Origin of the sequence: Gilliamella sp. CG13 (assembly GCF_046635805.1) — a bacterium.
GTDB classification, from domain to species: domain Bacteria; phylum Pseudomonadota; class Gammaproteobacteria; order Enterobacterales; family Orbaceae; genus Gilliamella; species Gilliamella apicola_I.
In genome coordinates this window covers 1-57,671 of the sequence record NZ_JBIDFM010000007.1, presented here as the reverse complement: position 1 = coordinate 57,671, position 57,671 = coordinate 1, and the positions used below count along the sequence as shown (strand labels likewise).

At 36.4% G+C, this 57,671-nt stretch carries 49 protein-coding genes, 1 tRNA gene and 1 pseudogene (1 of these 51 running past the window's edge); 27 read left to right on the top strand and 24 right to left on the bottom strand.

Annotated features, from left to right (window positions below; genetic code table 11):
* The 5 genes from ACGH6R_RS09660 to ACGH6R_RS09640 all read left to right on the top strand — a co-directional run.
* Positions 1–546, top strand: the 3' end of a protein-coding gene (locus ACGH6R_RS09660; protein WP_411599620.1) for an MATE family efflux transporter. It extends 837 nt beyond the left edge of the window; only the last 546 of its 1,383 coding nucleotides appear in the window; the start codon falls outside the window, past its left edge; its stop codon occupies positions 544–546.
* 232 nt (positions 547–778) lie between these two features.
* Entirely contained in the window at positions 779–1,081 is a 303-nt protein-coding gene (locus tag ACGH6R_RS09655) for a hypothetical protein (protein ID WP_267374250.1), read from the top strand.
* Positions 1,082–1,397: 316 nt separating this feature from the next.
* Positions 1,398–2,072, top strand: a complete 675-nt coding sequence (locus tag ACGH6R_RS09650) for a hypothetical protein (protein ID WP_411599619.1) — start codon at positions 1,398–1,400, stop codon at positions 2,070–2,072.
* 75 nt (positions 2,073–2,147) lie between these two features.
* On the top strand, positions 2,148–2,738 hold the full coding sequence (locus ACGH6R_RS09645) for a hypothetical protein (protein ID WP_267351973.1): 591 nt from the start codon (positions 2,148–2,150) through the stop codon (positions 2,736–2,738).
* A 324-nt stretch (positions 2,739–3,062) separates the two neighbouring features.
* The gene (locus ACGH6R_RS09640; RefSeq protein ID WP_411599618.1) at positions 3,063–4,115 is read left to right on the top strand and encodes a hypothetical protein; all 1,053 of its coding nucleotides are present in this window, start codon (positions 3,063–3,065) and stop codon (positions 4,113–4,115) included.
* A 352-nt stretch (positions 4,116–4,467) separates the two neighbouring features.
* Here ACGH6R_RS09640 and ACGH6R_RS09635 read toward each other — a convergent pair.
* A tRNA-Asn gene (locus tag ACGH6R_RS09635) sits at positions 4,468–4,543 on the bottom strand.
* 148 nt (positions 4,544–4,691) lie between these two features.
* On the opposite strand from ACGH6R_RS09635, the gene ACGH6R_RS09630 reads away from it, so the two are divergent.
* Positions 4,692–5,267, top strand: coding sequence for a TIGR00730 family Rossman fold protein (locus tag ACGH6R_RS09630; protein WP_411599616.1), 576 nt, complete (start codon positions 4,692–4,694; stop codon positions 5,265–5,267).
* A gap of 50 nt (positions 5,268–5,317) precedes the next feature.
* Here the strand turns inward: ACGH6R_RS09630 and fruA are convergent, their stop codons facing one another.
* The 11 genes from fruA to glnA all read right to left on the bottom strand — a co-directional run bounded on the left by fruA (position 5,318) and on the right by glnA (position 18,597).
* Positions 5,318–7,063, bottom strand: a complete 1,746-nt coding sequence (gene fruA / locus ACGH6R_RS09625; RefSeq protein WP_411599614.1) for a PTS fructose transporter subunit IIBC — start codon at positions 7,061–7,063, stop codon at positions 5,318–5,320.
* An 8-nt stretch (positions 7,064–7,071) separates the two neighbouring features.
* A complete protein-coding gene (fruK, locus tag ACGH6R_RS09620) occupies positions 7,072–8,007 on the bottom strand; it encodes a 1-phosphofructokinase (RefSeq protein ID WP_411599612.1) in 936 nt (311 codons plus the stop codon).
* Positions 8,007–9,209: a fused PTS fructose transporter subunit IIA/HPr protein gene (fruB, locus tag ACGH6R_RS09615; RefSeq protein ID WP_411599611.1), complete on the bottom strand. Its 1,203-nt coding sequence runs from the start codon at positions 9,207–9,209 to the stop codon at positions 8,007–8,009. Before fruB ends, fruK begins: the two co-directional genes overlap by 1 nt.
* Positions 9,210–9,598: 389 nt before the next feature.
* Positions 9,599–10,627, bottom strand: coding sequence for a catabolite repressor/activator (gene cra, locus ACGH6R_RS09610; protein ID WP_411599609.1), 1,029 nt, complete (start codon positions 10,625–10,627; stop codon positions 9,599–9,601).
* A gap of 128 nt (positions 10,628–10,755) precedes the next feature.
* Entirely contained in the window at positions 10,756–11,511 is a 756-nt protein-coding gene (locus ACGH6R_RS09605) for an ABC transporter ATP-binding protein (protein WP_411599607.1), read from the bottom strand.
* Positions 11,508–12,479 carry an iron chelate uptake ABC transporter family permease subunit gene (locus tag ACGH6R_RS09600; RefSeq protein WP_411599605.1) on the bottom strand — a complete coding sequence of 324 codons (972 nt, stop codon included), beginning with the start codon at positions 12,477–12,479 and terminating at the stop codon, positions 11,508–11,510. The genes ACGH6R_RS09605 and ACGH6R_RS09600 overlap by 4 nt, the downstream gene beginning before the upstream one ends.
* Entirely contained in the window at positions 12,469–13,428 is a 960-nt protein-coding gene (locus tag ACGH6R_RS09595) for an ABC transporter permease (protein WP_411599603.1), read from the bottom strand. Before ACGH6R_RS09595 ends, ACGH6R_RS09600 begins: the two co-directional genes overlap by 11 nt.
* 6 nt (positions 13,429–13,434) lie before the next feature.
* Complete coding sequence (locus ACGH6R_RS09590; RefSeq protein WP_411599601.1) at positions 13,435–14,409, bottom strand: siderophore ABC transporter substrate-binding protein; 975 nt, start codon at positions 14,407–14,409, stop codon at positions 13,435–13,437.
* Between the two features lie 179 nt (positions 14,410–14,588).
* On the bottom strand, positions 14,589–16,055 hold the full coding sequence (gene glnG, locus ACGH6R_RS09585) for a nitrogen regulation protein NR(I) (protein WP_220215857.1): 1,467 nt from the start codon (positions 16,053–16,055) through the stop codon (positions 14,589–14,591).
* 11 nt (positions 16,056–16,066) lie between these two features.
* Entirely contained in the window at positions 16,067–17,116 is a 1,050-nt protein-coding gene (glnL, locus tag ACGH6R_RS09580) for a nitrogen regulation protein NR(II) (protein ID WP_065559691.1), read from the bottom strand.
* A 71-nt stretch (positions 17,117–17,187) separates the two neighbouring features.
* Positions 17,188–18,597 carry a glutamate--ammonia ligase gene (gene glnA / locus ACGH6R_RS09575; RefSeq protein ID WP_267360734.1) on the bottom strand — a complete coding sequence of 470 codons (1,410 nt, stop codon included), beginning with the start codon at positions 18,595–18,597 and terminating at the stop codon, positions 17,188–17,190.
* Between the two features lie 393 nt (positions 18,598–18,990).
* On the opposite strand from glnA, the gene ACGH6R_RS09570 reads away from it, so the two are divergent.
* Genes ACGH6R_RS09570 through gpsA form a run of 3 tightly spaced genes read left to right on the top strand, consistent with a single transcriptional unit; the run spans position 18,991 to position 20,995 of the window.
* Positions 18,991–19,431, top strand: a complete 441-nt coding sequence (locus tag ACGH6R_RS09570) for a rhodanese-like domain-containing protein (RefSeq protein WP_065559726.1) — start codon at positions 18,991–18,993, stop codon at positions 19,429–19,431.
* 25 nt (positions 19,432–19,456) lie between these two features.
* A complete protein-coding gene (gene secB, locus ACGH6R_RS09565; protein ID WP_220215860.1) occupies positions 19,457–19,939 on the top strand; it encodes a protein-export chaperone SecB in 483 nt (160 codons plus the stop codon).
* Between the two features lie 39 nt (positions 19,940–19,978).
* Positions 19,979–20,995 carry an NAD(P)H-dependent glycerol-3-phosphate dehydrogenase gene (gpsA, locus tag ACGH6R_RS09560; RefSeq protein WP_370632180.1) on the top strand — a complete coding sequence of 339 codons (1,017 nt, stop codon included), beginning with the start codon at positions 19,979–19,981 and terminating at the stop codon, positions 20,993–20,995.
* A gap of 86 nt (positions 20,996–21,081) precedes the next feature.
* Here the strand turns inward: gpsA and ACGH6R_RS09555 are convergent, their stop codons facing one another.
* Entirely contained in the window at positions 21,082–22,056 is a 975-nt protein-coding gene (locus tag ACGH6R_RS09555) for an ornithine cyclodeaminase family protein (RefSeq protein ID WP_411599599.1), read from the bottom strand.
* A 200-nt stretch (positions 22,057–22,256) separates the two neighbouring features.
* On the opposite strand from ACGH6R_RS09555, the gene aas reads away from it, so the two are divergent.
* From aas to ACGH6R_RS09490, 13 genes are all read left to right on the top strand, one after another.
* Positions 22,257–24,398, top strand: a complete 2,142-nt coding sequence (aas, locus tag ACGH6R_RS09550; RefSeq protein WP_267351999.1) for a bifunctional acyl-ACP--phospholipid O-acyltransferase/long-chain-fatty-acid--ACP ligase — start codon at positions 22,257–22,259, stop codon at positions 24,396–24,398.
* A gap of 14 nt (positions 24,399–24,412) precedes the next feature.
* Positions 24,413–25,621 (top strand): lysophospholipid transporter LplT, encoded by a 1,209-nt coding sequence (lplT, locus tag ACGH6R_RS09545; protein WP_411599597.1) that lies wholly within the window; start codon positions 24,413–24,415, stop codon positions 25,619–25,621.
* Positions 25,587–26,492, top strand: coding sequence for an N-acetylmuramic acid 6-phosphate etherase (gene murQ, locus ACGH6R_RS09540; protein WP_411590365.1), 906 nt, complete (start codon positions 25,587–25,589; stop codon positions 26,490–26,492). The genes lplT and murQ overlap by 35 nt, the downstream gene beginning before the upstream one ends.
* A gap of 285 nt (positions 26,493–26,777) precedes the next feature.
* Entirely contained in the window at positions 26,778–28,517 is a 1,740-nt protein-coding gene (locus tag ACGH6R_RS09535; protein ID WP_411599595.1) for a carboxylesterase family protein, read from the top strand.
* 371 nt (positions 28,518–28,888) lie between these two features.
* Entirely contained in the window at positions 28,889–29,863 is a 975-nt protein-coding gene (locus tag ACGH6R_RS09530; RefSeq protein WP_220215867.1) for a mannose/fructose/sorbose PTS transporter subunit IIA, read from the top strand.
* A 22-nt stretch (positions 29,864–29,885) separates the two neighbouring features.
* The gene (locus ACGH6R_RS09525) at positions 29,886–30,686 is read left to right on the top strand and encodes a PTS mannose/fructose/sorbose transporter subunit IIC (protein WP_411599593.1); all 801 of its coding nucleotides are present in this window, start codon (positions 29,886–29,888) and stop codon (positions 30,684–30,686) included.
* A gap of 17 nt (positions 30,687–30,703) precedes the next feature.
* Positions 30,704–31,615, top strand: coding sequence for a PTS system mannose/fructose/sorbose family transporter subunit IID (locus ACGH6R_RS09520; RefSeq protein ID WP_411599592.1), 912 nt, complete (start codon positions 30,704–30,706; stop codon positions 31,613–31,615).
* Positions 31,616–31,778: 163 nt separating this feature from the next.
* On the top strand, positions 31,779–32,153 hold the full coding sequence (locus ACGH6R_RS09515) for a DUF956 family protein (protein WP_411599590.1): 375 nt from the start codon (positions 31,779–31,781) through the stop codon (positions 32,151–32,153).
* Positions 32,154–32,391: 238 nt separating this feature from the next.
* Positions 32,392–32,640: a 30S ribosomal protein S16 gene (gene rpsP / locus ACGH6R_RS09510; protein ID WP_065559705.1), complete on the top strand. Its 249-nt coding sequence runs from the start codon at positions 32,392–32,394 to the stop codon at positions 32,638–32,640.
* A gap of 25 nt (positions 32,641–32,665) precedes the next feature.
* The gene (gene rimM, locus ACGH6R_RS09505) at positions 32,666–33,193 is read left to right on the top strand and encodes a ribosome maturation factor RimM (protein WP_220215871.1); all 528 of its coding nucleotides are present in this window, start codon (positions 32,666–32,668) and stop codon (positions 33,191–33,193) included.
* 16 nt (positions 33,194–33,209) lie between these two features.
* A complete protein-coding gene (trmD, locus tag ACGH6R_RS09500; RefSeq protein ID WP_411599588.1) occupies positions 33,210–33,962 on the top strand; it encodes a tRNA (guanosine(37)-N1)-methyltransferase TrmD in 753 nt (250 codons plus the stop codon).
* 31 nt (positions 33,963–33,993) lie between these two features.
* The gene (rplS, locus tag ACGH6R_RS09495) at positions 33,994–34,344 is read left to right on the top strand and encodes a 50S ribosomal protein L19 (RefSeq protein WP_034900792.1); all 351 of its coding nucleotides are present in this window, start codon (positions 33,994–33,996) and stop codon (positions 34,342–34,344) included.
* 154 nt (positions 34,345–34,498) lie between these two features.
* Complete coding sequence (locus tag ACGH6R_RS09490) at positions 34,499–35,107, top strand: MarC family protein (protein ID WP_411590354.1); 609 nt, start codon at positions 34,499–34,501, stop codon at positions 35,105–35,107.
* Positions 35,108–35,219: 112 nt separating this feature from the next.
* On the opposite strand, the gene ACGH6R_RS09485 is transcribed toward ACGH6R_RS09490, so the two are convergent.
* The 4 genes from ACGH6R_RS09485 to lysA are packed head-to-tail and all read right to left on the bottom strand — an operon-like array spanning position 35,220 to position 40,671.
* Positions 35,220–36,629, bottom strand: a complete 1,410-nt coding sequence (locus tag ACGH6R_RS09485) for an amino acid permease (protein WP_411599587.1) — start codon at positions 36,627–36,629, stop codon at positions 35,220–35,222.
* Positions 36,630–36,682: 53 nt separating this feature from the next.
* Positions 36,683–37,789 (bottom strand): alanine/ornithine racemase family PLP-dependent enzyme, encoded by a 1,107-nt coding sequence (locus ACGH6R_RS09480; RefSeq protein WP_267380142.1) that lies wholly within the window; start codon positions 37,787–37,789, stop codon positions 36,683–36,685.
* An 18-nt stretch (positions 37,790–37,807) separates the two neighbouring features.
* On the bottom strand, positions 37,808–39,220 hold the full coding sequence (locus ACGH6R_RS09475) for an APC family permease (RefSeq protein WP_065559712.1): 1,413 nt from the start codon (positions 39,218–39,220) through the stop codon (positions 37,808–37,810).
* A 53-nt stretch (positions 39,221–39,273) separates the two neighbouring features.
* Positions 39,274–40,671 carry a diaminopimelate decarboxylase gene (gene lysA, locus ACGH6R_RS09470; RefSeq protein WP_411599584.1) on the bottom strand — a complete coding sequence of 466 codons (1,398 nt, stop codon included), beginning with the start codon at positions 40,669–40,671 and terminating at the stop codon, positions 39,274–39,276.
* A gap of 258 nt (positions 40,672–40,929) precedes the next feature.
* Here lysA and ACGH6R_RS09465 point away from each other — a divergent pair, with 258 nt between their 5' ends.
* Positions 40,930–42,366, top strand: coding sequence for a sigma-54 interaction domain-containing protein (locus tag ACGH6R_RS09465; protein WP_411599643.1), 1,437 nt, complete (start codon positions 40,930–40,932; stop codon positions 42,364–42,366).
* Here ACGH6R_RS09465 and ACGH6R_RS09460 read toward each other — a convergent pair.
* On the bottom strand, positions 42,363–43,568 hold the full coding sequence (locus ACGH6R_RS09460) for an NAD(P)/FAD-dependent oxidoreductase (protein ID WP_411599583.1): 1,206 nt from the start codon (positions 43,566–43,568) through the stop codon (positions 42,363–42,365). The genes ACGH6R_RS09465 and ACGH6R_RS09460 overlap by 4 nt on opposite strands.
* A gap of 155 nt (positions 43,569–43,723) precedes the next feature.
* Positions 43,724–44,173, bottom strand: coding sequence for a DUF2846 domain-containing protein (locus tag ACGH6R_RS09455; protein ID WP_267352025.1), 450 nt, complete (start codon positions 44,171–44,173; stop codon positions 43,724–43,726).
* Between the two features lie 323 nt (positions 44,174–44,496).
* On the opposite strand from ACGH6R_RS09455, the gene gltB reads away from it, so the two are divergent.
* Together gltB and ACGH6R_RS09445 are read left to right on the top strand one after the other, a co-directional pair.
* A complete protein-coding gene (gene gltB, locus ACGH6R_RS09450; RefSeq protein ID WP_411599581.1) occupies positions 44,497–48,954 on the top strand; it encodes a glutamate synthase large subunit in 4,458 nt (1,485 codons plus the stop codon).
* A gap of 13 nt (positions 48,955–48,967) precedes the next feature.
* Positions 48,968–50,380, top strand: a complete 1,413-nt coding sequence (locus tag ACGH6R_RS09445; RefSeq protein WP_411599579.1) for an FAD-dependent oxidoreductase — start codon at positions 48,968–48,970, stop codon at positions 50,378–50,380.
* A gap of 235 nt (positions 50,381–50,615) precedes the next feature.
* Here the strand turns inward: ACGH6R_RS09445 and ACGH6R_RS09440 are convergent, their stop codons facing one another.
* Together ACGH6R_RS09440 and mazG are read right to left on the bottom strand one after the other, a co-directional pair.
* Entirely contained in the window at positions 50,616–51,053 is a 438-nt protein-coding gene (locus ACGH6R_RS09440; protein ID WP_065559718.1) for a hypothetical protein, read from the bottom strand.
* Positions 51,046–51,843 carry a nucleoside triphosphate pyrophosphohydrolase gene (gene mazG / locus ACGH6R_RS09435; RefSeq protein WP_267360762.1) on the bottom strand — a complete coding sequence of 266 codons (798 nt, stop codon included), beginning with the start codon at positions 51,841–51,843 and terminating at the stop codon, positions 51,046–51,048. Before mazG ends, ACGH6R_RS09440 begins: the two co-directional genes overlap by 8 nt.
* A 228-nt stretch (positions 51,844–52,071) precedes the next feature.
* Between mazG and ACGH6R_RS09430 the strand changes: the two genes are divergently transcribed.
* Both ACGH6R_RS09430 and ACGH6R_RS09425 read left to right on the top strand, forming a co-directional pair.
* The gene (locus tag ACGH6R_RS09430) at positions 52,072–54,084 is read left to right on the top strand and encodes an OPT family oligopeptide transporter (protein WP_411599577.1); all 2,013 of its coding nucleotides are present in this window, start codon (positions 52,072–52,074) and stop codon (positions 54,082–54,084) included.
* Positions 54,085–54,378: 294 nt separating this feature from the next.
* The gene (locus tag ACGH6R_RS09425; protein ID WP_411599576.1) at positions 54,379–56,301 is read left to right on the top strand and encodes an ABC transporter ATP-binding protein; all 1,923 of its coding nucleotides are present in this window, start codon (positions 54,379–54,381) and stop codon (positions 56,299–56,301) included.
* 178 nt (positions 56,302–56,479) lie between these two features.
* Here the strand turns inward: ACGH6R_RS09425 and nusG are convergent, their stop codons facing one another.
* The 3 genes and pseudogenes from nusG to ACGH6R_RS09410 all read right to left on the bottom strand — a co-directional run.
* On the bottom strand, positions 56,480–57,025 hold the full coding sequence (gene nusG / locus ACGH6R_RS09420) for a transcription termination/antitermination protein NusG (RefSeq protein WP_065559722.1): 546 nt from the start codon (positions 57,023–57,025) through the stop codon (positions 56,480–56,482).
* A 1-nt stretch (position 57,026) separates the two neighbouring features.
* Complete coding sequence (secE, locus tag ACGH6R_RS09415) at positions 57,027–57,428, bottom strand: preprotein translocase subunit SecE (RefSeq protein ID WP_065559723.1); 402 nt, start codon at positions 57,426–57,428, stop codon at positions 57,027–57,029.
* A 138-nt stretch (positions 57,429–57,566) separates the two neighbouring features.
* Positions 57,567–57,671 (bottom strand): annotated as a pseudogene (locus ACGH6R_RS09410) (elongation factor Tu); the annotation flags it as partial.

The following is a 57,671-nucleotide window of genomic DNA, read 5'->3' as shown; positions in this document are numbered from 1 at the left end:
AATGCAATGAATGCATGGATATTGGTTGGGAGAATTGATCAGATTTTAGTTATTCCGATGATTGCTATTGCTGGTGCAATGACGGTCTTTATTTCGCAAAATTATGGACGTAATCAACTTGATCGGATTAAAGAAGCTTTAAATCTAAGCTTAAGGACAATAATGATATTATGTAGCATCATTGCAGCATTTTATGTATTACTTTCTCCTTGGTTATTTTCAATATTTACTTCAATACCAGAAGTGATTGATCTTGCCAGAAAACAAGTGCTAATCGTATCATTTACCTTTTGTTTTATGGCAATAACGTGGATAATCGCATCATTCTTTCAAGCGACAGGAAAACCCCTACCTGCGGTAATTATCCTTTATATTAGAATGATCATTATTTTTTCTATAGGACTATATTTAGTCTATGTTCAAAAAATGGGAATGAATGGCATTTTTATCTCTATGGCAATCGGAAACCTACTTTCATGTTTATGGTCATTTTTGTGGGTGAAGAAAAGGCTGAAATCATTAAAATTCAAATCAATTTTGGAATAAGTTATTTTCGTCTATTGCTACGCTATTATCACAAACAATATTAAGCAAATAAGCTAAGTACAAAAGTTAATCAAGGAGAAGAAAGATATATTGTAAAAAATAATTGGGTAGATATTGAATATCATTATATTATTGGAAGAAAAGAATAGGGAAAAAGTAATATCTATGAAGCACATCCCCGAATTAAAGTCGAAATTCAATCAGTTCAATAAGATTATAAATGGATGACAATATGAAATTATTAAAGATCTTAATAATACTATTACTATTAATTAAAGGTTTTACCCAAATTCTTATTTGCAACGATGATCCTACTGTCTTTTTGGCGCTAAAATTGAATCCTCTTTCTGAAAATTATAATTATATTAATTATTTAAGTCACAATAGTTATTATGTTTTGTTTTCTGATGAAAATGAAATGATAGGACAAAATATCATTGATATGATTTATAAGATTCCTTTAATTCTTTATATTTCAGTTTTACTGATATTATTTTTTTTAAAACATAAAAATACAAAAGAGAAAACCCTATGAAGCAATTTTTACTTCATATTGCTTTTTGGGGTTTGATATATTTTTGCTTTTTATAAAGAGGTTAATGAACCACAATTATTAAGTAATGAATTAAAGAAACAGTTACTCGAAAGAAGATTAGATAATTTTGATATATCGTAACTTATAAAAAAGACATTAAAGAAATTTATTTTGATGATAATTTTGAGTTTAAACCAGATGCTTATTATTATTTATACCATTTCAAAAATAATCACTGAGTATTTGATAAAGCGGAAAAATGAGTTCTAAATAGTCTTAACAGGTTGATTTAATAGTAAAAGGAAACAATTTTAAAATGAGAATATTATTACTGATTTTATTGTCTTTGGCTAACATAGCATGTAGTCAAAAAATAGAAAATCAATCAGCAGTGACTCAAACAATCCCACATTTTGATGCTACGGTTTATCAACTTATTGACCTTTTTAATAAAAAGAATTTTAAAGGAATTAACCAATATATTAATAAAGATATAGGTCTTTTCATTGTATATAATGGAAGTACCAGCCCAACAATGAGAAGAATTGAACAATTTAAATCGAATAATAAAATAATTGAAAATACAATACCGTCTTGGGTAGACGATGAATTGCTAGGGTTTTCAATATCTGGCAATCCTAAAATACAATATGAACAATATCCTACATTTGATCCATGTAGTGAAAAAGTCACTAAACTAGGTCTGTATGCCAATTCAAAAGAAAAAAATATTGAGGCTTTAAAAATAGCGCTTGGTTATTATCATTGGGAACTAAAACACTATCAATTTGAAAAAAACCCTGTTTGGGAGGAATATCAATCCATTGCCGATAAAATAGCCCCTAAAACAGTTAAAGTTGTCTATATAGAAAACTTTCCAGGTATAATACCGAATCATGAAAAAAATATTTTTATATTATATCTAACCCAATTAGATAATAAATGGTATTTATCCATTCTAGATTTTTATACTATGGATTGCAGTGCATAAAATGCGTGGTAATAAAAAATATATCGGCAAAAATTAGACTAAATTCCTATAATACCAAAGATGGAGATGATGAAAATGAAAATAAACCGCACTACCATAAAAATTAAAAACTATTTGATTAGTTTATTTTTAGCAATTTTTTTACCATTCAGTTGTAATGCCTACGAAAATCAATATATAGATACAAAATTCGTCTATGAAGCACAATATGATCGAAATAATGATTATTTTAAATCAAAAGAGTTAGACATGCTTTTTAATCTTAATAATGAAGACTACTACCTACCAGATACTTTTGGTCTTGATGCAGAGTTTTATTATGTTCGACCGATATGTATTAAAGGTAATCTTAAAGATAATTATATTCTTTTATATGATAAAAATGACATTTTAAGAGATGTGCTCCCCGTTGCTAATAAATATGTATATTCTATTGATGTTCGATTAGAAAATAATAAAAATGGAATTTGTTTGGGGACATTTGATAAAGAAAATGATTTTTTTGAGATTGAAAAAATTTATGAAGTCACTAAGGAAATAAAATTAAAACCTTTATCAATTGAAACCAAAATATTGGACTGTCCTATACCTGCTGATTACAATACTGAGGATATTGTAGGAATGGAAGATTACTTCAAATATGGCGTATTACGCAATAGAAAATAATAGTTTTAAAAAAGAATTAGTTTTAAATAGTTTTATAGAAAATCAACATAAAAATCCTGAATAATGATATACCAATTTATTGCGACTAAATGATATATAATTATTCAGGATTTTTTTACTATGGATTGCCGTGCATAATATGCGTGATAATAAAAAAATATTCTGGCAAAAATTGTTAATATTCATAGTAAGTTATCAATTAAAAATCCACCTAAAATAAAGAAGAAATAAATTCACTATTATCTGAAATCAGGTATATACTCTCCATAAATTCTGAAAACCGCACTCATATACTGCACCCGTTATTTTATACGGGCGTTAAGTATGGAGGGAAACATTGTAAAAAATAAACAAGGAATATTGGCAATGAGATTGATAATAGTATGTTTCACCATCCTATTTATGATAGGTTGTAATCAAATGGCGAATAGCCAACCGATTAATAAAAATAAAAAAGACGATCTTATTACCCAAATTATGCAAGCTCCACTTGCCAGCCCGCCAATTGGTGATAAACATGTTTTATATCCTTTTGCCACACATTGGCAAGATGCAGAAACAGAAAATGAACGTTCTGGGAGTGAAAAAGCTTTTGATGAATTGGCCAGAAATTTATATAAGCAGTCCCAATCAGAACAATCCTATAAGATTACTTTAACCCAAAAAAATTTAAAGCAGATTGTTCAGGATTCCTATGATATCCCATTTAATATCAACGATATTTTAAACCAGAAGATTACAGTTCATGTGGAAAAAATAGTCGGCTTTTCTCAGTTTGATCTGTTTCTACTCACCACTGAGAACCTTGAGTTAGAATGCAACCATTGCGAGTATGGAAGACACCTTATTTTTCAATCCATTATCTCTATCAGCTCTGATCAAATTGTGGATAGATTAGTAGCCACTTACGAATATGGAAATGATCTGGGTAGAAGCTATCGATTTTTCTATTATGATAATGGGAAAATAATTATTAGGGATCTTGGTAGTGATGAGACAGACAGTGCTGCTTATGAAAAAAGAACATATCAACTGACCCCCCAAGGCAAATTCATCCGCTATTATGATACTAATGGTTCTTTTCAAAATACAGATCTTAATGTTACAGAGGAAGGTTTAGTTCAAAACCATACTCGCGAGGGGGTATGGATAGAGATAACAGGCAGTAAATATGCGCCTCTAGGTATCGGTTATATTTATCTCGAATCGGAATATAAAAATGGCCTGCCTGTTGGTATTTGGAAATGTCATCAATTAGAACAACAATATAATGAACTGTATGAACCCATCTTATCCACTCGCAAAAAAGGCAAACTTTTGTACACAGAAACCTATAAAGACGGTGAGCTTGTCGAACGTAAATTTATGAAACCATAGTTAATGGTGAAATAATTACAAAATTTTGCAGAAATAGAAAAATTTATGAAGTTAATGCTATTATCTGCCAGCTGGTTTTGATGCCGAACAGGTTGCCAAAGCTTCAGCCCAAAGTTTTTTGTTGCTGAAGCAACTGCTTATCATGCAGCTCTCGAAAGAGATCCTCAAAGTATCGCTTTACTTTTTATTTGAAAAAAATGAGCATTTTTGCTAACCCGCATTTAAACCCGAAAAAATAGTAAATTGATAGAAAAATTGATAAATGTATATGGATAAGCGGTATACTAAAAAAATATAAAATATTGATTTATAATCAAATAGAGACGTATAGATATGAGATGAAGTGGAAAGTTGGCTCCTCCAACTGGACTTGAACCAGTGACATACGGATTAACAGTCCGCCGTTCTACCGACTGAACTATGGAGGAACACTCGACGGTCAGAATATTAACGATCTATAACGATTATGTCAATCGTTAAAACACGAAATAAAACTAACTGCTCAGTGAGTAAACAAATAATACATCGCCTATGCTAAAATAAAGGGCTACGGTAAGAATAGCTAGAGTATGATTTATGAAAAAAAATATTTGTGTATTTTGTGGTGCCAGTGAAGGCAATCGTTTGGAATATCGAACAGCTGCCGAGCAACTCGGTAAAATTATAGCAAAACAAAATCGGCGATTAATTTATGGCGGAGGTAATAAAGGGCTTATGGGAATGATTGCTAATGCTGTTTTAGCTCATGGCGGTGAAGTCATCGGCATCATCCCTGAACGTTTAGTTAAAGCCGAAACTGCTCACCATGGCATTACCCGATTAGAGGTGGTCGACAATATGCATCAACGTAAAGCAAGGCTTGCAGAACTGGCTGACGGTTTTATCGCTATGCCAGGCGGTACCGGCACATTAGAAGAGATTTTTGAGGTTTGGACTGGTATGCAAATTGGTTATCATGAAAAACCGGTGGCATTATTTGATATTGCAAACTTTTGGCAATCTATGTTGAGTTTTTTAAAGCATGCTGTGCAAGAAGGGTTTATTCGGGAAAATTTTTATAACACATTAATTGTTAGTGATAACGCCGAATTTGTGCTGAAACAAATGGACGATTTCGTTCCGAAAGATTTACAACGCTGGGTAAAAAAATAAGTGAATATAAGAAAAACGCCATCATTAGATGGCGTTTTAATCTATGCTTATTAAGCTGTCGTCGCTACAGCTTCTTTTTCTGGCGCTTTAATAGCTGCATAAGCAAGCCCTGCAATAACCGATCCAACAACAATGGATAACAGATAACCACCCACAGGTTTAACGACACCTGGAATTGCTAGAACAAATAATCCACCGTGTGGCGTCATTAATGTTGAACCAAATGCTAATGCCATACCACCAGTGATTGCGCCACCTAGAATACAACATGGAATAACACGTAACGGATCACGCGCAGCGAAAGGAATTGCCCCTTCAGAGATAAAGCAAAAGCCCAAAACTAACGAAACCTTACCGCTTTCTTGCTCTGCTTTAGCAAATTTTTTACGGGCGATTAGCGTAGCTAATCCCATCGCTAATGGAGGTACCATTCCACCCGCCATAACTGCAGCCATAGGTGCATAAACTTGGGAGGAAATCATACCCATACCAAATGCATAAGCAACTTTATTAATTGGTCCCCCCATATCAGTACACATCATACCACCTAGTAATGCACCTAAAATAACTGCATTAGCACCATTCATTGTGCTTAACCATACAGTAATAACTTTCATTAACCATGCGATTGGTGTACCAACGACAAATTGCATGACAATCCCTGTCGCTAATGTTGCCAATAGTGGCACAATTAGAATCGGTTTTAAGGCTTCCACACTTTTTGGTAATGGTAAATATCTAGTGACCGCTAATACGACATAACCCGCAAAATAGCCAATAATAATACCACCTAAAAATCCAGCTCCAGTTGAAACAGCAAGTAAACCACCAACAAGACCAGGCGTAAGCCCTGGTCTATCCGCAATTGAATAAGCAATATAACCAGCCAGTAATGGAACCATTAATGAGAATGCTAAATCACCAATTTGTTTTAAATGAGGTTCACCAACTAGCTCTTTTACAAGAGTTTGTTTAACAACTTCTACACCATTTTCCATAACAGTTACTGTTTTTAATACTTCTTGGAATTGACCAAAAGCAAAGGAAAGTGCGATGATCAATCCACCGGCAACCACCATTGGTAACATATAAGAAACACCAGTTAGAAGATGTTTATAAAAACTTTTCTTCTCATTGCTTGATTTAGCCGATGCTGAAGTTGATGAAGGTTGATAAACCGTTGCCTCTTCGAATGCTTTATCAAACTCTTGCGCAGTCTTTTTGAGCGCTGGGCCAGTTTTTGTTCGATACAATTTTTTACCCGCAAATTTACTTAAATCTACATCGATATCGCAAGCAGCAATCACAATATCTGCTGAGGCGACTTCTTCTGGCGTGAGTTCGTTACCAACTCCGACTGATCCACGCGTTTCAACTTTACACCACCAACCACGTTTTTTAGCTTCTTCTTCAATCGCTTCGGCAGCCATAAAAGTATGTGCCACTCCAGTTGGACACGCTGTTACTGCAACAATACGTTTTACAGCTGTATTAGAGGTAGGCGCTGAAACACGTTGAGCTGATTGTTCAAAAACAACCGCTTTACTCTGTGCTTCTGTTAGAATTTGTTTTGGGTTTGCATATAACGCATTAATATCTTCTACCACATAAACTTTTTTACCAATGACAGATTTATCATTAATTTCACCAGTCCCGATAGCAATAATCGCATCTGCAGACTCTGAATTATCGATTACATTAAAATTCATCGAATTAGCAGCCAATGCGAGTTCCGCTCTGGCTAAACGTCCATTTACAGGACCTGTATTACTACCTTCAACAATATAAATATTCATGCAAACTCCTAACCAGCATTTATTTCAATTTTGCCTAGCATATCAGTTACAGCTTGGCGATCCGAAATCCCCACACCCGCTTGTCCAACAGACAAAGCAGCAACACTTGATGCAAATACCAGGGTATCTTTAATCGATTGATTTGTTATTAATCCATACATGATTCCAGCAACCATTGAGTCACCAGCACCGACCGTACTCACTACTTGACATTTTGGTGGTTTAGCCAACCATGCTTCATGTTGAGTCACCCACAAAGCGCCTTTACTTCCTAGTGAAATCACAACATTTTCAACGCCACCTTTTACTAATTCCATCGCAGCTGTTTTAATTTCATCTAGTGTCGTTAATTTACGTCCGACCCACATTTCAAGTTCTTTATCATTTGGTTTGATTAACCATGGCTTAGCTTTCAATCCAGCGACTAACGCATCTCGGCTACTGTCAAACACCACTTTTGGACAGATCTGTTTAACTCGCTCCATCCATTGTGTAAATTTATCAAGTGATACGCCGGCAGGTAAACTGCCACTTATCGCGACCATATCGATATCTTTTAACCATTCAAGAGAACTTGTCACAAAACGTTGCCAATCAGGCTCAGTAATTGTAAAGCCTGAAAAGTTTAGATCCGTCACTTCGCTATTTTCTTCAGTCAATTTGACATTAATACGTGTACGGCCTTCTACAGTTTGGAATTTGTCGACTACATTTAATGAATTAAATAATAGATTAAAACCATCTCGGTTTTCTTGACCTAAAAAACCACCAACAGTTAATTTTATATTTAGATCAGACAATACTTTAGCAACATTAATCCCTTTGCCTGCGGCAAGTAAAGCATTCGTTTGAACTAAATTTACATCACCCAACTCGACTTTTGGACAAAATCCTAATAAATCATAAGCTGGATTTAAGGTGATTGTTGCAACACGATAATTCATTATTCTGTTCCCTCACCAAGTCCGCTTTCAATTGCTTTACCGATAGCATCAAGTGCTTGCTCAGCATCATCACCGACCGCAGTAAATTGCAATCGGCTGCCTTTTTTGGCTCCAAGTGCAACGATTTTCATTAAGCTGGTAGCACTTACTGGCTCCCCTTTTCCATCAAGATTCGCAACAGTTACTTTGCTATTAAACTCTTTAACCAATTTAACTAATACTGAAGATGGACGAGTATGTAAACCATTTTCGTTAGGCACGATAAATTCACGAGTTAAAGCTTGGCTTGAATCCGATGCTAATGGCGCTGCTGAGTTAGCTTGTTCAGTTTGAGAATTATCGATAGTTGAAGGCAAGTCATCTGTCATCAGTAAATTGATTAATTTATCCGTGCTTGCCGATAACATTAAATCTAACTTTTCATAAAATGCTAAACGTGCAATACGATCAATAACCTCAGACATTGCATTATCAACAACTGACATCGTGATAAGTAATTTTACCGGTTTATTATCTTCATTTACGTTGCTTATTGTACGACTAATCACAATCGCATTTTTTAGATTGCCTTCTTTGCTATCGTTCAACCAAACCCCACTACCTAGATAAGTTGGTTTATTATCCAGCACATGAGTGATAAAAGCCGTATTTACAGCATTTTGTTGTTTTAAGCGTGATGCATTTAACGCTTGTAAAGTAGCTAAACTATCAGCATTGATATCCAATAAAAGTGATGATTCATTCATTGAAAATTGGCTGTCTTCTTGTTCTGTTTTTCCGGTTAAAATAGCAAGTGCTTCATCTGCTGTTTTAATGTTTTTGATTCGTTCTTCAACACCGTCAGCACCTAAAACATGCGTCAATTGACGAAGTAACTCTAAATGTTCATCAGAACTAGCGGCGATACCAATAGCGACATAAGCTTTTTCACCATCATCACCCCATTCAACACCTTCAGGAAAACAAAAAACTTGAACACCCGTCTTTTTAACTAAATGACGAGTGGTGGTAGTGCCATGTGGAATAGCAAGGCCAATACCCAGATAAGTGGCAGCTTGCGCTTCACGTTCAAGCATTCCATTTACATATCCTTCTTCGACAAAACCGGCACTAGTTAATGCTGCCGCTACTTTTTTTATCGCTTCTGTTTTATTAGTAGCGTGTTCATTTAAATGTATATCTTCTTTAACTAAATGAAACATAGAATAAATACCTCTGGGTTAAAAATATTGGGTCGACTAAAATGACTCATCTCTAAATCCATTTAATGATTTTTATTGAATCGTTTCAGCAATAATGAATAAATTAAAATTATTTATCCAATAAATTATAACTATCAATAACAAATATGTGATCGAGATCTAATTTTTTGATCTTAATTTATTTATTATAAATGCAAAATAGATTTTAGACATTTTTTGTTATTTAGTTACATCATTTTGCTACCTTTAGTGTAAGGTATTTTTCATTAATTTCTAAGTCATGTATTTCAGCCTTCATAAAACGTTAAACATGTCCAAGCAATAATATTATAGCGTTTTTAGTAATACATCATGCAACAACCTAGCCAGTGACAAGCTTCCGAGTTTTTTTATTTTTCGTATTTACTCATACGTTGACGGCTCAAACTGCCACGGTAAATTAATTGTCTTGGGATCATAGTAGTACCTGATTGATAACTTTGCTGATTCAAACAATTTTGGAGTAATGTGATAGTCAACTCCACTATTTCTTTATGATCCTGAGAAAGTGAAATCACTTTACAGGGCAAAAAATCGAGTAATTCATTATCGCCAAACGTTGCAATAGTTAATGATTCAGGTAAATGACCAAATTTTCTTAATATGGCATCAATTGTACCTTGAAGAAGTGAAAATGAAGTTGCAAAAATACCATTTGGTAATTCATGATTGCTTAACCAATGACTAAAAGCCGTATCAGCATCTTGTCGGCTATAATTATTAGCATATAAAAATTCGACACTATCGCAATCGTTTAATGTTACAGCTTTAAAACCTTCAAGACGATGTTGGCTTACGGATAAATTTGGTAATGCACCTATATATACAGCTTTACCTTGCACAAAATGATTAAATGTTTGAGCTAATGTTTGGGCATCATCTTTATCCGCACCAACTATATTTCGAAACTTTTTGGTAGATAACGTTCTATCTAAAGCAAATAATGGAATTTTAGAATTTTGCCAATTGTCATAAAACGCATAGTCAGAATCAGAAACAAAAGAGGATGAGAGAATTATGGCATCAACCCTTCTACGTTTTAAATGTGCAACACATTCTTTTTCAATTTCAGGATTATCATCAGAACAAGATAACAATAATTGATAGCCCTCTTTCCTGACTAATTGTTCTAAATAACTAGCAATTCGTGTATAACTACTATTTTCTAAATCTGGAATGATGATTCCTATCGAACGCGTTTTACCTTCACGGAGTCCTGCAGCAACTGCGTTAGGATAATAATTATGCTTTTTTACAATTGCCATAACTTTGGCGATAGTTTTGTCACTAACACGATATTCCTTCGCTTTTCCGTTTATTACGTAGCTTGCAGTCGTTCTTGACACACCAGCTAAAAGTGCAATTTCCTCTAACTTCATCACTGTTATCTCGGCAAATGGCGTGTCTTTTTTTTAGCATGGAAAGAAGGAATTAGCAAATATAAATTTACTTTAACTTGTTTATTATTTGCAATATTTTACGCTTAAATAACATACGACAATCTACATTAATAATATACAGCGATATGTTGTCCTTGGATGGTTTCAATGCTAACCGGCGTATCAAAAATATCTTCTAAAATAGCTGAATTCATAATCTGTGTTGGAGTTCCTTGATAGACCAGTTCCCCATTTTTCATCGCTAAAATATAGTCTGAATAGACTGATGCAAAATTGATATCGTGAATAACAATAACAATGGTTTTACCAAGTTCATTCGCTGCACGTCGTAACTGTTTCATCATGGTCACAGCATGCTTCATATCCAAATTATTTAACGGTTCATCAAGTAACACATATTCAGTATTTTGACAAAGCACCATCGCGACATATGCTCGTTGTCGCTGTCCGCCAGATAACTCATCTAAAAAACGATCTTTAAACTCAGTTAAATTTAAAAAATCCAATGCTCGATGAATATGCTGATAATCATCAGGATTTAAACGCCCTTTTGTATGAGGATAACGCCCGAATCCGACCAGTTCAAATACGGTAAGCCTACTGGTAAAGCGATTTTCTTGTCTTAATACCGAAAGATGAGTAGCTAATTTATCACTCGGCGTTTCAAACACATCCATGTCTTGAATTTTAACGTTTCCTTCATCAGCGTTCAAAAGTCGACTTATAATCGAAAGTAAAGTTGATTTTCCAGCGCCATTAGGTCCAATGATTGCCGTTACTCCTCCTTGTGGAATAGTGGCGGTAACATTTTTTAAAACCGAAAGGGTTTGATATTTTTTATTAATATTATCAATTTGTATCACATCGGTACCTTTTTCAATAATAAGAAGATAAACAAACAACCACCAATAAACTCTATGACGACCGTAATGGCGCCAACCATATTCAAAACATGCTCTAAAAACATTTGACCACCCACCAGAAAAATCACGCCAAGTAAAAAGGCCGTGGGAAGTAAAAATCGATGTTGGCTTGAGCGACTTATGCTATAAGCTAAATTTGCTATCAGTAGACCAAAGAAGGTAAACGGCCCAACCAATGCGGTTGAAATTGCAACTAATATCGAGACTAAAAGTAAAATAATGGTCACGCTTTGATGATAATTAACGCCAAGATTAATAGCGTTATCACGTCCTAAAGCCAAAACATCAAATTGAAAACGCATTCTCCATAAAAATAGTCCGATACATATTGCAATAATGAATGAAAAAATAATTAAAATGGGATCAGCCCGAGTGAACGTAGCAAAAATTCGACTTTGCAAAACAGCAAATTCAGTTGGTGTCATTAACCGTTGTAATAAGTTTGCAAAACTGCGGAAAAGTGTGCCCAGAATAATCCCAATTAATAATACTAAATGAAGATTTTGCTTAAATTTAGTCAATAAACCTTTATATAACAATAGAGAAAATAAGATCAGTAAAAGCGATTCAACGATAAATTTGCCCATAATACCGATGTAAGGAATACCTTGCACATCGATAAAGAAAATGACAATTGTTTGAATTAAGACAAATAAAGATTCAAACCCCATTATCGACGGCGTTAATATGCGATTATGGGTCACGGTTTGAAAAAGGAGTGTGGATGTTGCAGCCGAAAAAGCAACTAATATCATCGTCAACACTATCCACATACGATGAGTCAAAATATACCTAATATTCCCTTTTAGATTAAAGGTCATAAAAAAGAGGATACAAATAAGCGCTATACTCAATAATAGCCAAACTCTTTTTTGACTGGAAAGATAGTGTTTTGAACTAACTAGCATGTTTTTTTCGACTTAATAATATTAAAAAGATTACGGCACCGACAATACCAAGAATTACACTGACAGGGATTTCAAATGGATAGCGAATTAAACGTCCAATAATATCGCAAATTAATACCAATCCCCCACCAAATAAACAGACCCAAGGAATGGTTTTACGCACATTATCACCGAATAACAAGCTGACAATGTTGGGGACGATTAATCCTAAAAACGGTAATACACCAACCACCACCACAACAATACCGCCAATCAATGCTATGACAATTAGTCCAATTATCATGACTCGACGATAATTAAGTCCCACATTAACCGAAAAATCTCGACCTAACCCCACGACTGTAAACTGATCTGCACTCCAGCATGCTACCAATGTCAAACCACAAACTAGCCACAATAGTTCATAACGACCTTGTAAAATCCCAGAAAAATCACCTGATTGCCATCCATAAAGCGATTGCAATAGATCATAATACATGGCAAAAAATGTGGTTACAGCACTGATTATCGCGCCTAGCATAATCCCAATAAGTGGAACCATTAGTGCTGATTTGAGAACAATTTTATGGGATATTGTCATAAAAAGAATCGTACCCATCATCGCAAATAAACTTGCAACCACCATTTTGATCATGACACTTTGTTCGGGCGCGAATACCATCATGATGAGTAAACCAAGACTGGCTGATTGGGTGGTGCCAACAAGGGTAGGCTCCACAAAGCGATTTTGTGTTAATAACTGCATCACTAAGCCAGCGACACTCATTGCACTACCGGCTAACAATAACGCTAACGTTCTTGGCAAACGACTGACAAAAAAGATCTGCTGCATATTTGTATTGGTGAAAAGTTCATGTAAATTGACATGCCCTGCACCAATAAACAAACTTATTGCAGTCAAAATTAATAAAATAATGATGCCTGCAATAAAATATAACGACAACTTCATGTTTTTTTATTGATTAGTCGATGATTCTTGTAGTGCTTCTGCTATTTGATCCATTAAACGACTATACGTTTGAATCCCGCCTGCGATATACATCGATGTTGAATCAAGATAAACAATATGATTGTGCTGCCATGCTGCCGTTTTTTGAATTAATTCATTATTTAATACTTGTTGTGCTGATTGGGCTTCTTTATTACCAATGGCATTATCTCTATCTAACACAAATATCCATTCGGGATTAGTACTTAAAATGAATTCAGAAGTAACACTATTCCCATGACGACCGGCTTCTTGGAAAGTGGTTGCTGGCTGGAAACCTAACACATCAAAAACAAATCCAAAACGTGATTTAGGGCCATATGCAGACATTTTCCCACCGTTAATCATAATCACTAATGCTGAACCGGCTGTACTGGTTTTCGATTTTAGTTGGTCAATTTTTTGATTAAAGTCTTCAATCAATTTAGATGCTTCTTTCTCTTTTTCAAAAATCCAACCTAATTGACGAGTTCGCTCAGTTAAACTCGCTAAGAAGTTATTGGAATCAATATCTAAGGAGATTGTTTCTGCTAATTTTTCCAATTTTGGATAGGCATCTGTTGCTCGTCCACCTGCTATAATTAAGTCAGGATTGATAGAGCTAAGTACTTCGTAATTTGGCTCAAACAAAGTCCCAATGTTAGTATAGGACTTATCACTATATTTAGATAAGAAATCAGGTAAATGGACATTTGATTGTGGTACAGCTGAGACTGGAATATTCAATGCATCAATAATATCAAGAGTTGCAACGTTAAAAACAGCTACTTTTTTGGGAACAGACCCAAAAAGTGCTTCGCCTTGAGCGTGTTTAATTACCAGAGCATCTTTCTTAATATCGGAATAATCTGGTTTTTGGTTATTCTGATTATTATCACACCCAACAACTAACAGCAATACAGCAAACAGCACTGTAATTTTAACTTTGATAAATGAATACATATGAACTCCTAATTATTGTTCAGATAAAAACAACACAAATATAAATAATTCTCATTTGCATTAAATTGTATCTAAAAACAACTCCGTGTTCAATAAACTTTAAAGAATATCTAAAGTCAGTGTTAAATGATTAGAAAACGTTTCTTTACATAGCGTTATATCAAAATTTTATAGATCAATTAGCCAATATCACTATCATTTTTATTTGAAAACTCTTTTAACTTTCTGGTTAAAGTATTACGCCCCCACCCTAATAAATTTGCTGCTTCTTGTTTATGTCCTCGGGTAAAATTAAGTGCGCAATTTAATAAAATACGCTCTACTTCTGTCACTGCCTCAGTTAAAATGCCCGATTTTCCTGCGACAAGCGATTGTTTAGCCCATTGTTCCAGTAAAAATTGCCAATCCATTGCAACTTGAGAGTCGTTTAATGTCAAACTTATATCATTACGACCAACCGAAATTTTAGGCATCGGAAATTGTAATAGCTCTGGTGGTAGATCTTGCACTAAAATTTCTTTACTAGAAGACATGACTGTCACCCAACGACAGGTATTTTCAAGCTGTCTTACATTGCCCGGCCAATTAAATTTACATAGAACACTCATCGCTTCGGGACTAAAAACTTTACTTTCAACGCCTAACTCTTTAGCCGTGGTATATAAAAAATGCTCTGCAAGTTTCGGAATATCTTGAGCACGATCACGTAAAGGAGGCAATAAAATACGGATTACATTTAAGCGATGAAACAAATCATCCCGAAATTTGCCTTCGCGCACTCTTGCTTCTAAATCTTGATGCGTTGCGGCAATAATTCTGACATCAACTTTTACGGGGGAATAACCACCAATACGATAAAATTGTCCATCGGCAAGGACTCGAAGTAACCGTGTTTGAACATCAAGAGGCATATCACCGATTTCATCTAAAAATAAGGTTCCACCATTAGCCTGTTCAAATCGTCCATGCCTGATTTGTGCAGCCCCAGTAAACGCTCCTTTTTCGTGTCCAAAAAGTTCAGATTCAATCAGATCTTTGGGAATCGCTGCCATATTAAGTGCGATAAAAGGTGAATGAGATCGAGGGCTATGAGTATGCAACGCTTTTGCGACTAACTCTTTACCTGTACCTGATTCACCATTAATCAGCACACTAATAGAAGATTTCGATAAGCGTCCAATAATCCGAAATACCTCTTGCATTGAAGGTGCTTCACCTATTATGCCTGTTGATGCTTTTGCCGTAACATGAGTACGCTGATGATTTGGTACTTGTAAATGTTGAGACTGTGCAATAGCACGTTCAACAAGTTGAATCATTTCATCCACATCAAAGGGTTTGGGAATATAATCAAAAGCCCCTTTTTGGTAAGCGTTGACAGCAGCATCTAGATCAGAATGCGCTGTCATAATAATGACAGGCAAATGGGGAAATTGTGCTTTGATATAATTAAGTAATGATAGACCATCGATGCCAGGCATTTTGATATCAGAAATTAGTACAGCTGGTTTGGGTAGTTGATTAGTCAAAGCTTCGATCACATCTTGACCGTTTGCAAAACTAATACAATTAAAATGCGCATTGGTAAGTGCTTTTTCTAATACCCAACGAATTGAACTATCATCATCAACAACCCAAACATTCATTTTAAATTACCTCATTGTTTGATTGGCAAATAGACTGAAAATTCAGTGTGTCCAGGCCAACTATTAAATTCAATTTTACCATGATGTTGATCAACAATATTATGTGCAATAGAAAGACCGATTCCTGTCCCACCTTCATAACCGCTTACCATAGGATAAAAAAGTGTATCTTGAATATGAACAGGTACCCCCGGTCCATTATCTTCAATATCAATACGTGCACATAGTCGATAACGTTGTCCATGCAATGTAACTTGAAAGGCAGTTCTCGTTCTGATTGTTATCGTACCTGTTTTCGTACCGATAGCCTGTAAAGCATTTCGCACAATATTTAAAATAACTTGTTCGATCTGCTCTGAATCATGGATAAATTCTGGCAAACTTGGATCATAATCCCGTAAAATAGTCACATTTAATGGTTTTTCGATGCATAATAACGCATAAGTTCGCTCAATCGCTTGATGAATATTTTGTACTTTTTGGTGCAAGCGTTGCTGTGGTCCTAATAACCTATCTACTAGATTTCTTAATCTATCTGCTTGTTCAATAATAATTTGCGTATAATCTTGCAACTCATTTTTTGGTAATTCTCGTGATAATAATTGAGCGGCACCTCGAAGCCCACCTAATGGGTTTTTAATTTCATGTGCTAGCCCTCGCACAAGTTCACGAGCAGCACTTTGTTGAGCTTGTTGTAACTGTTCTTGGCTTAACCGTTTATGATTATTTAAAGGCGCCATTTCAATTAAGATCTGTTCATTACTTAAGGGTTGTGCCGTTAACGATAAGATATGCAATTCATTATTCACCACCAAATTCACTTCAGTATCCGTAAAACCTTGATTTTTGGATAACGAACTTTGCATTAACTCGAAATCTAAAGAATGGTAACTCAATAAATCAGGAAGATAACTATCTAATAACTTTTTGGGACTTTGTGCTAATAGCTGTTGGGCAGCGGTATTGGCGTAAACAATATTGAGATTTTTATCAAGTAATAAAATACTTGTAATCATCGAGTTGAGAACAAGATCAGCATCAGATTCACTATCAAATGTCATCGTCGGTATTCCGTCCTCATTAAAATCCACCGCTTTACACGGTGGATTAACTGTTTAAATTTTAGATAAATTTATAAACTATAGTAAAGTTCAAATTCAACTGGATGTGGTGTCATACGTACACGATCAACGTCTTGACGTTTTAAATCAATATACGCATCAATCGTATCATTAGTGAAGACATTCCCACGCGTTAAGAAGTCACGATCAGCATCTAATGCATTAAGCGCTTCTTCAAGTGAACCGGCCACTTGTGGAATTAATTTAGATTCTTCCGGTGGTAAATCATATAAGTTTTTATCCATTGCATCGCCAGGATGAATTTTGTTAATAATACCATCTAAACCAGCCATTAACTGCGCAGCAAATGATAAATATGGATTACCTGCTGGATCAGGGAAACGAACTTCAATACGGCGTGCTTTCGGGCTAGTCACAACCGGAATACGAATTGAAGCAGAACGGTTACGAGCAGAATACGCAAGCATAACAGGCGCTTCATAACCCGGTACTAAACGTTTATATGAGTTTGTTGCAGGGTTTGTAAATGCATTGATAGCTTTAGCATGTTTAATAATACCGCCAATATAGAATAATGCCATTTCAGAAAGCCCAGCATATTTATCACCGGCAAATAAGTTAACTCCATCTTTAGCTAAAGATTGATGGCAGTGCATGCCTGAACCATTATCGCCAAACATCGGTTTCGGCATAAATGTCGCTGTTTTACCATAAATATGCGCTACATTTTGCACAACATATTTATAAATTTGAACTTCATCCGCTTTTTTAGTTAATGTATTGAAACGACAAGCAATTTCATTTTGTCCTGCAGTTGCCACTTCATGGTGATGAGCTTCAACCACTAAACCAAGTTGTTCCATAATTAAACACATCTCTGAGCGGATATCTTGCGATGAATCAACCGGAGGAAGTGGGAAGTAACCGCCTTTTACGCCTGGGCGATGACCCTTGTTACCTTCTTCATATTTTGTGCCTGAATTCCAAGCGGCTTCAATATCATCAATATGAACAAAACTACCTGACATCGGTGAACCAAAACGAACATCATCAAATAAAAAGAATTCGGGTTCTGGTCCAAAAATAACAGTATCAGCAATGCCTGAAGATTTTAAAAACTCTTCAGCACGTTTTGCGATTGAACGAGGATCACGATCATAACCTTGTAGCGTTGCAGGTTCGAGTACATCACAACGGAGATTTAATGTTACATCTTCAAAAAATGGATCAATAACAGCACTTGAAGCATCTGGCATTAAGACCATATCGGATTCATTAATCCCTTTCCAACCAGCAATTGATGATCCGTCAAACATTTTACCGTCTTCAAAAAAGTCAGCATCAATTTGACTAACGGGTATCGTAACGTGTTGCTCTTTACCTTTGGTATCAGTAAAACGCAAATCGACAAATTTAACATCATTTTCTTTAATTAGTGTTAATACTTTTTGTATAGACATGTATCTTCTCCGTTGAGGACAAATAATTGTTCAGTTCGTAAGGCATTCTTGCCAAGTTATTTTCTTTTATGCAAATATGATGCCAAGTTTTAAGTCACGTTTTTCTAGTGAATTTACGGGTTAAATAGTAACACAAATAGCATTGATGCACCAAAATAATGCATAAAAACACTTAGAATGCACCAATAAAAGGCGTTGCACATTTATTTTGCTAAAAAGATGTCGTTCACGCATTCAATCATCCTTGTAATAATCAAAAACTCAATAAGAATCTTCTCAATTTAACGCTCGATAATTTGGGGAACAACAAGATTTTCTTATAGGTACTGTATTTCAGTGCATAATATCGCTATAATCTCTTCTTATATTGAAAAACTAGGTAATTATAAAAGTATGGACTTTATTACACTCGAAATTATACCTTTTGTTAAAAATCATATTTTACTTTCTTTAGGTTGGATTGTACTTTTTATTGCAATCATTGTATTAACCATCAAAAGTAAGTTATCAAAAGTTAAAATCATTAATAATGCTCAAGCAATCAATCTGATTAATAAACAAAATGCTAAAATCATTGATTTGCGATCAGCTGATAGTTTCAAAAAGGGGCATATTACCGATTCCCTGAATATACTCCCCATTGATATCAAAAATGCGAGTGCAAATTCTATTGAAAAACACAAAGAAAATTTTGTTATTTTAGTTGATGATAATGGTCTATCATCAGCCGGTATCGGTGAAGTACTTGTTAAACAAGGTTTCTTGAATGTTTTTGCATTAAAAGATGGCATTGCAGGATGGAATGGCGAAAATTTACCATTAGTTAGAAAATAAAACTATATTAAAATAAGGTTAGATCATGACAGAACAAAACAATACACAACAACCAGAAACACAATTTGCAATTCAACGTATTTATACAAAAGATGTTTCATTTGAAACCAATAATGTACCTGAAGTTTTTACCAAACAATTTCAACCAGCCATGAATGTTGAATTGAATACATCATCTCAATCCTTAAATGATGATGTTTATGAAGTCGCATTACGCATTACAGTAACAATGAAATCACAAGACGAAGTTGCCTATATTTGTGAAGTTACGCAAGCAGGTATTTTTTCACTTGTTGGATTCAATGACGCACAGTTACAACACTGTTTAGGTGCTTACTGTCCGAATATTTTATTCCCGTATGCACGAGAAACAATTTCTAACTTAGTCATTAAAGGTTCTTTCCCACCAGTTAATTTAGAACCGGTTAACTTTGACGTGTTATTTATGAACTATCTTCAACAGCAACAACAATCAGTTGAAGAAGAATCAACAGAAACATTACAATAATCATTGTGATTTAATCTAGAACGATAAATCTAACGGTTAATTATGGAAAAACATGCTGTTGTCACAGTAATCGGTGCAGGTTCTTACGGAACCTCTTTAGCTATTTTACTTGCACGTAATGGTCATCAAACATTATTGTGGGGACATAATTCACACAAAATGATGGCTTTACAGCATGACAGGCAAAATAAACAATTTTTGCCTGATATTCCTTTTCCTGAATTACTGCACATTGAAAGTGATCTGCAAACAGCTGTTTCAGCGTCACCAATCTTACTCATAGTGGTACCTAGCCATGCTTTTGGTACTATTTTAAAGCAAATAAAACCCTATTTACGCAAAGATAGTAAAATTGTTTGGGCAACCAAAGGACTTGAGGTCAATACCGGACGTTTATTGCAAGATGTCGCCAGAGAAATTTTAGGCAATCAAATCCCCCTAGCTGTCATTTCAGGCCCTACTTTTGCTAAAGAAGTTGCCTCAGGTTTGCCAACGGCGGTAACAGTTGCTTCAACGGATGATGATTTTTTAACTGAGTTACAAAATTTATTTCATTGTAGTAAAAGTTTTCGGGTCTATAGCAGTAAAGATTTTATTGGGGTGCAACTTGGTGGCGCCATTAAAAATGTGATTGCGATAGGAGCAGGATTGTCTGATGGGCTGGGTTTTGGTGCGAATGCAAGAACAGCGTTAATCACACGTGGACTGGCTGAAATGATGCGATTGGGCGAAGCGCTTGGTGCAGATCCTGCAACGTTTATGGGCATGGCTGGACTTGGTGATCTTGTATTAACCTGTACGGATAATCAATCACGAAATCGACGTTTCGGTATTTTGCTGGGACAAAATAAATCTATTCAAGAAGCACAAGATATTATCGCACAAGTTGTCGAAGGATTTAAAAATACTAAAGAAGTTTGGACACTTGCAAAACAATATCATGTGGATATGCCAATCACTGAACAAATTTATAAAGTACTATACGAGCATAAAGATCCTAAACAAGCGGCAATGACCTTACTCGGACGATCACAGAAAGAAGAACTAAAAAGTTAATTTTTAATACCGTTATATCATCACTTTGTATTAACGCTATTAAATAACGTTGTAATTAAAATGAGCTATTCTTTCTAATCTTTAGCTTATATATTTGTTCCAATACCCTTTTCTTTTGCTTTTAGATAAATATCATATCCAACATAAACATCGAGAACGGCTGTTCCCACCGTTTTAAATAATGTGATTTGCTCATCGTTTTGGCGACATTTTTGCGAATCAGTAACTAATTCACCCAACTCAAAAAAATCATTTTTGGATACACGTTTCTGGTTAATTGGATCAATAATATCCCCTGCTTCGGCAAAAACGCCCTCTTTAGTATCAAGTACACGAATGTCCGCTTTATCAACAATATTACTTGGTATTTCATGCATTTCAGGGGTATATGCACCCACACCATTAATATGAGTACCAGGCTTAACGATATCACCATTAAATGTGACCACTTTAGATGTTGTCACTGAGGTGATAATATCTGCTTGACCAATGTCTTCATCAAAATTTTGCGAAAAATAGAGATTGGCTGAAAAATGTGAAAAGTGTTTTTTCATCGCTTCCGTAAATTGTTTCGCTTTTTGTTCATCGATATCGTAAATAGCTACATCAGTAAGATCCCGAACGGTTAACATGGCTTCTAATTGTGATACTGCCTGACCTCCTGTTCCAATTAATACTGCTCGTCGAGCATTTTTTCTTGCTAAAAGATCGGTTGCCGCACCTTGTACCGCCCCTGTACGAAGTTGAGTTACAAAAGTACCATCTAAAATGGCACAAACTTCCCCAGTTAAAGGATCTAACATCATCACTTGCGCTGGTACGGAGGGTTTACCCAATTTAGGATTATCCGGAAATACAGACACAATTTTAATGCCAACGATATCCTTACCTTTTATATGCGCGGGCATAAATAAACTTTGCCCTTTCTGCATATCAAAATTGATACGTAAAGGCACTTCACTATCTCCTTGGGTATAGATTTTTAAAGCTTGTTTATCTGCCTCAATGGCATCTTTCATACTATAAACATGTTGAATATCATTTGCGGATAAAATTAACATTTTCACTCCAGACCTTTTTTTATGATTTATTTTACGTTTTTTATAGGCATTGTCTAACTTTTAGATAACTAACCAAAGAAAATCATTAATCATGTTCAGATTATTCATAATAAATTCAAAATAAACAACATATCTTGTGTATTTCCTCTATTTTCACTATTATGACAAGGTGCAATTTTGCACGGAAATTGAGAATTAAGATGTTATTCAATATATTAAGGGTTATTTTAAAGTTTCTTTTTCATGTCAAAATTTATGGTAACCTAAAAAACTTAAAGCAAGAAAGATTGCTTATCACTCCTAACCATGTTTCCTTTCTTGATGGTCTTCTAATCGGTGTTTTCTTACCTGTTAGACCCGTGTTTGCCATTTATTCAGGTTATATTGATCACTGGTTAGTTCGTTTAGCAAAACGGTACGTGGATTTTGTGCCGATGGATCCGATTAATCCTATGGCGATTAAACGCTTAGTACGCGAAATTGAAAAAGGACGTCCGATAGTCATATTCCCTGAAGGAAGAATCACCGTAACAGGGTCATTAATGAAAATTTATGATGGAGCGGCTTTTGTAGCGGCTCGATCGAAAGCAACAATTGTACCAGTCTGGATTGAAGGAGCAGAGTTCACATTAACTAGCCGCCTAAAAGGACTGTTTAAACGTCGCTTATTTCCTAAAATAACGATTCATGTACTTGAACCGACCACAATTCCAATGCCAAATGTGCCTAAAGCAAAAGACAAACGCTATATAGCGGGTGAAAAATTGCATCAAATCATGATGAATGCTCGTCTAGCAAGCCGTCCTAAATTAACACTATTTGAAGCATTACTTGAAGCACAAGTTCGCTACGGGACAAAATCAAGAACAGTACAAGACCCGACAACGTCCGAATTATCTTATCGTAATTTACTTAAGCAAATTATTGGTGTAAGTTGCATTATCGAAAAAATTACCGAGAAAAAAGAACGAGTGGGTGTTTTACTCCCCAATGCCACAATCACCGTTGCGACTATTTTCGGTTTATTAGTGAAAAATCGAGTACCTGCCATGCTTAATTATACTGCTGGTACAAAGGGATTAACCTGTGCAATTACTGCCGCCGAAATTAAATCCATTGTCACATCGCGTAAATTTATTCAAAAAGGTAAACTCGATTATCTCTTAGATGAGATCAAAGGCATTAAGTGGTATTTTCTGGAAGATTTACGCAGTAGTTTGACTTTAAAAGATAAGCTCTATGTGGCAGTGAATCAATATATTCCACGTTTTGTTGAATGTAATCAAACGAGTGATGATGAAGCACTTGTTCTTTTTACATCAGGCTCTGAGGGTAACCCTAAAGGGGTTGTGCATACGCATGGTAGTCTACTTGCTAATGTTGAACAAATTCGATCGGTTATTGATCCTACTCCAGCCGATCGATTTATGTCTGCGTTACCGTTGTTCCATGCTTTTGGTATCACAGCTGGTTTGTTTTTACCGCTTTTTTCAGGAAGTCGTACATTTTTATATCCAAACCCTTTACACTATCGAATGGTACCAGAAATTATTTATGACCAAAATTGTACCGTTCTATTTGGTACACCAACTTTTTTAGCTAACTATGCTCGCTATGCCCACCCATTTGATTTTATGCGTTTACGCTATGTGGTAGCTGGCGCTGAAAAATTATCAGAACCAGTACGAGAACTATGGAAAGATAAATATGGCATTCGTATTTTAGAAGGTTATGGCGTCACCGAATGTGCACCGGTCGTTGCCCTCAATGTACCTATGGCATTTAAAAATGGCACAGTTGGTCGTTTATTGCCGGGGATGACTTCACGGTTAATTCATATACCTGGCATTAGTGAGGGAGGAGAGTTACAAGTTAAAGGGCCAAACGTGATGAAAGGTTATTTGCGCGTTGAAAATCCAGGCACCCTTGAACCACCTGTCGCCATAGATGAAAACGGTGAAGCTGAACAGGGTTGGTACGATACCGGTGATATCGTTTCAATTGATGATGAAGGTTTTATCACCATTAAAGGACGACTAAAACGATTTGCCAAAATAGCAGGTGAAATGGTCTCTTTAGAGAGTGTAGAGGCACTCGCTAAAAAAGTGGATCCCGATGCAATGCATGGTGCAACAGTAAAAGCTGATGCAGCAAAAGGGGAAGCAATTGTACTTTTCACAACTTCAACCAAGTTAGATCGTGAACAACTAAGTCAAACAGCACAAGAACTTGGTATTCCTGCTTTAGCCGTTCCTCGTGATATTCGTGTTGTTAAAGAACTTCCACTTCTTGGAACAGGAAAAATAGACTTTATCACCCTTCGAAAAATGGCTGACGAATAGCATAAGGATATCACATGAACCACAATTCACTATTAAGCAAAGGCATGGTGGCAACCATGCTGGCGCAATTCTTTTCAGCATTTGCAGATAATGCAATATTCTTTGCTATTCTTGCCTATATCAGAAAACTTCAGTACCCAGAATGGAGTGAGTCAGCACTACAAATCGGTTTTGTGATTCCTTTTATCATCCTTTCTCCTTTTGTTGGTCAATTTGCTGACTGTATGTCTAAAGGAAAAGTCATGATGATTTCAAATGCGATGAAGCTATTAGGCGCAGCCTGTATCTGTCTTAATTTCAGCCCTTTTATTGGCTATTTTTTAGTAGGTGTTGGTGCAGCGGGTTATTCGCCTGCTAAATATGGCATTTTAGGCGAACTGACTTCAGGTAATAATTTAGTCAAAGCGAATGGATTGATAGAAGCATCCACTATTGCGGCTATTTTACTGGGTTCACTTGCTGGCGGACATCTTGCCGATATGAATGTCAGTGCGTCCTTACTTGCATGTGTATTAATGTATGGTTTTGCTGTTATTGCTAATATTTTTATTCCTAAACTCCCTGCTGCCAGAAAAGATATTCAATGGAATATAAAGGGTATGATAAAAGATTTTAGTAAAACCGTTCACATTATTCTCAATAATAAACTTGTTTTATATACTTTATTAGGCACAAGTCTATTCTGGGGGGCGGGAGTTACCTTACGATTTTTATTAATCCTTTGGGTACCAGCTGTTTTAAATATTACTGATATCGCAACACCAACAAATCTAAATGCAGTCGTTGCTATCGGCATTGTTATTGGAGCAGGATTAGCCAGCTTACTGATCTCAATCAATAATACGTTACGTTGCATTCCGGCAGGTATTATGATGGGCATTGCCGTTATCGCATTCACTTTACAAAGCAACCTTATTGCTTGTTATGTATTATTAATTGTTATTGGTGCGTTAGGCGGATTCTTTTTAGTACCCTTAAATGCATTAATTCAAAAAACGGGTAAAGATCTCGTTGGTGCAGGCAGTGTCATTTCCGTACAAAATTTAAGTGAATATACTACAATGATGGTTATGTTGGGTCTTTATACTGTTGCTGTATCTTTTAAGATCTCGATAATAACAATTGGCGTTAGTTTCGGCGCTTTATTTGCAATTATCATCTTTTTACTGTGGCTAGGATTAAAAAAGTATGCAACCAATAAATCTATCAAAAATGTTAACTGAAAGTCGTAATCCATACAGCGAAAAAATTGATAGCTGTTCGACGATCGATATACTCAAAATCATCAATAATGAAGATAAGCATGTTGCCGTTGCTGTTGAAAAAGAGTTAGCAAATATCGCTAAAGCAGTGGATGTGATTAGTCAAACTTTTTTAAATCACGGTCGTTTAATTTATCTCGGTGCCGGCACTTCAGGTCGGCTTGGTATTTTAGATGCAAGTGAATGCCCACCCACCTATGGCACCCCTCCTCAACAAGTCATCGGATTGATTGCTGGTGGTCAAACGGCAATTTTTAAAGCCGTTGAAAATGCCGAAGATAATCCTGAATTAGCAATAACTGATTTGAAAAATATTCACTTTTCAGCCAATGATATTTTAGTTGGTATTGCCGCAAGTGGTCGCACTCCCTACGTTATAGGTGGTATGCAATTTGCTAAATCAATTGGCGCAACAGTGATAAGTTTATGCTGTAACCCCAATGCCCCTATGATTGATCTGGCAGACGTCGCCATCACACCAATTGTAGGAGCTGAAGTGATAACGGGTTCATCAAGAATGAAAGCCGGAACAGCACAAAAACTTGTCCTTAATATGTTAACCACAGCTAGCATGATCAAAATTGGTAAAGTTTACGGTAATTTAATGGTCGATGTCGAAGCCACTAATGCTAAATTAATTGAGCGACAAATATCCATTGTCATGCAAGCAACTGAATGTGACCGCCAAACGGCAATGTTAGCGCTTAAACAGAGTGATAGACACTGTAAAACAGCTATTTTAATGATTCTCGGTCACTTTGATGTTAATCAAGCAAAAAAATTATTATCAGAAAATAATGGTTTTATCAGAAAAGCACTATCGGCGAGTTGATAAGATAATTATAGAAAAAATAAACATAAATGGTCTGTTTTTATGATCTATGTCTAATTTTCAAATTAGGATTATTGACAATCTATTACATAATAGAGAAATATAAAAACTGTACCATTTATTTAAACAGAATATTACAGGCATAACAGTGCACTGAGATAATTATAATATGATTTAGTAAGATTAAGCGTAAATTCATCACTTCTTTCATGGATGTATACACTTCTCGCTAATTTCTGATATTAATTTTTTATTCAATTTTTGAAAGACACACAAGGACATTGTATGAGGAGATCACTATTTCATATCGCTATACTTGGTATTTTCATCCTATCAACGCCAATGGTTGTCTATAGTCAAAATCATCAGCTTTTAACAAATTCCAATTTATCAACGATATCCACTATCTCGGATCCTACTTTGATAAAAACCCAATTTGGATTAGTTAAAGGTCAACTCGACAACATCAACAACGTTCTCGTGTGGACAGGCATACCTTATGCGAAAGCACCCTCAGGGGAGCTAAGATGGAAAAAACCGATTGACCCTGAACCATGGGAAGGTATATTTGATGCAACTCAAGCAAGTCCTATCGCATTTCAGCTCAATGAAAATAACATCATTGGTTCAGATAATAGTTTAAATCTCAATATCTATCGACCGAATAATAATAAAAAAAATTTACCAGTTCTCGTTTATATTCACGGTGGAAACAACCAAATCGGAAAAGCAGAAGAGATGACAGGCAACGGCATGGTAACCGATCTGGATGCAATTTTTATCTCAATCAATTATCGTTTGGGGCCACTCGGATTTAATCCGCTTCCTGCCTTGCAAACGGGTGATAAACTCGAAGATTCGGGTAACTATGCGTTATTGGATATGGCAAAATCATTGGATTGGATTAAAGACAATATTACCTATTTTGGTGGAAATCCTCACAATATCACTGTCTCTGGCTTTTCAGCGGGTGGACGAGATGTGATGGCGATGTTAATCTCACCTATTTTTAAAGATAAATTTCAAAAAGCGATCTCTTTTAGTGGTGGTATGACCATTGCAAATAAAGAGGATAGCATTAAAGTCTTTGCCAAAGCTATAGCCCCACTTGCTGTTGAAGATAAAATAAAGCCAACTGAAGAACAAGCTTATCATTGGCTGTTAACCAATCATCCCGATGTCAAAGCATATTTGTATAGCCTATCTTCTGAAAGATTGGTTTCACTAATGAATAATGCCGGAATCAGAATGAGTGTCTTTCCGCATTTATATAACGACGGCTATGTGATCCCCAAAGAAGGGTTTAATACGCATCAATATCATTCTGTGCCATTGATCATGCTGACCGGTACGGGTGAGTTTTCATTATTCGCTAAATCTTCGGCTTATTTTAGTGCATCCTTTAATCATGGTATACCAAGCGGACAAACGCTAACAGCATTTCAATTCGCCAATAAATATGGCGGAAAATTATATGATTTATTTAATGTTTCAGACTCAGCCCAAAAAATGGCACCTTTCTATAAAGCAAAAATTTATGGTATGGAAATAAAATACGGCGAAGATCAAAATATTGTAGGCTTACCAATGGGATTATATGGTGCTTTTCATGGTGTTTTTTTACCACTGATGGATCCGTATTCAGAAAATTATAATGGGTTAATAGCAAATGCTTATAAAACTCAAGGCGCTAAACAACTCAGCAAGATTTATAAAAAATATATTCATAATTTTATCTATAACGGCGATCCTAATGGCAACGATTTAGTCTATTGGAATAATTGGTCTATAACAAATAATAACGCGAATAAAGGACTACTCTATATCAATGCCGACAAAGAAAAAGCTATAGTTTATATGGGAAGACAACATTTTTCTTACCGTGATGTGCTTGATGAAATGGATAACGATCAATCTATCCCACCAGAAATAAAAAAAACGCTTATTTCTGAGGTATTAAATGGTCGGTGGTTTAGTCATGAACTTGATCTTAGATATCATAATAAGTCATTATGGTTAAAATAACTAATCTTAATGAATAAGATTATCGATCTTATTGTTCTGTCAAGAAGTTGAAATTTGTCAATGAGTAAACTTTAACACCCAATGACACAACTCAATTATCAGATAAAAGACTTTAACTTTTTTATGATTAAACATTTTGTATTTTATGAAGGACAACAGATTATTTATACAAAAAGCTATTTACAAAATGGGGATTTATTTCAATAATTCTATTCGAAATAAAACTTATATTGGTTCGTTAATATCACGAATTTCAGCCCTGTTTAAAGTTACAGACTATATTATTTATAGTTAATTTTTAATATCAATTTTTGATAAAAATTTATGACATTTATATTATGAATATAATATAAAAATTGGGAGGTAGTTGTATGGTAGGAATTATTCTAGCAACTCATGGTGAGTTTGCAGAAGGGATTCTACAATCTGGGTCAATGATTTTTGGAGAGCAAGAAAACGTGCAAGCCGTAACCTTGCATCCGAGTGATAGCCCTGAAAGTTTAAAAGAACGAATGTTAGCCGCAATAGCAACTTTCGACGATCAAAATGAAGTACTTTTTTTAGTTGATTTATGGGGTGGCACGCCATTTAATCAAGCAAATAATCTATGTGGTGAACACCCTAATTGGGCAATTGTTGCAGGTTTAAATCTACCGATGCTTATTGAAGCTTATTCATCTCGTTTTTCAATGGAAACTGCTAAAGAAATTGCCGTTGCAATCTTAGAATCAGCGAAAGAAGGAATTAAAGCAACAGTTGAAGCACCGGCTGCAAGCACCACTGCTACTCAACAAACGAATACCATACCTGAAGGCACCGTTCTAGGTGATGGTAAAATGAAAATTGTCTTGGCTCGGGTTGACTCTCGTTTATTACATGGTCAAGTCGCCACCGCTTGGACAAAATCAACCAATCCTAATCGTATCATCGTGGTATCGGATTCAGTATCGAAAGATGAATTAAGAAAAAAACTGATCGAAGAAGCCGCTCCTCCGGGGGTAAAAGCAAATGTCGTGCCGATTAAAAAAATCATCGAAGTTTCGCGCGATCCACGATTTGGCAATACTAAGGCATTATTACTATTCGAAAACCCACAAGATGTATTACGAACTATTGAAGGCGGGGTTGACATTGATACCCTTAATATTGGCTCAATGGCGCACTCTGTCGGTAAAGTAATGGTAAATAAAGTGCTGTCAATGAATGCGGATGATGTAGAAACATTTGAAAAATTAAAAGAAAAACACGTGAAATTTGATGTTCGCAAAGTACCTAATGATTCTAATAGTAATATGGATGAATTGTTGAAAAAAGCGAAAGAAGAATTAGCAGCACAAAAGAATTAGGACTTATACAAGAGGTTATATTATGACATTATCAATTGTTGCTATCATTTTAGTGATAGTTATTGCCTTTCTGGCAGGAATGGAAGGTATTTTAGATCAGTTTCAATTTCATCAACCATTAGTTGCCTGTTCATTAATTGGTTTGGTGACCGGTAATCTTGAAGCAGGTGTTGTTCTGGGTGGATCATTACAAATGATAGCCCTAGGTTGGGCTAACATCGGTGCAGCTGTTGCACCCGATGCGGCTTTAGCCTCTGTTGCTTCGTCCATTATTTTGGTTTTAGGTGGACAAGGTGCTGCAGGCGTAACAACAGCTATTGCTATTGCCATTCCTTTAGCAGTTGCAGGATTATTTTTAACAATGATTGTCCGAACGATTGCTGTACCATTAGTACATATGATGGATGCAGCGGCAGAAGAAGGTAATATCCGTAAAATTGAACTATTACAAATATTAGGTATCTGCTTACAAGGTTTAAGAATTGCCATTCCGGCAGCTGCGCTATTATTTATTCCAGCCGAAACAGTAAAAGGCGCATTAGAATCTATGCCTGAATGGTTAACAACAGGTATGGCAATTGGTGGTGGTATGGTCGTTGCTGTGGGTTATGCCATGGTAATTAATATGATGGCAAATCGTGAAGTTTGGCCATTCTTCATCATTGGTTTTGTGGTTGCAGCTATCTCACAATTAACCCTTATTGCGTTAGGTGCATTAGGTATTGCATTAGCAATGATTTATCTTAGCCTTTCAGAACGTGGCAATTCATCAAATGGTGGAAGCAAAGGTGATCCACTTGACGATATTTTAAATGATTACTAAGTACTTGGAGTAAAAAAATGACTGATAAAATTCAATTATGCAAAAAAGATCGTTTAGCGGTTGCTTGGCGCTCAACCTTTCTCCAAGGTTCTTGGAATTATGAACGTATGCAAAATGGTGGTTGGGTCTATTCAATGATCCCTGCAATAAAAAAACTTTATACCACCAAAGAAGATCGTTCAGCAGCACTTAAACGCCATTTAGAATTCTTTAACACTCACCCTTATTTAGCTTCACCGGTTCTTGGTGTAACGCTTGCTCTCGAAGAAGAACGTGCTAATGGCGCTGCAGTTGATGATGTTGCCATCCAAGGTGTAAAAGTTGGGATGATGGGACCTTTAGCCGGAGTTGGTGATCCCGTGTTCTGGTTTACGGTAAGACCAATGCTTGGTGCGCTTGGTGCATCACTTGCACTTAGTGGCAATGTTATGGGACCAATTTTATTCTTTTTACTTTGGAATATTATCCGTTGGAGTTTTATGTGGTACACCCAAGAGTTTGGTTACCGTACAGGTTCTAAAATCACCGATAATTTATCGGGTGGCTTATTGCAAAAAATTACCAAAGGTGCTTCCATTTTAGGGATGTTTATTCTGGCGGCCTTGGTGCAAAGGTGGGTATCAATTAATTTTCAACCTGTTGTTTCAAAAGTTAAATTGGGCGACGGTGCTTTTATTGATTGGAATCACTTACCAGCTGGTTCAGAAGGCATTCAAACCGCATTACAACAAATGCAAGCGGGGTTATCCCTTACTCAAGAAAAGGTCACCACCCTACAAAATAATTTAGACCAACTGATACCAGGACTGGTTCCGTTACTTTTAACCTTTTTATGCATGTGGTTATTACGTAAAAAAGTATCACCAATCTTAATAATCCTCGGACTCTTTGTTGTCGGGATTGCAGGACATGTGATTGGTCTTTTATAAGTTCAAACTTTAAGTAATCGATAAAAAGCATAATTTACTGTTTAAATTATGCTTTTTTATCTTTTATCAATAAATATTTGAATAATTGAGTCCAAAGGTTTTGGCTGTTCACATTATAAAAAAACAATAAATTAACTTTAGTATTAATATGGAAGTCATATAAATGGTTCAATCATTAAACTCCAAAATAGACCTAACCGTTAAAGCTACCGCATTTACAGCTTTTACCGAGTATGGACAAATTATGATTGGAAATAAAGCGTTGGAATTTTATCATCAGCGAGATGCACGTAAATACATCCAAATCCCATGGCAAGAAGTCAAATATGTTTCTGCATCCGTCTTATTTGGGGGAAAATGGATACCACGTTATACTATCCACACAAAACAAAATGGCTCCTTTACCTTTGCCTCAAAAAATCCTAAAGACGTATTAAGAGCAATCCGAGTTTATATTGGTGGTGACAAAATGGTAAAATCATTAGGTTTTTTTGGTGTTTTAAAGCGAGCATTTACTCGCAAACCAAGTCAAAAATAATCGATGCTAATATCCAAAATATTATAAATTATTCTAGCGTTATTCATGGTGAGGGTGACAACAGATAATGAATGCTATTTTGTCTATTCATTTTTTAATTGAATCTATTATATACTATCTTGTCTCTATCAATCATAATCAGTCATTGCACTTTTTGCCAGAAGGAGTATAATTCTGGGGCTTTGATTCTGTCCATGTTGGGCAGGAAAAAGATTATTTTTTAATTTAAGAGGATGTTATGGTAACTATTCGTTTAGCTCGTGGTGGCTCTAAAAAGCGCCCTTTTTATCAAGTAGTTGTCACTGATAGCCGTAACCCACGTGATGGTCGTTTTATCGAACGCATTGGTTTCTTTAATCCAATTGCACAAGGTAAAGCAGAAGAATTACGTTTAGATCTTGATCGCGTAAATCATTGGGTTGGTTTAGGTGCAACTGTTTCTGATCGTGTTAATTCATTGATCAAACAAGCACAAAAAGCTGCTTAATTAAGTAATAGATAGTCACTGTAAAATGAATACTGAGAATTTCATTGTTGTTGGTAAACTTGGTTCAAGCTACGGCATTCGTGGATGGCTCAGAATTTTTTCGTTTACAGAATTTCCGGATAGTATTTTTGATTACACACCTTGGTATATCCAGCGAGCTGGAAAATGGCAAGAGGTAATCGTAGAAAGCTTTAAACCCCATAATCAAGATATGATTGTGAAACTCAAAGGTGTTGACGATCGTGATCAAGCCAATGCATTAACCAACATTGAAGTGTTTGTCGATGCTGAAAATTTGCCTGAACTGAATCATGGTGATTTTTATTGGAAAGATCTGATTGGGTGCCGAGTAAAAACAGTCAACGGTTACGATTTAGGTCAGGTCACTGATTTAATGGAGACCGGCTCTAATGATGTATTGGTGGTAAAAGCAAATCTAAAAGATGCATTTGGAGCAACAGAACGTTTAATCCCTTTTGTTGAAGAACAATTTATTAAACAAGTTGATCTAACAACAAAAATGATTGTGGTCGATTGGGATCCTGCTTTTTAATTGGTAAGGTAACACTATGTGGATTGGCGTAATTAGCCTTTTTCCCGAAATGTTTCAAGCCATTACCTGTTATGGCGTAACTGGTCGAGCTGTAAAAAATGGGCTGTTAACAGTAAATTATTGGAATCCGCGCGACTTTGCGCATGATAAGCATAAGACTGTCGATGACAGACCTTATGGCGGTGGGCCGGGTATGTTAATGATGGTACAACCCCTTAGGGATGCAATTCATGCAGCGAAAGCTGTGGCAGGTGACAATACAAAAGTAATCTATCTTTCCCCACAAGGGCGCAAATTGAACCAACAAGGCGTTTGCGAATTGTCACAAAATCAAAAATTAATTTTGATTTGTGGACGTTACGAAGGTATTGATGAACGCGTGATCCAAACCGAGATTGACGAAGAATGGTCAATTGGAGATTACGTATTGAGTGGTGGTGAATTACCGGCAATGACGATGATTGATGCACTGGCAAGATTTATTCCCGGCGTGTTAAATCATGAATCATCAGCAGAAGAAGACTCTTTTGCTAACGGTTTACTTGATTGTCCTCACTATACCAGACCTGAGGTGTTAGATGGAATGGCGGTGCCTGACGTGTTAATGTCTGGTCACCATGAAGCGATTCGTCGTTGGCGATTAAAACAATCCCTTGGACGAACTTGGTTAAGAAGAGAAGATCTTCTTGAAAATCTAGCTCTGACTGATGAAGAGCAATGTTTACTCACTGAGTTTCAACGTGAATATCAGGATAAACATAGCCATTAAGATTTCAGTATAACTAGTAAGAGATAATATTATGAAAAATGCAATTATTCAGCAATTAGAACAAGAACAAATGAAAAAAGACATCCCGTCTTTTCGCCCGGGTGATACGGTTGAAGTAAAAGTATGGGTTGTTGAAGGTAACAAAAAACGTCTTCAAGCATATGAAGGTGTGGTTATTGCAATTCGCAATCGTGGTTTACATTCTGCATTTACAGTACGTAAAATTTCGAATGGCGAAGGTGTTGAAAGAGTATTCCAAACTCACTCACCGATTGTTGATTCAATTACTGTGAAACGTCGTGGTCAAGTACGTCAAGCTAAACTTTACTACTTACGCGAACTTCGTGGTAAAGCGGCTCGTATTAAAGAGCGCCTAAACTAGTTTTTATTGATTAACAATAAAAAACGATTAAAATAGATTAAATTAAATATGGTCACCATTAAGGTGACCGTTTTTATGTGTAACCAATATTTTTTCCCACCAGCTATCGTTGACACAATTCAAGCAATATCTTGGTCGAATAAAAGGTAATACTATGGCTAACTATCTTGTTGAGATTCTTGCCACAACAATAAAATTATTTGCATTAATGACACCACCTGCTGTATTAAGTGCATTTTTGAGTGGTACAAAACAGTATGATGAACAAGCACGCCGAAAAACCGCACGTAAAACGTCTTGTGCCGTGTTTATTATTGGCATTGTGCTATTCTTTTTCGGTAATGCGATGTTTAGTATTTTTGGCTTTACTCTCGATGCATTTCGAATTGGATCGGGGGCATTACTCTTTGTAACGGCAGTGGCATTAATGAACGATTCGCCTGACAAAAATAAAATTAATAGCGATGATGATATTAGTGTTGTCCCTTTGGCTATCCCACTTTGTATGGGCCCCGCATCAATTGGTACAATTATCGTATTAGGGACAAGTTCAGATGGTTTAATTCAAAATTTAATTGGTGCGTTATCACTATTAATTGCATCAAGTGGTATTTATGCCATGTTATTATGCTCTAAAACCATCGCTAAAGTTTTAAAAAATACCGGAATTGCAATTTTATCAAAATTAACCGGATTATTGATTTCAGCAATTGCTGCCCAAGTCGTATTTACTGGCGTCGCCGGAATTTTAAATCTTAATTAGTCTGATCATTGAATATATTAGATAATGACAAAGGTCAGATGTTATCTTCTCGGTAATCACTACTACGTTTACGGTAGTAAGTGATTACACCAACCTTATTTAACCAAATAGTTTAGTCATTTGTATGGGGCATAATTAATTTTCTTTTTTTGAAGAAAAAATACGAACTGATAATAATCATAATTAATACCAATTCCGATATAAAAATAAAATAACCGGATTCACCAAACCAAACTCCAATAATGATAATCGTATTAATCACCATCGAAATGATCGCAAGCCATGGATAAAATGGCGATTTAAATTTAATGGTCTCTTGCGGATATTTCCCCTTATTGACCCCTTGACGAAACTGAAATTGACACCAAGCGATAATAATCCAAGCAAAACATCCAACCTGCCCTGTCGCTGCAACCAAATAAAGATAAAGTTTTTCCGCAGCAATGTACTTTGAAAATAATGATACCAGCGCAATAATGGATATAAACAATATTCCTTTGGTTGGCACACCCCGCCTATTTACCTCTGCAAAATATTTTGGTGCTAAATTATCCTGAGACATTGACCATAACATTCTAGAACTGGCATAAATTGCAGAATTAGCTGCCGATATAGCGGCGCAAAAAATGACAAATAACATGACATAAGATGCAAAATTGATGCCTGCTTGCGTAAATACCCAAACAAAAGGGCTTATCTCTTCTTGTGCATTACCATAGGGATAAACAAGTGCCAAAACTGCAATTGCTAAAACATAAAATAGGATGATTCTAAAAGCGACACCTGTAATTATTTTAGGTAAAACGGTTTGTGGTGATTGGGCTTCCCCTGCTGCACTTCCTATCAATTCAACGCCTTGAAAAGAGTAAGTGACAATTGTCATACAGACAAAAATCGCTGAAAAACCGTTAGGAAACCATCCGTTTTCTGTTTTCAATGTTGGTAGCACATGGGTGTCAGCATATTGATGATATAGCAAGTAAATACCTGTCCCGATAAAAGCAATAATTGCCAGAACTTTTATTGTTGAAAACCAGTATTCACTTTCGCCGTAAGCTCGTACCGATGTGAGATGTACAAAGGTTAAAACAATTAAAATAATTAGACTAAACAGATAAATAGGAATAGAAGTGATAAATTGGTGAGCAATAATTGATGCCGCCGTTAAATCAGCCGCCATCGACAGCACCCAACTTAACCAATATAACCAACCTATAGTATAGCTCCAAATGGGATTAGGTATAAACATTAACGCATAGTGCTGGAAAGAACCGGCATGAGGAAATGTGCATGAAAGTTCACCTAAACAGAGCATGGTGGAGAGCATAATACAACCAGCCATCAAATAAGCAATAATCGTCCCTAGCGGACCAACCGTGCTAAGTGGTGCAGCAATACCAATAAATAATCCGGTACCAATCGAACCACCCAAAGAGATCATCAACAGATGCCGATTTTTTAAATTCTTTTTTAAACTAGTGGTACTCGGATAGGAACTTCCTTGATATTCAGATGTTGCCATGTAAACCGCCTAGTAAGGTAAAAAAGCTGCTGGAAACCAGCAGCTAACACGAATTAATAAATAAACCGTTTTTCTACACCATTCGTTTGACATGCCATAAGTAAGGCTGTGTAATCGAGTTCAAAACCAATCATATCACCTACTTTCAGTGTTTCTAACACATCTTCAATATCAACGATGGTATGATCACTGGTTTGCCCCAAAACCGTAATACTATCATCGATAGGTACACAGTTTTCAGCCGGCACATCTTGACGACCAAAAGCAAGTAGTGCACGTTTACGAGTACCATGATCGACAAAGGTTTTACTATTTAAAAAGGCATCGACTCCAAGCTCCCCTACAGGCACGGTTGGCTTACTATTGAGTTCAATAATTTGTGCATATAGCTTATAGATATCGCTACAGGCTTTATCGACAGGTTTATTGGAATGATGAAATTCATCCAGATATTTCATATCGACATATTCAATACCAAACTCATGTAGACCACCTATTCTGATGTGATTCAATCCTTTAGGCCAAACACCTTTATCTAACAAATGGTAACTAGTACAATTACCGGCAGATAAATATTTAATTTTAATGCCACAAGTTTCCTCTACTTTGCGTGCTATGTGTAAAAAATCAACACCATTTTTAACCGTAGGCAAAACAGTTCCATAGCAGTTAAAGTTGGTGCCAAGCCCATAAAGCTCAACACCCGGTAACGAAAGAATAAGATTGACGGTATCAATAATGTCATCAAGATGCTCAAACCAGATACCTTCTCGTAAATCCCCCATATCCACCATGAGCAATACTTGGTGAATCTTTCGCTGTTTAACGGCCTCATCAGATAAAGCCGTTATGACTTGTTTTTCACTATTTAAGCTAATATCCGCATATTTCACCACGTCGCTGATTTCACTTAAACAAGGACTACGTAATAAACACGTTTTACAATTTAATGCCTCTTTGAGTTTTTTTAAATTGTAAGTTCTTGATTCAGCAATAACATCAATACCACCCTCTAATACAGCTTTCGCTGTTTCGACGCAGCCATCAAATACTTTATTGACAGCCATGACTTCAATGCCGTGTTTAGCTAAAATGTCTTTCTCAACACGGGCATTTTCTTTTAATTTGCGTAAATCAATTTCCAATATGGGTTTGTACATGCTTTACTCCTCTATACCTTACTGTTCGAGCAAACGATTGCGTTTTTGAGCACGATGATATATCCATTCTGCTAATACAATCGCAAGTACAGCGCCACCAACTATCTTAGCAATATACTCAACGTATCCACCCATATCGATTTGAGCTGGTGGTATAAAGACTAAAATCACAGCAAATAGTGTAGATAAGAACCCTAAAGCGGGTAATACCACTGGTAACACTTTACCCGGAATTTTAAAGCTACGTGGTACATCAGGTTGAGTCACTCGTAGTCGATAGTAAGCGATAAACATCACTAAGTAAGGAATGAAATAGCAAATTGTTGTCAACGCCGTCAACATCCAATAAGCTGCAGCAATACTTGGTGATACAAATGTTGAGAAGCAAAGTACAGTAACGATGATTGCTTGAACAACCAGTGCAAATGTCGGTGTTTGATAAACCGGATGTAAACGACCTACACGCTCACCCAACAAATTATCCTCTTTAGAGGCTTCTTGTAGCATATAGATTGGCCCAACTAACCATGAGTTAATTTGTCCTAACGCACCAAAGAATAAACATATTGCCATAACAGGTAATAACCAAGGCATATGTAATACATTGGCAGCAGATTGCATCGCTTGCATAACGCCAGCAACAATATCGGTATCTTCGGCTGGTAATAATGTATTGATAGCCCAAGAGCCAATCATATAAATACCAACAATAACAATTGCTGACACAGCCATCGCTTTTGGAAAATCACGTTGTGGATCACGTGTACGCCCAGCAATCATTGGTGCCACTTCAAGCCCAGCAAACGCAAACATCATACTGGATAAAAACACAATCGTATCCCAACTGCCTAAATCAGGGATCCAATCACTTAAATGCGTATAATCGGTTGCCATTGGATGACCAGTCAATAACCAAACAATCGCAAGCAAGACGATAATGGCTGCAGGAATAAATACACCAAGCCAAGCACTGACGCTATTAATAATCTTAGTCCATTTTAATCCCCGAATATTCATCAGTGTTAATATCCAGAAGACCACCATGGATCCCACCCCAATGAATACTTCATTTTGAGCCAATTCGGGACTAAACATATAGCCAATAGCCGTAAAACCAAATTGCAGCATTAATGGGAAGAAGAGTACACAAGAAAATAAAAAACAAACCACTACAATCCAAGCGATACGTTTACCAAATGCCTCTTTAACCCAAACAAATATCCCACCATCTTTTGGCCAACCTGTTGAAAGTTCACCACACACCATGGCTAATGGAAAAAACAAACAAAATGCCGCAATGAGCCAAAGCACCATTGCTGATGCGCCATAAGGAGCAACGTTAGGAATTTGTCGTAAACTCAGTATCGCAATGACATTCATAAATACAATGTCTTTGATACCGAGCAAACTTGAATCTTTAGAATCACTCATAATAACCTCACATTGTAGTATCTGGGGCAACGTTTACCCCAGATAGATCATGATTAATAGATGTCGTATCCAACCATATCTTCGTAAGTGTCCTCACGGCGAATCAAGCGATCTTTGCCTTTTTTGTCTATCATCACAACCGACGTACGAGGGCGATTGTTATAGACTGTCTGACTTTCAATGGTATAAGCTCCAGCATCAAGGAAAGCAATAATATCGCCAATGTCGGTATCTTTAGGTAATAAGAACTCTTCACCTTTAACACCAACATGATAGTAGTCACCACCATCACACAAAGGACCGGCTAATTTAATATATTCATCATGTGATTCATTAATTCGAGATGCATTATAAACATAGAAGAACCAATCGAAATGTTGACTATCAGATAACACGCTATAACCTGCATCAACAAATTTCCATTCAACATGTTCTTCAATGTTACCGTCTAAATCGTAATTCGTTTTACGTTTTTCACAGGCAACTTCTGTTAATAGCACCCCAGCTGAACCGGTAACTTTTCGACCTGGTTCAATACAGATTTCAACATCGGTACGCCATTTATGTACTTCACGAATGACTGCATCAGCAAAATCTTGGGCAGTAATACCGGCATACATATTGTCTTGTAATGGGTTACCGTTTTCGTCATCGTATTTATAAGGAACAGGAATACCACCCCCTACATTAATTAAATCAAACTTAATTCCTAACACCTCTTCTAAACGGCGAGATTCATCAACAAGTACTTTGGTTGCTTTCGCAAAAGGTTCAGCTTCCGGTACTTGATCCCCAACGTGCATATGTAGACCACGTAAATGGACATAAGGCATTTCAAGAATACGGCGACAAGTCTCTTCTGCTTGTTCTAAATCGATACCTGACTTAGCATGATAAGCAGTAACTAATTCAGCGTGAGTTGCTGATGGTACATTCGGTTCAACACGTACACACACATTCGCCACTTTTTTCAATTTTTTTGATATTTCATCGATAATATCAAGTTCATATAAACTATCGACGTTAATAATATACAAATCATTTTTAATGGCATATTCAAGATCAACTGGTTTTTTTACCACACCATTAAACACGATTTGACTACCCGGAAAACCAATCTCTAAACATTTACGTACTTCAAACATTGAGTTTGCTTCAGCGTAAATACCCGCATCTTTAATGGCTTTGAGTACGCCCATAACAGAACAAGTTTTAGAAGCATAGAAAATTTTTGTTTTTGGATGCGCTTTGAATGCTTGTTTAATTTCTTGAATATTACGATCAATTTCTTTTTCAGAAAACACATAAAAAGGCGTTGGATATTTTCTTGCTAACTCTTCTAAATTAACGCCATCAAAACATAATTTACCGTTTTCAGCACTAAAACGACGATCTTTAGTTATAAGATCGTGACGTAATTTGTTATAATTTGACATAATTTTGTCGGACATATGACCTCCAGTTAATGAGTACTCAAAAAGTACATAAGAAAATAAGTAAAATGGCTTTTCTCTTGTAATGCAATCAGCATGCCAACTTAATAATACAAATAATCAATAAGTTAAACTAAACAATCTAGCAACAATTTTTGTCATTAAGTTAAAAACATGTCTTTATGACAAAAATTTGTCATTTTTTAGTGATAGTCGAAAGGTATTTAAATAAAAGTATGCTATTAAGCAATAATCCAAATTTTATAAGGTACTAATATCATGACAGTTGATCCTGAATTATTACAATCACTGGAAATATTTAAACATTTTTTTGATTTAATACATCAGCCAATGGCCATTATTGATAAAGAAGGTAAATATATTTACTACAATCAGGAAAGTGCAGAACTCGATGGCTATCCTCAAGATAAAGCTATAGGAAAACCATTGCTTAAAGTTTATCCTAATTTACAAAAAGAAGATAGTACTATGTTAAAAGCCTTGCTAGAAGGTAAGGAATATCTGGATAATTATCAATGCTATTATAATCATGTTGGTAAAGTTGTCGATTATTTGCATACCACGGTTCCACTTTACAATCATAACAAACAGATCATTGGCGCAATCGAAATCGGTCGAAATTTATCTAATATAAGACAATTACAAGATCAAGTTTTTAAACTCAACAGCCGTTTATATCACAGTAAAGAACAATCACTTCCCGAAATCGTATTTGTATCTCAAAAAATGCAATCGGTCATTGATCAAACGAATATTTTAGGCGCTAATGATGTGCCAGTACTCATTGTTGGTGAGACAGGTACCGGTAAAGAACTCTTCGCCCATTTAATTCATCAAACTAGCGACCGCCGAGATAAAGCCTTTATATCACTCAATTGTAGTGCACTACCTACTACGCTAATTGAAAGTACACTATTTGGTACTGTGAAAGGCGCCTTTACGGGAGCTGAAAATCGCCAAGGTTATCTAGAACTGGCTAACGGTGGCACACTATTTCTTGATGAACTAAACGCCATGCCACTTGAAATGCAAAGCAAGTTATTGCGATTTCTACAAGAAAAAACCTACTGGCGACTAGGTGGCAAAAAAGAGCTGCATTCGGATGTTCGCATTGTGGCCGCCATGAACGAATCACCTACTGATCTTTTAAAAAACGGTAAAATGCGCAGTGATCTGTTTTATCGATTAAATGTGGGATTAATAAAACTTCCTGCACTACGCGAACGGACAGAAGATATTCCTGTTTTAGCTCGCTATTTTATTGATAAACACCAAGATGAGATAAAAGTAACCATCAGTGGTATAAGTAAGCATGCTTTGAAACAATTGATGTCAGCACCATGGCCAGGCAATGTACGTATGCTTGAAAATGCAATTGTCCGAAGTATGGTTTTACAAAATGAACCCGGAGAATTACAACATATCGTTCTTGATGAAGAGCTATTTGAAATTGAAAGCCCTCATCAGCAAGCAGATGTCATGACAAAAATCGATGATTCTGCCACAAATTTTTCTCGATTTAGGGATTTAACAACCCAAGTGGAAAACTATGAGCGACAATTGATTATCGATGCGTTAAATCAAGCTAATGGAAAAATTATCAATGCCGCTAAATTATTAAATGTTTCGCGTACTACATTACAATATAAGGTCAAAAAGTACCATATTCAAATGGGTGTAATGAATCATTAACATTGATGGCTAACAGTTTTTTCATCCAATGCCTTCGCACATGCAAAGGCACTGCTCCAAGCCCACTGAAAATTATAACCACCTAACCAACCCGTTACATCAACCACTTCGCCAATAAAATAAAGATTCGGCTGTGACTTGGTCGCCATTGTTTTTGATGATAATGCATCGGTACTCACCCCGCCTAATGTGACTTCAGCCGTTCGATACCCTTCGGTTCCGTTTGGTACAATATGCCACTTGGTTAATGTGTCAAAAAGACGCTGTTGTTGATACAAATTGAGTTGTTTCACAGTGATATCTGTAATCATATCCAGTTGTATCAATGCTTCTACTACTCTTTTAGGTAAAATTTGTGCTAAACAATTTTTCAAAGTCTGGTTACGATTTTTTTCTAATAACGGTTTAAATGATGATTCAAATGTCATATCTGGTAATAAGTTGATCGTAATGGGCTCACCCACTCGCCAATAGTTTGATATCTGTAAAATGGCTGGGCCTGAAAGCCCTCGATGAGTAAATAATAAATTTTCTTTAAAATGCATTTGCTCATAAGTCACTTCAACCGGAATAGCAATACCGGATAGTTGCGATAACACATCTAATAAGGGTTTATGTAAGGTAAAAGGCACCAGCCCAGCTTTGACCGGTACAATTGGAATGGAAAATTTTTCTGCCACTTTATAACCTATTGAAGTCATACCGAGTGCTGGCATCGATAACCCGCCTGTAGCAATAATCAGGTTTTGACAACTCAGCATACCTTGCGAAGTCTGCAATTTAAATCCATCTTCAACCGCTTCGACGTCATCTAATTGCGTTTGCATCATTAGGTTAACTTTTCCTTTTTGACACTCGTTAAGCAGCATATCGACAATATCTTTGGCTGAATTATCACAAAACAACTGACCATGATCTTTTTCATGATAAGCAATATTATATTGATTAACTAATTGGATAAAATCCCATTGGTTAAATCGTTTCAAGGCTGATTTACAAAAATGACGATTTTCAGAAATGTAATGGTGCGCATCCACATCAAGATTAGTAAAATTACATTTTCCGCCACCCGACATTAAGATCTTTCGTCCCGGTTTTTTTCCGTTATCAATAACGGTCACACGATGCCCTTTTTGCCCTAATAATCCAGCACAAAATAGACCCGCAGCCCCTGCTCCAACAATTGTAATTTGAGTTTGCATAATAGTCTTGTGAAACCATAAATAGAAGGAATTATAACAGGATTAAGTAAATAGACTAGAACTTGAAAATATGACAATTCCGTCAGTTTTTACCAACGGAATTAAGTAAATTAAAAATAGTAATTTTGAACAATGCTTATCAAGTTAGAATAATTTTATTCTGTTTTGATTAATTTACTTTTTATTATACTTTTCTTGGCTAACAGTTCATTAACCTCTTGAAGACCCGCTCCTGGAACAAAAACACCCATTTTAATATATTGCCTGATAAAATAGTTACTGCCTCCCTCTGCATAAATCTCTAGCGAATTATTACTAAATTCAGATTCTGTTTCAATGGTATGATAGCCAGGCTTAACAATTTTATAAAAATAAGTTCTGTCAGCCGTTTTACCCAAATATTCCCCATCAATATAAATAGCCTTTTTGCTAGGTTTACCCATTAGACTATCTCTATAAATATAAATACCTGAAAAATTTGCATCTGGTTCAGCAAATTTTTTAGCTTCACGATCTAATTTTGGATCGGCTAAATCAACTCTTGCAGAACATCCAACAAATAATATACTTGCAATTAATATGAACACTATTTTAAAAATTTTCATTAAATTAAACATTCCTTTCATAATGATTAATGAATTAAATTGTTATCACACTATTTAAAATTTACATTAGCATATTATCATTAACAATTTTATAAGCCCAATAATTTTTATCATGTTAAATCATTTAGTTATGCTAATAGTTAAATGAAAAGATAATGTTCTATTATTAGCTTCATTAATAACTTTAGTACAACTTATTAAAAGATTGACTTATAAGTAATATTTATTTGACCAAAATAGCATTTTTCTTTAATTTCTTAGCCAATATGGGATTAATGCCTATACCTTCACAAATTATAAAGCGATGAATTAGAGGCAATGATATGTTATATAACCAGCATCATGAAAAAGATAACTGCGGATTTGGTCTGATTGCTCATATTGAAGGGCAACCAAGTCATAAAGTGGTGCGCACCGCTATCCACGGATTAGCAAGAATGCAGCATCGAGGCGCAATCTTATCTGACGGTAAAACCGGCGATGGCTGTGGACTTTTATTACAAAAACCAGATCGATTTTTTAGATTAGTAGCGCAAGACACAGGTTGGCGTTTAGCAACTAATTATGCGGTAGGCATGCTGTTTCTTAGCCAAGATGAGCAAGAAGCACAAGCAAGCCGTCAGATTGTAGAAGAGGAATTAGCTGACGAAACGCTATCAATATTAGGTTGGCGTGAAGTGCCTATTGATAAAAGTGTTTTAGGTGAAATTGCATTATCTTCACTGCCTAAAATTGAACAAGTCTTTGTCAATGCGCCAGCAGGATGGACGAAAATTGATTTAGAACGCCGTTTATATATGGTTCGCCGTCGCATTGAAAAACGCGTACAAGACGACACCTTTTATGTTTGTAGCTTTTCGAATCAGGTTAATATCTACAAAGGCTTATGTATGCCTAAAGATTTGCCTCGATTCTATTTAGATTTAGCCGATATTCGAATGGAAACGGCGATTTGTTTATTCCATCAACGTTTTTCAACCAATACCGTTCCACGTTGGCCACTTGCTCAACCGTTTAGACATTTAGCGCATAATGGTGAAATCAATACCATTGAAGGCAATCGTCAATGGGCAAAAGCCCGTTCCTACAAATTTAAAACACCACTGATTCCTGATTTACAAAATGCGGCTCCGTTTGTGAATGTCACAGGGTCTGATTCCAGTTCACTGGATAACATGTTAGAACTGTTCCTTGTCGGTGGGATGGATATTGTCAGGGCGATGCGCTTATTAGTACCACCGGCATGGCAAAATAATCCCGATATGAATGAAGATCTTCGTGCCTTCTTTGACTTTAATTCGATGCATATGGAACCGTGGGATGGCCCAGCAGGTATTGTTATGTCAGACGGTCGCTATGCCGCATGTAATTTAGATCGAAATGGCTTACGTCCTGCTCGTTATGTTATTACCACCGATAAACTCATTACCTGTGCTTCTGAAATTGGTATTTGGGATTATCAACCTGATGAAGTCGTCAGCAAAGGACGAGTTGGGCCGGGTGAGTTATTAGTTATCGATACCGAAGAAGGTCGTATCTTACAATCTTCTGAAACGGACAATGACTTACAAAAACGTCATCCTTATAAAGAATGGATGGCAAAAAATGTTAAACAGCTTATCCCTTTTGAAAGTCTACCTGATGAGAACATTGGCTCACGTGATTACGATGACACTTTACTAGCTACTTACCAAAAACAGTTTGGTTATAGTGCAGAAGAAATTGATCAATGTATTCGTGTCTTAGGTGAAAATGGGCAAGAAGCAACAGGTTCAATGGGCGATGATACGCCATTTGCTGTCTTATCAAGTAAACCTCGATTAATCTATGATTATTTTCGTCAAAAATTTGCGCAGGTAACCAATCCGCCGATTGATCCATTACGTGAAGCTCACGTCATGTCGCTATCAACTAGCATTGGTCGCGAGATGAATGTCTTTGCTGAAGCCGAAGGTCAAGCACATCGAGTCGCGTTTAAATACCCTGTTTTGGTTTACTCTGATTTCCAACAATTAACTGCATTGGAATCACGTTACTATCAATCAGAAACACTAGATATTACTTACGAAATCGATGGTAGCTTGCGTGATGCCATTGAACAATTATGCGGTGATGCCGAAGCCAAAGTACGTAATGGTACCGTATTAATCATTTTGTCCGATAAAAATATTGCAGCCGATCGATTACCGATTCCTGCCCCAATGGCTGTAGGTGCAGTACAGCAACGTCTAGTTGAAAAAAACTTACGCTGTGATGCCAATATTATTGTTGAAACCGCAAGCTGTCGCGATCCACACCAATTTGCCGTGCTGCTTGGTTTTGGTGCAACGGCTATCTATCCTTATTTAGCTTACGAAACCCTAGCCCAAATGGTCGACAATGGCACGATAAATAAGTCTTACCGTGAAGCCATTATCAACTACCGCAATGGTATTAATAAAGGCTTGTACAAAATCATGTCTAAAATGGGAATATCCACTGTCGCCTCGTACCGCTGCTCAAAACTTTTTGAAGCGGTTGGTCTGCATAAAGATGTGGTAGAACTTTGTTTCCAAGGTGTGACTAGCCGTATTAGTGGTGCAAATTTTGATGATTTTGCTCAAGATCAGTTCAATTTATCGAAAAAAGCATGGTTACGCCGTAAACCATTAGACCAAGGTGGTTTACTCAAATTTGTCCATGGCGGCGAATATCATGCTTATAATCCCGATGTAGTTCAATCGTTACAAAAAGCGGTTAACAATGGGCGTTACGAAGATTATAAGCTTTATACCGATATCGTTAATAATCGCCCGCCAGCGACATTACGGGATTTATTAAAACTTAATCCCCCTGAAAATGCAGCAATTTCGTTAGATCAGGTTGAACCTGAAGAGTCACTATTCAAACGTTTTGATTCGGCGGCGATGTCAATTGGTGCATTAAGTCCTGAAGCTCATGAATCGCTTGCTGAAGCAATGAACACATTAGGTGGCTATTCTAATTCAGGCGAAGGAGGTGAAGATCCTGCTCGGTATAACAGTATAAAAGTGTCACGCATAAAACAAGTCGCATCAGGTCGATTTGGTGTAACGCCGGGCTATTTAATGAGTGCTGATGTGATTCAGATCAAAGTAGCGCAAGGTGCAAAACCGGGTGAAGGCGGTCAATTACCAGGTGACAAAGTAACCCCTTACATAGCTAAATTACGTTTTTCCGTACCTGGGGTGACATTAATCTCGCCACCACCGCATCACGATATTTATTCAATCGAAGATTTGGCACAGTTGATCTTTGATCTAAAACAGATTAACCCTCAAGCAATGATTTCGGTGAAATTAGTGTCCGAACCTGGCGTAGGAACTATTGCAACTGGGGTCGCAAAAGCTTATGCCGATTTGATCACGATTTCGGGATATGATGGTGGTACCGGTGCTAGCCCATTAACGTCAGTCAAATATGCTGGCTCACCATGGGAACTGGGTTTAGTTGAAACACAACAATCATTGGTTGCTAATGGTTTACGTCACAAAATTCGTTTACAGGTTGACGGTGGGTTAAAAACCGGTACAGACATTGTAAAAGCGGCAATTTTAGGTGCAGAAAGTTTCGGCTTTGGTACGGGGCCAATGGTGGCTTTAGGTTGTAAATATCTACGTATTTGCCATTTAAATAACTGTGCCACAGGTGTTGCGACACAAGATGAAAAATTACGTAGTGACCATTATCATGGTTTACCTGAAAAAGCGATGAACTATTTCCGTTTTATTGCACGTAACACAAGGGAAGTCATGGCAGAACTAGGCATAAGTCGAATTGTTGATTTAATTGGACGTACCGATTTACTGTTAGAGCTTGATGGTATTACGGCTAAACAACAAAAACTGGATTTATCAGGTTTACTTGAAACTGCGACACCAGTAGAAGGCAAACCCGTCTACTGTATTGAAGATAATAAACCGTTTGATAAAGGTGTATTGAATAAAGAAATTATTACTCAAACACAACAATTTGTGGATAATCGTCAAAGTAAAAGTTTCTACTTTGATATTCAAAATACTGATCGTTCGGTGGGAACTAGCTTATCAGGTTATATTGCCAAAAAATATGGCGATCAAGGTTTAGTTGCCGATCCAATTTCACTCAATTTCACCGGTACTGCTGGGCAAAGCTTTGGTGTTTGGAATGCTGGTGGCGTAAATTTAACCCTAACAGGTGATGCCAATGACTACGTTGGTAAAGGCATGGCAGGGGGTCGCATCGTCATTCGACCACCTCAAGGCTCGGCATTTTTAAGTCATGAAGCAACCATTGCCGGTAACACCTGTCTATATGGTGCAACTGGCGGTAAATTGTTTGCAGCAGGACGTGCTGGTGAACGTTTTGCCGTACGTAACTCTGGTGCAATTAGCGTGGTTGAAGGTATCGGCGATAACGGCTGTGAATATATGACAGGTGGCATTGTCTGTGTCTTAGGTAAAACTGGTGTTAACTTTGGTGCTGGCATGACCGGTGGATTTGCTTATATTTTAGATGCCGATGGTGATTTCCATAAACGGATTAACCAAGAACTCGTTGAAATGTTAAACGTTGCTGATTATTCGATTCATGAAGAGCATCTACGAGGCTTAATCATGGAACATGCTCAACTAACCCACTCTTCACGTGCTGAAGAAATTTTAGCTAACTGGGAAGATTTCGCTAAACAATTTGTATTAGTTAAACCTAAATCCAGTGATGTAAAAGCGCTGCTCGGTCATCGAAGCCGATCATCAGCAGAACTTCATGTTCAAGCACAATAAGGAGAGCACGGAAATGAGTCAAAATGTTTATCAGTTCATCGATTTACAACGTGTTGATCCACCTAAAAAATCGTTGAATATTCGAAAAATAGAGTTTGTTGAAATTTATGAGGGATTTTCGGCTTCACAATCACAAGCCCAAGCCGATCGCTGCTTAGCGTGTGGGAATCCTTATTGTGAATGGCGTTGTCCTGTTCATAACTATATACCTAATTGGCTAAAACTGGTGAATGAAGGCAAAATTTTAGAAGCGGTTGAGCTTTCTCATCAAACAAACAGTCTACCAGAAGTGTGTGGTCGGGTTTGCCCTCAAGATCGGCTTTGTGAAGGCTCATGTACTTTAAATGCTGAGTTCGGTGCAGTAACTATTGGTAACATTGAACGTTATATTACCGATGAAGCCTTTAAACTGGGTTGGAAGCCTAACTTGTCTAATGTTGAAAAAACAGGGTTAAAAGTTGCAATCATTGGTGCAGGGCCTGCAGGACTTGCTTGTGCCGATGTGCTAGTCCGCAATGGTGTGACGCCCGTTGTTTTTGACCGCCATCCTGAAATAGGTGGACTATTAACCTTTGGTATTCCTGCCTTTAAATTAGATAAAGAAGTGTTGATTAATCGTCGACGTATCTTTACCGACATGGGTATTGAATTTCGGCTGAATACCGAAGTGGGGAAAACGGTACAATTAACGGACTTACTCAATGAATTTGATGCTATTTTTGTTGGAACCGGTACTTATCAATCAATGCGAGCCGGTCTAATGAATGAAGATGCGGATGGTGTTTATGATGCCCTTCCATTTTTAATTGCCAATACCAAACATATTATGAAGCATAATCAAAGCGATGATACGCCTTACATTGACATGAAAAATAAGCGTGTTGTGGTTTTAGGCGGTGGTGATACAGCCATGGACTGTGTACGGACGTCAATTCGTCAAGGTGCAATTGAAGTCACCTGTGCTTATCGTCGAGATGAAGCCAATATGCCCGGCTCTAAACGAGAAGTAAAAAATGCGAAAGAAGAAGGTGCACAATTCCAATTTAATGTACAACCACTCAGTATTGAAATTAACAATACAGGTCAAGTTACTGGTGTCAAAATGGTTAGAACAGAACTCGGTCAACCCGATGAAAATGGTCGCCGTTCGCCAGTGATTATCGAAGGATCTGAATTCATACTTCCTGCCGATGCTGTTATTATGGCATTTGGTTTTAGACCTCATGCCATGCCTTGGTTAGCAGAACATGGTGTCAATTTTGATACTCAAGGTCGTATTGTTGCCCCAGAAATTAAAGGCTACCAAACCAGCCATCCAAAAATCTTTGCTGGTGGTGATGCAGTAAGAGGATCGGATTTAGTGGTGACTGCCATTAGCGAAGGTCGCAAAGCGGCAGATGGGATTTTAGATTATTTAGAAGTATAAAGCGATTGACTAAGTTAACCTTATGCCCATACCCTACTGAGCGGGAGTAAGGTTTACTACTCAATATTTATTGATCTGTCTAAACTATAACGTTTATTGATTACAACCTAAATATTGTTATTTATCGGATTGAAATTGCCAATGAATATTTACTTTGATAATTGGCATTAAATTACCATTAGCTGATACCATGAATTTGTATCAGCTAATAACCTTTGGTTATTGGATTACTTGGCTATAAATAGACAACCTGAGAACCATTTTCAGGATTTTTAGTCGCCTCAGCAAACCCTTCTAAGAAAAAGGCAAGATGATCTGCTTCATCCCCTAAAAGGCGCCCTTTGACTTTATTCCAAGTTAATAACACGATAGCCGCTTGTGGTTCACAACTAATTAACATCGGTTGTTCAAGTTCTTCATTCCAATAAAACTCACCGCCGTATAATTTTTGGGCTGTCAGTAATAAATAACAACCATACTCTTGAGCAATCATATTAAGCTGTTCTTCAGGAATACTAAAATTTTTCTCAGCTAATTCACCAATAATCATTTCAACAACAGAAATACTTTTTTCGGAATAATCGAGCTGGTTAATACTCCACGTTGGACTATGTAAAATGGCATTTTGTGCCCATGCTTCGATTTCTTGATATAATTCATTTTTTTCAGTCATATTTATTTACTTCGCTAGTTGATATTTCCAATTGTTTAACAAGTTGCCATGCGGCTTCCATTTCTTCAAGTGTTGCATCCGTTAAACGACGATTATTTTGTTTCAGTATTGCTTCAACTTGTTTAAATCGACGTTCAAATTTATGATTTGCCCGTTGTAAACAGAGCTCCGATTTAACTTTTAGATGTCTGGCTAAATTGACGGTCGCAAAAAACAGATCCCCCAGTTCTTCCTCGATTTTTGATTGATCTTGTACTGTTTTATTTAGCTCATGTTCTACTTCGTCGAGCTCTTCCTTAACTTTATTTAAAACTGGCGTTAACTCCTGCCAATCAAACCCAACCGATGCACAACGTTTTTGGATTTTTTCGGCTTTCATTAAAGCAGGAATGGCGTTAGGTATGTCATCTAACAATGAGTATTGTGCGCGCTCGTCACGCTCTTTTTGTTTTAATTGTTCCCAATTCGGTTTTTCAGTTGTCTTATCATCAAAAATATGCGGATGACGACTAACTAATTTATCAGCAACAGCTTGACAGATATCCTCAAAATCAAACTGACCTTGTTCACTGGCAAGATCGGCGTAAAAAATAATTTGAAACAATAAATCGCCCAATTCTTTTTTGAGTTCATTCATATCCTGTTTATCTATCGCATCAAGAACTTCATAAGTTTCTTCTAGTGTATAAGATTTTAATGAATCAAAAGTCTGCATGCGATCCCATTCACAACCGTCAATAGGGTCACGTAATTGTTTAGTAATTGCAAGTAAACGCTTGAGTGGGTTCACAATCTATCTCACCAATCGTAACGGAACATTAATCTAATCAGTGTATCATAAATTTAAACTGTTTTTATTTTCAATAGTGAATTTATACTATTGTAAATATAATTGTCTATTATTTATCCTGAAACACGCACAAAAAAGATTAAATTAATTGAGTTATCATAACTTCTAGCCCATAAAGCTGAATTAAGTATATAATAACCGCATATTGAATTAACTTTACGATAATATATGAATAATTTACGAGAACTTACACTTCGAGGCACAATTCTTGGTGCTTTTATTACAATTATTTTTACTGCATCAAATGTGTACCTTGGTTTAAAAGTCGGATTAACCTTTTCTTCGGCTATTCCTGCCGCTGTCATCTCAATGGCAATCTTAAGACTATTTTCAGGATCAACCATATTAGAAAATAACATGGTACAAACTCAAGCTTCTGCTGCCGGAACGCTATCATCTATTATATTCGTTCTACCTGGATTATTGATGATTGGTTACTGGCAAGATTTTCCATTTTGGTTAACTTTTGCCATTTGTGCCGCTGGGGGAATGCTTGGGGTACTATTCTCAATTCCATTACGTCATGTGATGGTAGTCAAAAGTACATTACCTTATCCTGAAGGTGTTGCTGCCGCTGAGATTTTAAAAGCAGGCTCGAAAACAGACAGTAATGATGCTTCTGCCAACGAAGGATTGAAAGATATTTTAGTGGGAGGCGTTATCGCTTCTACTGTCAGTTTATTGACCAATGGTTTCCGAGTTTTATCTGAAAGCGCTTCATACTGGTTTACCAGTGGAAAATCGATTTTTCAATTACCTATGGGGTTCTCATTAGCACTTCTTAGTGCAGGTTACTTGATTGGAATTGTATCTGGGATTGCCGTTTTAATAGGAACCATTATTGCCTGGGGATTTGGAATTCCAATTTTAAGTGCAATGACAGATTATGATACAACGCAACCTCTGGCAAATATTGCAATGGGACTTTGGGCTAAAGATATCCGTTTTATTGGCGCAGGAACGATTGCTATTGCGGCAATTTGGACATTATTAACCTTAATCAAACCAGTTATTGAAGGTTTAAAAACATCATTCAAAACGTTACGTTCAGATGTATCTGTAAATGATATTGCACCGACAGAACGTGATCTATCACCTAAATCAATCTTTTTGATTATGGCAGGTATGGTTATTATTTTAGTCGCTACGTTTTACTCATTTATTTCAGATAGTGGGTTATCGACGGGCGTTGCATGGATACTGGTTATTTGTGCTGTTTTATTTGCTTTTATTATGGGCTTTCTTGTTGCAGCTGCTTGCGGATATATGGCAGGATTAGTCGGATCGTCAGCTAGCCCTATTTCAGGTATTGCAATTGTTGCCGCTATCGTGATATCACTTATCTTACTTGGATTAGGTGAAGCAAATAATATACTTTCCACGGCTGAAGGCACAAACTTTGCGACAGCCTTAGCGCTATTCACAACCAGCGCAGTATTAGCCGTTGCTTGTATCTCAAATGATAACTTGCAAGATCTTAAAACGGGTTACTTGGTTAATGCCACACCATGGAAACAACAAGTTGCATTACTAATAGGTTGTGTTGTTGGTGCTATTGTTATCGCACCTATTTTAGAAATTCTTTATAACGCGTATGGTTTCACGGGCGCATTACCACGGCCAGATATGGATCAATCACAAGTTTTAGCTGCACCTCAAGCAACACTGATGACAACCATTGCAAAAGGAATCTTTTCACATAAACTTGATTGGACAATGATTCTAATTGGATTAGTCGTTGGAACCGTGATTATTATTATTGATCTTCTTTTGGCGAAAGCAAAATGTAAATTTCGCTTACCCGCACTAGCTGTCGGTTTAGGTATCTATTTACCACCAACGATTACTGCCCCAATTTTTGTCGGTACATTGCTATCATGGATAATTAAACGTAATGCTTACGCTAAAGCTCAAAAATACAATTTAAATCCTGAAGAACAATTTAAAAAAGTGGATCGTAAAGCGGCATTAATTTCTTCGGGATTAATAGTTGGTGAAAGCTTAGTTGGTGTCTTATTAGCGATCGTTATTGTTATTAGTATCACGCAAGGTAAAGGTGAAGCTCCATTAGCAATCGAGGCTGATTTAGGTTTCTTACCACAATATTTAGGTTTAGCTGTCTTTGTGGGTATTTGCTTATATATTATTCGTCGAGCATTATCCGCAATTAAAAAACAGTAATAATTTATATTTATAATTAAGCCCTTTATTGCTTAAAATAGAGGGCTTGATAAAATCACTTTTCCAATTTAAACCCCGCTATAAATTAATTATCATCCTTCTTTTGTGACTAGATTAAATGATAACCTTTTCCCTATCTGGAGATATTCAATAGCACGCTCAACCAATTATTACCACAAGTTAAAGTCTAAAATAATAAAACTTTCACTTTGCCCATTAAACTTTTTCATTTTGCATAACTTTCAATATTTGTTAGCATAACCCAATTTATTTTACATATTAAACAGCAAAATCATGATAGTATTTGATTCCATTCAAGTTCGCTTAGGCATTAACCTACTTTTAGATAATGCCTCTGCTACCATTAATCCTAAACAAAAAGTAGGGTTAGTTGGGAAAAATGGTTGCGGAAAGTCCACCCTATTCTCATTAATAAAAGGCGAAATTCAAACGGATGCAGGCAGCTTAAGTTTTCCATCACAATGGCAATTAGCTTGGGTTAACCAAGAAACCCCCGCGCTAGATATACCCGCTATTGAATATGCTATTGATGGTGATCGTGAATATCGACAGCTAGAACAAAAGCTAGCTATCGCCAACCAAGACAATAATGGTGAACAAATAGCTAATATTCATGAAAAACTGGATAACATTGACGCATGGACAATACAAGCAAGAGCCGCCACATTATTACATGGTTTAGGATTTTCCAACGAGCAACTACAATTACCAGTTAAATCTTATTCTGGTGGTTGGCGCATGCGTTTAAATCTAGCTCAAGCACTCATGTGTCGTTCTGATCTACTCCTTCTTGATGAACCTACCAATCACCTTGACTTAGATGCCGTTATTTGGCTAGAAAAATGGCTGAGTAACTATCAAGGTACATTAATTTTAATCTCACATGATCGTGATTTTTTAGATCCGTTAGTTAATAAAATTATTCATATTGAACAAAAAAGTTTGTTTGAATACACCGGTAACTATTCATCATTTGAAGTTCAACGTGCAACTAAATTAGCACAGCAACAATCACTTTATGAAAGCCAACAACAAAAAGTCGCACACCTACAAAGCTACATAGACCGCTTTAGAGCAAAAGCAACCAAAGCCAAACAAGCTCAAAGCAGAATAAAAATGCTAGAAAAAATGGAACTCATTGCCCCTGCACATGTAGACAATCCTTTTCATTTTAATTTCAAACCTTCTGAATTTTTGCCAAGTCCATTACTGATGATGGACAAAGTTGTGGCAGGCTACGATGATAAAATCGTACTAGAAAAAATTAAATTAAATCTTGTTCCGGGGTCACGCATAGGCTTACTGGGTCGTAATGGTGCCGGTAAATCAACCTTAATAAAATTATTAGCGGGCGAACTTCAACCTAAAGAGGGGCATATTAATCTCGCTAAAGGTGTTCAATTAGGCTATTTTGCTCAACATCAATTGGAATATTTACGTGCCAATGAATCACCACTTTGGCATTTAACTCAGCTTGCTGATCCAAAAATAACAGAACAGGAATTGCGTAACTATCTGGGTGGTTTTGATTTTCATGGTGATAAAGTGAATGAACCAGTTAAAACATTTTCGGGCGGTGAAAAAGCTCGATTGGTTTTAGCGCTAATTGTGTGGCAAAAACCGAATCTATTATTACTTGATGAACCCACTAACCATTTGGATTTAGATATGCGTCAAGCATTAACTGAAGCACTTATAGGCTTTGAAGGTGCTTTAGTCGTTGTATCGCATGATCGCCATTTATTGCGCTCGACAACGGATGAATTTTATTTAGTGCATGATCACAAAGTCGAACCATTTAATGGCGATCTTGATGATTACCAAAAATGGCTTGCCGAAGAACAAAAAGCAGAAAATAAACCAGATACCGTTAACGTAGCCAGTAAAAATGATAGCATTCAAAATGTTTCCGCCACCGATCGCAAAGAACAAAAACGCCGTGAAGCAGAATTAAGAGCACAAATGCAACCCATTAAAAAAGAGCTACAAAAAATGGAGCAAAAACTTGAGCTATTAACTGAGCAATTACAAAATATTGAACAGTTACTAGCAGATCCTGCTATTTATGAAAACGATAAAAAAACAGCGTTGACCGAATTACTACTTAAACAAAGTAAAATTAAAAGCGAACAAGAAGACACTGAAATGAACTGGTTAGATTTACAACAACAACTTGAAGATTTTCAATTAAACTAACTTTGTATTTAAGATATAAAAAGAAAGCGCACAAAATATTAAGAGCATGTGTCTTAATTCAATAGCAATAAGTTTCAGGTTGTTAATCGTATTTTAACTATTTATTTTGTGCAAAAAAAATCACAGCATTTGCTGTGATTTTTTTATTCTTAATTGAACTAAACTTATTCAATTAAAATTAACTTTTTTCAACTTGACTAAAATCAAGCTCAACAGGTGTTGAACGTCCAAAAATTGAAACTGAAACTTTCAGGCGACTTTTTTCATAATCGACTTCTTCAACCACACCATTAAAGTCTGCAAATGGACCATCATTAACACGCACCAATTCGCCTGGCTCAAACAACGTTTTAGGACGAGGTTTATCACCAACTTGTTGTAAACGATTCATAATAGCATCAACTTCACGTTGGCTTATTGGAGCTGGTCTGTCAGAAGTACCGCCAATAAATCCCATGGTTCTTGGTACACTTTTAACTAAGTGCCAAGTTGCATCATTCATCATCATTTCAACTAAAACATAACCGGGAAAGAATTTACGCTCACTTTTACGACGTTGACCACTTTTCATTTCAACAACTTCTTCGGTAGGCACAAGCACTTCACCAAAAGAATCTTCCATATTATGTAACTTGATATATTCACGTAGTGATTGTGCAACACGTGCTTCATAGCCAGAATAAGCTTGAATAACATACCATCGTTTTTGTTGTATTTCACTCATATTAACGTCCTATTGATGTTAAATAAAAGACGACCCAACGGAATAAAGTATCCATTCCCCAAAGGGCTAAACCAACGACTACTGTAACAGCCACAACGAGCATAGTTGTCTGTGTAGCGTCTTTACGAGAAGGCCATACCACCTTTCTTAACTCTTTTCTTGAATCCTGTAAAAATGCAAGAAATGACTTACCTTTAGTGGTTGTAAGAGCAATAAATAAAGTGAAAAGTGAAATTACACTAACCGTAATAATGCGGACGATTGTATTAGGTTGATATATATCATTTGCTTGAGCAAAATAGGAATTTCCCCAAACAATAATTGCAATCAATACTAAAACTAAACCCCATTTGAGTTTATCTAGAACCGAGTTTGTAGCTTGACTTTCGTTACTTACTTGCATATAAAACCTATGAGTATGTTATTTATAATAATATCTATTTTCCAAAATGCTCTTTTTAAAATAAAAACATTTTGCTAAACAGACCAGATAAGAAAGGGCATCGCATGATACCCTTTCAACAGTTATTAAATATAAAAATTATTTAATAACCTTAGCAACAACACCCGCACCAACAGTACGACCACCTTCACGAATCGCAAAACGTAAACCTTCTGCCATCGCGATTGGGTGAATTAATGATAC

Coding starts and splice junctions, on each gene's coding strand:
- ACGH6R_RS09645 (WP_267351973.1), top strand. CDS start 2,148: ATGAAAATAAACCGCACTACCATAAAAATTAAAAACTATTTGATTAGT.
- fruB (WP_411599611.1), bottom strand. CDS start 9,209: ATGTTTCATTTAGTTAAAGAAGATATACATTTAAATGAACACGCTACT.
- nusG (WP_065559722.1), bottom strand. CDS start 57,025: ATGAGTGAAATACAACAAAAACGATGGTATGTTATTCAAGCTTATTCT.
- ACGH6R_RS09515 (WP_411599590.1), top strand. CDS start 31,779: ATGGTTCAATCATTAAACTCCAAAATAGACCTAACCGTTAAAGCTACC.
- ACGH6R_RS09485 (WP_411599587.1), bottom strand. CDS start 36,629: ATGGCAACATCTGAATATCAAGGAAGTTCCTATCCGAGTACCACTAGT.
- ACGH6R_RS09655 (WP_267374250.1), top strand. CDS start 779: ATGAAATTATTAAAGATCTTAATAATACTATTACTATTAATTAAAGGT.
- fruK (WP_411599612.1), bottom strand. CDS start 8,007: ATGAATTATCGTGTTGCAACAATCACCTTAAATCCAGCTTATGATTTA.
- gltB (WP_411599581.1), top strand. CDS start 44,497: ATGTTATATAACCAGCATCATGAAAAAGATAACTGCGGATTTGGTCTG.
- ACGH6R_RS09590 (WP_411599601.1), bottom strand. CDS start 14,409: ATGTATTCATTTATCAAAGTTAAAATTACAGTGCTGTTTGCTGTATTG.
- fruA (WP_411599614.1), bottom strand. CDS start 7,063: ATGAATATTTATATTGTTGAAGGTAGTAATACAGGTCCTGTAAATGGA.
- glnA (WP_267360734.1), bottom strand. CDS start 18,597: ATGTCTATACAAAAAGTATTAACACTAATTAAAGAAAATGATGTTAAA.
- rplS (WP_034900792.1), top strand. CDS start 33,994: ATGAAAAATGCAATTATTCAGCAATTAGAACAAGAACAAATGAAAAAA.
- ACGH6R_RS09445 (WP_411599579.1), top strand. CDS start 48,968: ATGAGTCAAAATGTTTATCAGTTCATCGATTTACAACGTGTTGATCCA.
- aas (WP_267351999.1), top strand. CDS start 22,257: ATGTTATTCAATATATTAAGGGTTATTTTAAAGTTTCTTTTTCATGTC.
- secB (WP_220215860.1), top strand. CDS start 19,457: ATGACAGAACAAAACAATACACAACAACCAGAAACACAATTTGCAATT.
- murQ (WP_411590365.1), top strand. CDS start 25,587: ATGCAACCAATAAATCTATCAAAAATGTTAACTGAAAGTCGTAATCCA.
- ACGH6R_RS09460 (WP_411599583.1), bottom strand. CDS start 43,568: ATGCAAACTCAAATTACAATTGTTGGAGCAGGGGCTGCGGGTCTATTT.
- ACGH6R_RS09480 (WP_267380142.1), bottom strand. CDS start 37,789: ATGTACAAACCCATATTGGAAATTGATTTACGCAAATTAAAAGAAAAT.
- ACGH6R_RS09640 (WP_411599618.1), top strand. CDS start 3,063: ATGGAGGGAAACATTGTAAAAAATAAACAAGGAATATTGGCAATGAGA.
- ACGH6R_RS09570 (WP_065559726.1), top strand. CDS start 18,991: ATGGACTTTATTACACTCGAAATTATACCTTTTGTTAAAAATCATATT.
- ACGH6R_RS09595 (WP_411599603.1), bottom strand. CDS start 13,428: ATGAAGTTGTCGTTATATTTTATTGCAGGCATCATTATTTTATTAATT.
- glnG (WP_220215857.1), bottom strand. CDS start 16,055: ATGAATGTTTGGGTTGTTGATGATGATAGTTCAATTCGTTGGGTATTA.
- ACGH6R_RS09440 (WP_065559718.1), bottom strand. CDS start 51,053: ATGACTGAAAAAAATGAATTATATCAAGAAATCGAAGCATGGGCACAA.
- secE (WP_065559723.1), bottom strand. CDS start 57,428: ATGCAAGTAAGTAACGAAAGTCAAGCTACAAACTCGGTTCTAGATAAA.
- cra (WP_411599609.1), bottom strand. CDS start 10,627: ATGAAGTTAGAGGAAATTGCACTTTTAGCTGGTGTGTCAAGAACGACT.
- ACGH6R_RS09430 (WP_411599577.1), top strand. CDS start 52,072: ATGAATAATTTACGAGAACTTACACTTCGAGGCACAATTCTTGGTGCT.
- rpsP (WP_065559705.1), top strand. CDS start 32,392: ATGGTAACTATTCGTTTAGCTCGTGGTGGCTCTAAAAAGCGCCCTTTT.
- glnL (WP_065559691.1), bottom strand. CDS start 17,116: ATGACATTTGATAGTGAATCTGATGCTGATCTTGTTCTCAACTCGATG.
- ACGH6R_RS09425 (WP_411599576.1), top strand. CDS start 54,379: ATGATAGTATTTGATTCCATTCAAGTTCGCTTAGGCATTAACCTACTT.
- lysA (WP_411599584.1), bottom strand. CDS start 40,671: ATGTCCGACAAAATTATGTCAAATTATAACAAATTACGTCACGATCTT.
- ACGH6R_RS09520 (WP_411599592.1), top strand. CDS start 30,704: ATGACTGATAAAATTCAATTATGCAAAAAAGATCGTTTAGCGGTTGCT.
- lplT (WP_411599597.1), top strand. CDS start 24,413: ATGAACCACAATTCACTATTAAGCAAAGGCATGGTGGCAACCATGCTG.
- ACGH6R_RS09475 (WP_065559712.1), bottom strand. CDS start 39,220: ATGAGTGATTCTAAAGATTCAAGTTTGCTCGGTATCAAAGACATTGTA.
- ACGH6R_RS09630 (WP_411599616.1), top strand. CDS start 4,692: ATGAAAAAAAATATTTGTGTATTTTGTGGTGCCAGTGAAGGCAATCGT.
- ACGH6R_RS09490 (WP_411590354.1), top strand. CDS start 34,499: ATGGCTAACTATCTTGTTGAGATTCTTGCCACAACAATAAAATTATTT.
- ACGH6R_RS09455 (WP_267352025.1), bottom strand. CDS start 44,173: ATGAAAATTTTTAAAATAGTGTTCATATTAATTGCAAGTATATTATTT.
- ACGH6R_RS09530 (WP_220215867.1), top strand. CDS start 28,889: ATGGTAGGAATTATTCTAGCAACTCATGGTGAGTTTGCAGAAGGGATT.
- ACGH6R_RS09600 (WP_411599605.1), bottom strand. CDS start 12,479: ATGCTAGTTAGTTCAAAACACTATCTTTCCAGTCAAAAAAGAGTTTGG.
- ACGH6R_RS09650 (WP_411599619.1), top strand. CDS start 1,398: ATGAGAATATTATTACTGATTTTATTGTCTTTGGCTAACATAGCATGT.
- trmD (WP_411599588.1), top strand. CDS start 33,210: ATGTGGATTGGCGTAATTAGCCTTTTTCCCGAAATGTTTCAAGCCATT.
- ACGH6R_RS09525 (WP_411599593.1), top strand. CDS start 29,886: ATGACATTATCAATTGTTGCTATCATTTTAGTGATAGTTATTGCCTTT.
- ACGH6R_RS09535 (WP_411599595.1), top strand. CDS start 26,778: ATGAGGAGATCACTATTTCATATCGCTATACTTGGTATTTTCATCCTA.
- ACGH6R_RS09555 (WP_411599599.1), bottom strand. CDS start 22,056: ATGTTAATTTTATCCGCAAATGATATTCAACATGTTTATAGTATGAAA.
- rimM (WP_220215871.1), top strand. CDS start 32,666: ATGAATACTGAGAATTTCATTGTTGTTGGTAAACTTGGTTCAAGCTAC.